The 57671-nt window shown below is 59.7% G+C and carries 43 protein-coding genes and 2 pseudogenes (2 of these 45 only partly in view); 26 read left to right on the top strand and 19 right to left on the bottom strand.

Features of this window, described 5'->3' with window-relative positions; translation table 11 throughout:
• Positions 1–328, bottom strand: the 5' portion of a protein-coding gene (locus ACA052_RS13260) for an MgtC/SapB family protein (protein ID WP_497650081.1). Its footprint begins 173 nt before the window's first position; the window shows 328 of its 501 coding nt (coding positions 1–328); it begins with the start codon at positions 326–328; its stop codon lies beyond the left edge, outside the window.
• Positions 329–465: 137 nt separating this feature from the next.
• On the opposite strand from ACA052_RS13260, the gene ACA052_RS13255 reads away from it, so the two are divergent.
• From ACA052_RS13255 to mapR, 3 genes are all read left to right on the top strand, one after another.
• Positions 466–699 carry a DUF3203 family protein gene (locus tag ACA052_RS13255; protein WP_497650080.1) on the top strand — a complete coding sequence of 78 codons (234 nt, stop codon included), beginning with the start codon at positions 466–468 and terminating at the stop codon, positions 697–699.
• A 195-nt stretch (positions 700–894) separates the two neighbouring features.
• Positions 895–2307 carry a cytochrome c oxidase accessory protein CcoG gene (gene ccoG, locus ACA052_RS13250; RefSeq protein WP_497650079.1) on the top strand — a complete coding sequence of 471 codons (1413 nt, stop codon included), beginning with the start codon at positions 895–897 and terminating at the stop codon, positions 2305–2307.
• Between the two features lie 140 nt (positions 2308–2447).
• Positions 2448–3857, top strand: a complete 1410-nt coding sequence (mapR, locus tag ACA052_RS13245; protein ID WP_497650078.1) for a GntR family transcriptional regulator MpaR — start codon at positions 2448–2450, stop codon at positions 3855–3857.
• A gap of 91 nt (positions 3858–3948) precedes the next feature.
• On the opposite strand, the gene ACA052_RS13240 is transcribed toward mapR, so the two are convergent.
• From ACA052_RS13240 to tpx, 7 genes are all read right to left on the bottom strand, one after another.
• Positions 3949–4695: an SDR family oxidoreductase gene (locus ACA052_RS13240; protein WP_497650077.1), complete on the bottom strand. Its 747-nt coding sequence runs from the start codon at positions 4693–4695 to the stop codon at positions 3949–3951.
• A 180-nt stretch (positions 4696–4875) separates the two neighbouring features.
• A complete protein-coding gene (locus tag ACA052_RS13235; protein WP_497650076.1) occupies positions 4876–6972 on the bottom strand; it encodes a putative bifunctional diguanylate cyclase/phosphodiesterase in 2097 nt (698 codons plus the stop codon).
• A gap of 238 nt (positions 6973–7210) precedes the next feature.
• Positions 7211–8683, bottom strand: a complete 1473-nt coding sequence (locus tag ACA052_RS13230; protein ID WP_497650075.1) for an efflux transporter outer membrane subunit — start codon at positions 8681–8683, stop codon at positions 7211–7213.
• On the bottom strand, positions 8680–11787 hold the full coding sequence (locus ACA052_RS13225) for an efflux RND transporter permease subunit (RefSeq protein ID WP_497650074.1): 3108 nt from the start codon (positions 11785–11787) through the stop codon (positions 8680–8682). Before ACA052_RS13225 ends, ACA052_RS13230 begins: the two co-directional genes overlap by 4 nt.
• Positions 11784–14888, bottom strand: coding sequence for an MdtB/MuxB family multidrug efflux RND transporter permease subunit (locus ACA052_RS13220; protein ID WP_497650073.1), 3105 nt, complete (start codon positions 14886–14888; stop codon positions 11784–11786). The genes ACA052_RS13225 and ACA052_RS13220 overlap by 4 nt, the downstream gene beginning before the upstream one ends.
• Positions 14885–16204, bottom strand: coding sequence for an MdtA/MuxA family multidrug efflux RND transporter periplasmic adaptor subunit (locus ACA052_RS13215; protein WP_497650072.1), 1320 nt, complete (start codon positions 16202–16204; stop codon positions 14885–14887). Before ACA052_RS13215 ends, ACA052_RS13220 begins: the two co-directional genes overlap by 4 nt.
• A gap of 178 nt (positions 16205–16382) precedes the next feature.
• On the bottom strand, positions 16383–16883 hold the full coding sequence (gene tpx, locus ACA052_RS13210) for a thiol peroxidase (RefSeq protein ID WP_497650071.1): 501 nt from the start codon (positions 16881–16883) through the stop codon (positions 16383–16385).
• Positions 16884–17223: 340 nt separating this feature from the next.
• On the opposite strand from tpx, the gene ACA052_RS13205 reads away from it, so the two are divergent.
• On the top strand, positions 17224–17649 hold the full coding sequence (locus ACA052_RS13205; RefSeq protein WP_497650070.1) for a YciI family protein: 426 nt from the start codon (positions 17224–17226) through the stop codon (positions 17647–17649).
• A 97-nt stretch (positions 17650–17746) separates the two neighbouring features.
• Here ACA052_RS13205 and ACA052_RS13200 read toward each other — a convergent pair whose 3' ends face one another.
• The 4 genes from ACA052_RS13200 to ACA052_RS13185 form a co-directional block, all read right to left on the bottom strand.
• Positions 17747–19252: an S-type pyocin domain-containing protein gene (locus ACA052_RS13200; protein ID WP_497650069.1), complete on the bottom strand. Its 1506-nt coding sequence runs from the start codon at positions 19250–19252 to the stop codon at positions 17747–17749.
• Between the two features lie 209 nt (positions 19253–19461).
• Positions 19462–19608 (bottom strand): hypothetical protein, encoded by a 147-nt coding sequence (locus ACA052_RS13195; RefSeq protein ID WP_497650068.1) that lies wholly within the window; start codon positions 19606–19608, stop codon positions 19462–19464.
• Between the two features lie 22 nt (positions 19609–19630).
• Positions 19631–20107, bottom strand: a complete 477-nt coding sequence (locus tag ACA052_RS13190; protein WP_497650067.1) for a DUF6392 family protein — start codon at positions 20105–20107, stop codon at positions 19631–19633.
• The gene (locus tag ACA052_RS13185; protein ID WP_497650066.1) at positions 20107–22644 is read right to left on the bottom strand and encodes a pyocin-S2/colicin E7-DNase domain-containing protein; all 2538 of its coding nucleotides are present in this window, start codon (positions 22642–22644) and stop codon (positions 20107–20109) included. Before ACA052_RS13185 ends, ACA052_RS13190 begins: the two co-directional genes overlap by 1 nt.
• Positions 22645–22875: 231 nt before the next feature.
• Here ACA052_RS13185 and ACA052_RS13180 point away from each other — a divergent pair, with 231 nt between their 5' ends.
• The 6 genes and pseudogenes from ACA052_RS13180 (at position 22876) to ACA052_RS13155 (ending at position 28005) form a co-directional block, all read left to right on the top strand.
• On the top strand, positions 22876–23157 hold the full coding sequence (locus tag ACA052_RS13180) for a hypothetical protein (RefSeq protein WP_497650065.1): 282 nt from the start codon (positions 22876–22878) through the stop codon (positions 23155–23157).
• A 41-nt stretch (positions 23158–23198) separates the two neighbouring features.
• A complete protein-coding gene (locus tag ACA052_RS13175; protein WP_497650064.1) occupies positions 23199–23609 on the top strand; it encodes an RHS repeat-associated core domain-containing protein in 411 nt (136 codons plus the stop codon).
• Between the two features lie 246 nt (positions 23610–23855).
• Positions 23856–24175: pseudogene (locus ACA052_RS13170) on the top strand (BatD family protein); the annotation flags it as partial.
• Complete coding sequence (locus ACA052_RS13165) at positions 24172–25191, top strand: HAD family hydrolase (RefSeq protein WP_497650063.1); 1020 nt, start codon at positions 24172–24174, stop codon at positions 25189–25191. The pseudogene ACA052_RS13170 and the gene ACA052_RS13165, both read left to right, overlap by 4 nt.
• Before the next feature lie 19 nt (positions 25192–25210).
• A pseudogene (locus ACA052_RS13160) lies at positions 25211–25402 on the top strand (hypothetical protein); the annotation flags it as partial.
• A 248-nt stretch (positions 25403–25650) separates the two neighbouring features.
• Positions 25651–28005 carry a tetratricopeptide repeat protein gene (locus tag ACA052_RS13155; RefSeq protein WP_497650062.1) on the top strand — a complete coding sequence of 785 codons (2355 nt, stop codon included), beginning with the start codon at positions 25651–25653 and terminating at the stop codon, positions 28003–28005.
• Positions 28006–28207: 202 nt separating this feature from the next.
• On the opposite strand, the gene ACA052_RS13150 is transcribed toward ACA052_RS13155, so the two are convergent.
• Both ACA052_RS13150 and nirA read right to left on the bottom strand, forming a co-directional pair.
• Positions 28208–28687 (bottom strand): DUF934 domain-containing protein, encoded by a 480-nt coding sequence (locus tag ACA052_RS13150; RefSeq protein WP_497650061.1) that lies wholly within the window; start codon positions 28685–28687, stop codon positions 28208–28210.
• Positions 28684–30357, bottom strand: a complete 1674-nt coding sequence (nirA, locus tag ACA052_RS13145; protein ID WP_497650060.1) for a nitrite reductase NirA — start codon at positions 30355–30357, stop codon at positions 28684–28686. The genes ACA052_RS13150 and nirA overlap by 4 nt, the downstream gene beginning before the upstream one ends.
• A 376-nt stretch (positions 30358–30733) precedes the next feature.
• On the opposite strand from nirA, the gene ccoN reads away from it, so the two are divergent.
• A complete protein-coding gene (ccoN, locus tag ACA052_RS13140; RefSeq protein ID WP_497650059.1) occupies positions 30734–32158 on the top strand; it encodes a cytochrome-c oxidase, cbb3-type subunit I in 1425 nt (474 codons plus the stop codon).
• A gap of 15 nt (positions 32159–32173) precedes the next feature.
• The gene (locus ACA052_RS13135) at positions 32174–32395 is read left to right on the top strand and encodes a cbb3-type cytochrome c oxidase subunit 3 (protein WP_497650058.1); all 222 of its coding nucleotides are present in this window, start codon (positions 32174–32176) and stop codon (positions 32393–32395) included.
• A gap of 130 nt (positions 32396–32525) precedes the next feature.
• Here ACA052_RS13135 and ACA052_RS13130 read toward each other — a convergent pair whose 3' ends face one another.
• The gene (locus ACA052_RS13130; RefSeq protein WP_497650057.1) at positions 32526–33020 is read right to left on the bottom strand and encodes a hypothetical protein; all 495 of its coding nucleotides are present in this window, start codon (positions 33018–33020) and stop codon (positions 32526–32528) included.
• Between the two features lie 160 nt (positions 33021–33180).
• Here ACA052_RS13130 and ACA052_RS13125 point away from each other — a divergent pair, with 160 nt between their 5' ends.
• Positions 33181–33873 (top strand): aspartate/glutamate racemase family protein, encoded by a 693-nt coding sequence (locus tag ACA052_RS13125; RefSeq protein ID WP_497650056.1) that lies wholly within the window; start codon positions 33181–33183, stop codon positions 33871–33873.
• Here ACA052_RS13125 and ACA052_RS13120 read toward each other — a convergent pair whose 3' ends face one another.
• From ACA052_RS13120 to ACA052_RS13110, 3 genes are all read right to left on the bottom strand, one after another.
• Complete coding sequence (locus ACA052_RS13120) at positions 33874–34395, bottom strand: GNAT family N-acetyltransferase (RefSeq protein WP_497650055.1); 522 nt, start codon at positions 34393–34395, stop codon at positions 33874–33876.
• 140 nt (positions 34396–34535) lie between these two features.
• On the bottom strand, positions 34536–35462 hold the full coding sequence (locus ACA052_RS13115; RefSeq protein ID WP_497650054.1) for a LysR substrate-binding domain-containing protein: 927 nt from the start codon (positions 35460–35462) through the stop codon (positions 34536–34538).
• An 87-nt stretch (positions 35463–35549) separates the two neighbouring features.
• The gene (locus tag ACA052_RS13110; protein WP_497650053.1) at positions 35550–35990 is read right to left on the bottom strand and encodes a carboxymuconolactone decarboxylase family protein; all 441 of its coding nucleotides are present in this window, start codon (positions 35988–35990) and stop codon (positions 35550–35552) included.
• 204 nt (positions 35991–36194) lie between these two features.
• Between ACA052_RS13110 and pdxR the strand changes: the two genes are divergently transcribed.
• The 4 genes from pdxR (at position 36195) to ACA052_RS13090 (ending at position 39671) form a co-directional block, all read left to right on the top strand.
• A complete protein-coding gene (pdxR, locus tag ACA052_RS13105) occupies positions 36195–37628 on the top strand; it encodes a MocR-like pyridoxine biosynthesis transcription factor PdxR (RefSeq protein WP_497650052.1) in 1434 nt (477 codons plus the stop codon).
• Positions 37629–37751: 123 nt separating this feature from the next.
• A complete protein-coding gene (locus tag ACA052_RS13100; protein WP_497650051.1) occupies positions 37752–38045 on the top strand; it encodes a putative quinol monooxygenase in 294 nt (97 codons plus the stop codon).
• A gap of 275 nt (positions 38046–38320) precedes the next feature.
• Entirely contained in the window at positions 38321–38731 is a 411-nt protein-coding gene (locus tag ACA052_RS13095; protein WP_497650050.1) for a cupin domain-containing protein, read from the top strand.
• 229 nt (positions 38732–38960) lie between these two features.
• The gene (locus tag ACA052_RS13090; protein ID WP_497650049.1) at positions 38961–39671 is read left to right on the top strand and encodes an ATPase; all 711 of its coding nucleotides are present in this window, start codon (positions 38961–38963) and stop codon (positions 39669–39671) included.
• Positions 39672–39837: 166 nt separating this feature from the next.
• Here the strand turns inward: ACA052_RS13090 and ACA052_RS13085 are convergent, their stop codons facing one another.
• The gene (locus ACA052_RS13085) at positions 39838–44739 is read right to left on the bottom strand and encodes an NAD-glutamate dehydrogenase (RefSeq protein ID WP_497650048.1); all 4902 of its coding nucleotides are present in this window, start codon (positions 44737–44739) and stop codon (positions 39838–39840) included.
• Positions 44740–45242: 503 nt separating this feature from the next.
• Here ACA052_RS13085 and ACA052_RS13080 point away from each other — a divergent pair.
• The 9 genes from ACA052_RS13080 to ACA052_RS13040 form a co-directional block, all read left to right on the top strand.
• Complete coding sequence (locus ACA052_RS13080; RefSeq protein ID WP_497650047.1) at positions 45243–45599, top strand: hypothetical protein; 357 nt, start codon at positions 45243–45245, stop codon at positions 45597–45599.
• Between the two features lie 218 nt (positions 45600–45817).
• Positions 45818–46777, top strand: coding sequence for an AAA family ATPase (locus ACA052_RS13075; protein WP_008150800.1), 960 nt, complete (start codon positions 45818–45820; stop codon positions 46775–46777).
• Between the two features lie 5 nt (positions 46778–46782).
• On the top strand, positions 46783–47727 hold the full coding sequence (locus tag ACA052_RS13070; RefSeq protein ID WP_497650046.1) for a DUF58 domain-containing protein: 945 nt from the start codon (positions 46783–46785) through the stop codon (positions 47725–47727).
• Entirely contained in the window at positions 47724–48218 is a 495-nt protein-coding gene (locus ACA052_RS13065) for a DUF4381 domain-containing protein (RefSeq protein WP_497650045.1), read from the top strand. Before ACA052_RS13070 ends, ACA052_RS13065 begins: the two co-directional genes overlap by 4 nt.
• Complete coding sequence (locus tag ACA052_RS13060; RefSeq protein ID WP_497650044.1) at positions 48211–49290, top strand: vWA domain-containing protein; 1080 nt, start codon at positions 48211–48213, stop codon at positions 49288–49290. The genes ACA052_RS13065 and ACA052_RS13060 overlap by 8 nt, the downstream gene beginning before the upstream one ends.
• The gene (locus ACA052_RS13055) at positions 49287–51026 is read left to right on the top strand and encodes a tetratricopeptide repeat protein (RefSeq protein WP_497650043.1); all 1740 of its coding nucleotides are present in this window, start codon (positions 49287–49289) and stop codon (positions 51024–51026) included. The genes ACA052_RS13060 and ACA052_RS13055 overlap by 4 nt, the downstream gene beginning before the upstream one ends.
• Positions 51023–52663, top strand: a complete 1641-nt coding sequence (locus ACA052_RS13050; protein WP_497650042.1) for a BatD family protein — start codon at positions 51023–51025, stop codon at positions 52661–52663. Before ACA052_RS13055 ends, ACA052_RS13050 begins: the two co-directional genes overlap by 4 nt.
• Before the next feature lie 275 nt (positions 52664–52938).
• Positions 52939–54183, top strand: a complete 1245-nt coding sequence (locus ACA052_RS13045) for an exonuclease SbcCD subunit D C-terminal domain-containing protein (RefSeq protein WP_497650041.1) — start codon at positions 52939–52941, stop codon at positions 54181–54183.
• Positions 54180–57671, top strand: partial view of an AAA family ATPase gene (locus ACA052_RS13040; protein WP_497650040.1) — the 5' portion only. It continues 150 nt past the right edge of the window; the window shows 3492 of its 3642 coding nt (coding positions 1–3492); its start codon is at positions 54180–54182; its stop codon lies beyond the right edge, outside the window. The genes ACA052_RS13045 and ACA052_RS13040 overlap by 4 nt, the downstream gene beginning before the upstream one ends.

Raw genomic sequence — 57671 nt, 5'->3', positions numbered from 1 at the left:
CTTCATCGCCTTCCTGGTTTTTCAGGATGGTCCCGGCACCGAGGAAGCCAATCCCCGCGATCACGCCCTGCACCACGCGGCTCATGGCATCCGCCTGGGAGCCGGACATTTGCGGCACCAGCACGAACAGCGCAGCACCCAGGGCCACCAGCATATGCGTGCGCACTCCGGCGGCCTTGCCCTTGTGTTCGCGTTCGAATCCCAGGATGCCGCCCAAAATGGCCGCTATCAGCAACCTGACGGTAACTCGTGTCAGTTGCGCCGCGTCGCCGATGTCGGCGAATTCGGCCTGCAGGGTCATCCAAACCTCATGCCACCACGCGTTCATGCTGCTGTCCTTGTGATGATTGGATAGAAAGTCGCTTGATTCTGGATGGACCGCGCCGACCATTAATCGGTTGCACAGAACGATGTCCGGCGGATGCGCCCTAACACTGTAGATCCCGCAGAAAAAAGGACCTCTCCATGACCGTGCGCATTGAAAACCAGACCTGCTTTTTCATCACCGAGGACGGCGAAGAAATTCGCCTGTGTCCCGACGTGACCATCATCACCGACTCGGAAAAATCCATGTCAGCGGTGGAAATAAACGGCCAGCGCGTTTACATCACCGAAGCAGAAGCCGACGCATTGACCGTAGCAGGCGCCGTTGACGGTCGTAAGCATTTGAAGGCTACGGACAGTGATTCGGTCATTTGATTGATCCGGATCAACGGCAGCCGCGGGCGCCTGATATAGGCGCCTGCATCCCGCGGCAGCAGCTGCTTCATCTTGTCGCAGGCAGCGGATCAGCGCTCATCTGATCCGCTTTTTATTGCAATACCTGAGTCTGTTCTGCAAACAGATCGACACTCATAGTGCTCACGCCTGATGAAGGCTGATGAGCGAAAGACCATGAGCGATAGAATCCCCGTCCGAACCGTAGAGACATTCGAACCTTCGCGTCCAAAGGTGAAGGCCAAGTCCAGCGACAACCTGATCCACACCCGCAGCTTCACCGGACTGTTCCGCACCCTGCGCATGAGCGGCGCGGGGTTTCTGTTTCTGCTGTTCTTCGGCACGGTGTGGTTGAACTGGGGTGACCGCCAAGCCGTGCTCTGGGACCTTTCCGAAAGCAAGTTCCACATCTTCGGAGCGACGTTCTGGCCACAGGATTTCATCCTGTTGTCGGCGCTGCTGATCATTGCCGCGTTTGGCCTGTTCGCAATCACCGTGTTCGCCGGTCGGGTCTGGTGCGGCTACACCTGCCCGCAGAGTTCCTGGACCTGGATCTTCATGTGGTGCGAGAAAATCACCGAGGGCGAGCGCAACCAGCGCATCAAGCTGCAAGCCGCGCCCTGGGGCCTGAACAAGCTGATGCGCCGCTCAGCCAAGCACACGCTGTGGTTGGCGATCAGCCTGCTGACCGGCCTGACCTTCGTCGGTTACTTCACACCGATCCGGCCGCTGGCAGAAGAACTGCTGACCTTGCAAATGGGCGGAGTCAGCCTGTTCTGGGTACTGTTCTTCGCCGGTGCGACGTACATCAACGCCGGCTGGTTGCGCGAAGCGGTGTGCATGCACATGTGCCCGTATGCGCGGTTCCAGAGCGTGATGTTCGACAAAGACACCCTGACCATTTCCTACGACGTCGCCCGCGGCGAGAACCGTGGCCCGCGCAAACGTGACGTGGCGCCGGCTGAGGTTGGCCTGGGTGATTGCATCGACTGCCAGCTCTGCGTGCAGGTCTGCCCGACCGGCATCGACATCCGCGACGGCTTGCAGATGGAATGCATCGGGTGTGCGGCGTGCATCGACGCTTGCGATTCGATCATGGACAAAATGGGCTACGCCCGCGGGCTGATCAGCTATACCTCTGAGCATCAGTTGCAGGGAGGCAAGACGCATCTGCTGCGACCACGGCTGATCAGTTACACCGCCGTGTTGCTGGTGATGATTGGCGCTCTGGTTCTGGCGCTGATGGAACGGCCGATGGTGTCGCTGGATGTCAGCAAGGATCGAGGCCTGTTCCGCGAGAACAGTCAGGGGCAGATCGAAAACATCTACAGCCTCAAGGTCATCAATAAGACCCAGCAACGCCAGGACTATCGTCTGGACCTGGTCGATGGCGATGGCTTCCAGCTGCAAGGCAAGACCGAGTTGAGCCTGGCGCCAGGCGAGATTGTGGATGTGCCGGTGTCGGTGGCGATGACGGCCGAACGGCCGAGCAGCAGCTCGCAGACGATCAGCTTCAGGATTGTCGATAGCGATGAGCCGGGTATCTATAGCGTGGCTAAGAGCCGGTTTGTGGCGCCGATGAATCGTTGAGCCTTTAAGATAAAAGATCGCAGCCTTCGGCAGCTCCTACAGGTGGATGTCGAACCCTTGTAGGAGCTGCCGCAGGCTGCGATCTTGGCAATGTCAGCTGCAACCATTTTTCCAATGAACGCCCCCCATCCAGGCACTCGATGAAACGCTACGAAAAATTCGCCGACGACATCGCTGAACTGATCCGCTCCGGCGTCCTCGGCCCCGGCCAACGCGTGCCATCAGTGCGCTACGCCAGCCAGACCTACGGGGTCAGCCCGTCCACTGTGTTCCAGGCCTATTACCTGCTCGAACGGCGCGGGCTGATCCGCGCTCGGCCGCGCTCCGGCTACTTCGTCAACACCCATGCGCCGAGCCCGTTTTCAGAGCCGGTGATCAGTAGCCAGGTCAACGAATCCACCGAAGTCGACGTCAGCGAACTGGTGTTCTCGGTGCTCGACTCGATCAAGGATCCGAACACTGTACCCTTCGGCTCGGCGTTCCCCAGCCCGACCCTGTTTCCGCTGCAACGGCTGTCGCGCTCGCTGGCAAGTGCATCACGGGACATGGACCCGCGCATGGTCGTCACCGATCTGTCGCCGGGCAACCCGCAACTGCGCCGGCAAATCGCCCTGCGTTATATGGTCGGTGGCCTGATGCTGCCGATGGAAGAACTGCTGATCACCAACGGCGCCCTGGAAGCGCTGAACCTGTGCCTGCAAGCGGTGACCGAGCCCGGCGATCTGGTGGCCATCGAAGCCCCGGCGTTCTACGCCTGCCTGCAAATACTGGAACGACTGAAACTCAAAGCCGTGGAAATTCCCGTGCACCCACGGGACGGCATTGACCTCGGCGTACTGGCCCAGACCCTGGAGCGCCACCCGATCAAGGCTTGCTGGTGCATGACCAGCTTCCAGAACCCCATGGGCGCGACCATGCCCGAAGCGAAAAAACAGGCGCTGGTGGAACTGTTACGCAGCCATCAAGTGCCGCTGATCGAAGACGACGTCTACGCCGAACTCTATTACGGCCAGCAAGCCCCGAAACCGGCGAAAGCCTTCGACACTGAAGGGCTGGTGATGCATTGCGGTTCGTTCGCCAAAAGCCTCGCGCCGGGTTACCGCATCGGCTGGGTCGCTGCCGGGCGCTACGCGCAGAAGATCGAACGCCTCAAACTCATGACCTCGCTCTGCGCGTCGATGCCAGCCCAGGCGGCCATTGCGGATTATTTGCAACATGGGGGCTACGACCGGCATCTGCGTAAATTGCGTTATGCGCTGGAAGAACAGCAAAGTGCGATGCTCGCGGCCATCGCCCGGTACTTCCCGGCACAAACCCGGGTCAGTCAACCGGCCGGCGGCTACTTTTTGTGGCTGGAGTTGCCTGCGCAGATGGATTCCTTGAAATTGTTCCAGATGGCGCTGGCACAGGGGATCAGCATCGCGCCGGGGCCGATTTTTTCACCGACGCAGCGGTTCAGGAATTGTATACGGTTGAATTACGGCAGCCCTTGGGATGAGGCAGCCGAGAAAGCGATGGAGACGTTGGGGCGGATTGTGCGGTCTTTTTAGAATCAAAGGATCGCAGCCTCCGGCAGCTCCTACAATGGTTTGCGTACACCTGTAGGAGCTGCCGCAGGCTGCGATCTTTTGATCTGAGCTTTCATCGCCCGCCGCCAAGATCTACAAACGTCCCCGTCGCATAAGAAGCTTTGTCCGACAGCAACCAGACGATCGCCTCCGCCACTTCATCCGGCCGCCCGCCGCGGGCCATCGGAATCGCCGATTCAAGCTTGCTGACCCGATCCGGATCCCCGCTCAGTGCATGGAAGTCGGTGTAGATGAACCCCGGCCGCACCGCATTGACCCGAATGCCCTCGCCCGCCACTTCCTTGGACAGACCGATAGTGAAGCTGTCCAGCGCACCTTTCGACGCCGCGTAATCCACGTACTCGTTGGGCGAGCCGAGACGCGAGGCCACCGAAGACACATTGACGATGCTGCCACCCTGCCCGCCATGCTTGGGTGACATGCGCAGGATCGCGTGCTTGGCACAGAGGATCGGCGCCAGGATGTTGGTCTTGAGGATTTTGAGAATTCGGAATTCGGACATTTCGTCGACCCGGGACTTGTGTCCCACCGTGCCGGCATTGTTCACCAGTGCCGTGACCCGGCCGAGTTCCGTGTCCACGCGATGGAACAGAGCGATCACTTCGTCTTCGATGCTGACGTCGGCACGCACTGCGATGGCTTGGGCACCGAGGGCGCGGACTTGCTCCAGCATACCGTGCGCCGCTTCTTCATCAGCCTGATAGTTGATACAGATCCGATAGCCCAGTTCGGCAGCCAACAGCGCAGTAGCGGCGCCGATGCCGCGGCTGCCGCCGGTGATGACGATGACTTTGTCCATGTGAGTGTTCCCCATTCCGAGCGTAAGCGGTCGGGTCAAAGAATAACCGCCATTCCCGGTTTTTGCATGGACTCAAGCTATCTTGCCCTGCTCTGTAGGAGCGGCCGAAGGCTGCGATCTTTTGATTTTGGGTTTTTTTAAGATCAAAAGATCGCAGCCTCCGGCAGCTCCTACAGGTTCCTACGCTAATGATTCAGGCGCTATGGCCTGTTTCTCCGCGCGATGAATGTCCACCATGAAGCGGTCGGCCGGCAGCGGATGCCCGAGCAAATAACCCTGCAACGAGTCGCAGCCGAGCTGGGTCAGGAAATCCTGCTGAACGTCGGTTTCCACCCCTTCGGCGACAATTCGCAAACCCAAGGCCTGGCCCAGGGCAACGATGGCGGAAACAATGGCGGCGTCATCGCTGCCAAGTTCCAGATCGCGAACAAAACCCCGGTCGATTTTCAGCTCGTTGGCCGGCAGGCGCTTGAGGTACATCAAGCTCGAATAGCCGGTACCGAAGTCATCGATGGACAGGTCAACGCCCATTTCCGACAGCTCCCGAAGCACCGTCATGCTCGCATCGGCATCGCTCATGGCGGTGGTTTCGGTGATTTCGAGGGTCAGGCTGTTGGCTGGCAAATGGTGCGTGGCCAGTGCCCTGGCGACGCTCTGGACCAGGCCGACATGGCAGAACTGCAAGGCTGAGAGGTTCACCGCGATACGCCAGTCGGTATAGCCAAGCACGTACCACTCGCGCATCTGGCGGCAGGCTTCGTTGAGCACCCACTCGCCAATCGCGATGATCAGCCCGGTTTTCTCCGCAAGGTCGATAAACTTGTCCGGCAACAGCATGCCCTGGGTCGGATGCACCCAGCGCAGCAACGCCTCGGCGCCCACCGGCCGGCCGTTGCTGGCGTCGAACTTGGGCTGGTAATAGAGGCTGAATTGCTGCTGCTCGAGGGCAATACGCAAGTCTTGCAGCAATTGCAGCTGTTTACGTGCGTTGCTGTTCATCGAAGCGTCGAAGAAGCTGTAGCCGTTTTTGCCCGCGCCCTTGGCGTGATACATCGCCGCGTCAGCATTCATCAGCAGTTCCTGGGCGGTTTGGCCATTGCCCGGATAGAGCGCGATGCCAACGCTGGCGGATATCTGCAAGTCGTGTTCCGCCACCCGGAATGAGCGCGCGATCAACCCGACCTGGCGGGCCGCCAAGCTCAATGCGTCATTCTGTTCGACGAGTTGCACAAGTAGCACAAACTCATCACCGCCGATTCGCGCAAGCGTGTCCTGGCTGCGCAGATCTTCACGCAGTCGCAGGGCGACTTCACGTAACAACTGGTCACCCGTGTGGTGACCGAAGGCATCGTTAACCGGTTTGAAGCCGTCCAGATCGATGAACATCAAGGCAAAACAACCACCCTGCTCCTGCACTCTCGACATGGCCTGATCGATACGGTCGGCCAGCAATACCCGATTCGGCAAACCAGTCAGCGTGTCGTGCAAGGCCAGTTGGGTCAGTTCACGGTTGGCCTCGGTCAGCGATTGGGCCAGGCTGGCGGTGCGCGCCTCGAGCCGCGAATCGAGGATCGACGTCAGCAAGGCAATGCTCAACACCGCCAGGGTGGTGATCAGCACCAGATTGTCCAGGCCCTTGCCACTGAGGCCACTGCTGACGGCACCACAGAAACTACCATCCGGGAAACGCGCCGCCGCCATGGCGGTGTAGTGCATGCCGACAATCGCTATGCCCATGATCACCGCCGCGCCGCCGCGAATCAGGCCAACATAAGGCGTGTGCTGACGCAGCCGGAAAGCGATCCATAACGCGGCGCCTGAGGCCACTACCGCGATCAACAGTGACGCAGCGAACAGCGTCGGGTCGTAATCGATGCCCGGCTGCATGCGCATGGCCGCCATGCCGGTGTAATGCATGGCACTGATCCCGGCGCCCATGATCAGCGCGCCGAACGCCAGTTGCCAGGCAGGCAGTCGCGGCTGACTGACCAACCACAGGGCGAAGCCGCAGGACAGGATGGCGGTGAGCAGCGACAGCACCGTAATGCCGAGGTCGTAGCCCAGGTCGATGGGCAATTTGAACGCGAGCATGCCAATGAAGTGCATGGACCAGACGCCGATGCCCATGGCACACGCGCCGCCCGCGGTCCATAGATGCACCGCCCGCCCCTTGGCCGTGGCGATACGCCCGGTCAGGTCAAGCGCTGTATAGGACGCGAGAATCGCTACAAAGAGCGAGATGACAACCAGCGTGGGGGAATAACTACCGATGAGCATGGGACTTCTCGCGAACACCCCCGCCGTCCAGATTCCATTCAAGGGGGGGAAATGGGCGATTGTACTGATTGCGCAAAAGAACGCACTGACAAAATCAGCAAAGTGCCATCAAGCCGATGAAACGCTTGTTTGACCACCTGCAATCCCCTGTAGGAGCTGCCGCAGGCTGCGATCTTTTGACTTTGATTTTTGAAAAACAAGATCAAAAGATCGCAGCCTGCGGCAGCTCCTACAAGGGTCAGTCGTTGTTGCTTTGGCCATCCCAGCCGCCGCCCAACGCCGCAATCAACTGCACACTGGCAATCAGGCGACTTTGCTGCAGGTCCAGCACGCTGCGCTCGTTGTTCAACGCCGTGGCCTGAACCACGACGACATCAAGGTAAGCAATCAGCCCGGCCTTGTACTGGTTCTGGGTCAGGCGCAAGGACTCACGCGCCGCGTCCAGGGCCTGCTGGCGCACCTCGGATTCGTTTTCCAGGACCTTGAGCTGAACCAGATAGTTTTCCACTTCCCGGAAACCGTCGAGCACGGTCTGACGGTACTTGGCCACGGTTTCGTCGTAGGCCGCTTCGCTACGGTCGACTTCCGCCGACCGCTGGCCACCATCGAACAAGGTCATGGCCAATTGCGGCCCGACTGACCAAAAGCGGTTCGGCACAGTGAACCAGTTGGAAGACGTACTGCTGCTGTATCCACCGTTGAGGCTCAGCGTCAGGTCCGGGTAATACGCCGCCTTGGCTACGCCGATATTAGCGTTCGCGGCCATCACCGAACGCTCGGCGGAGGCGATGTCGGGGCGGCGTTCCAACAGTTGCGAAGGCAAGTTCAGTGGAATCGGCGGTAACGCCGGGATGTCCCGGGTTTCAGCCAGGCCGAACTCGGCCGGCGCTACCCCGATCAACACGGCAATGGCGTTCTCGAACTGGGCACGCTGCCAGATCAAGTCCACCAGGTCAGCCTGAGTGCTTTTGAGCTGCGTCTGGGCCTGAGCCACCGCGTCCTTGCCGGAGACACCGGCGCGGTACTGGTTTTCGGTCATTTTCAGTGAGCGCTGATAAGCCTCGACCGTTGCTTCCAGCAAGCGTTTCTGTTCATCGATCACCCGCAATTGCAGGTAGTTCTGCACCAGTTCCGACTGTTGGCTCAGGCGCATCGCCGCCAGGTCGGCAAAACTCGCCTCGGCATTTGCGGTGTCGGCCTCCAGCCCACGGCGTAGCTTGCCCCAGACATCGGCCTCCCAACTGACACCCGCCTGGGCGGTGTAGGTGTTGCGTATACCGCTGGAAGAACTGGTCAGGCTGGAACTGCTGCTGCCAGTGCCCTGGCTGGAGCGATTTTTGCCGACGGTCAGGTCCACGGTTGGGAAAAATGCGCCACGCGCACTGCGCACCAAGGCCTGGGCCTGACGGTACTGCGCTTCGGACTGAGCGACAGTCTGGTTGGAACTGTTGAGTTTCTCAATCAAGCCATTGAGCTGCTGATCGCCATACAACTCCCACCAGGCCCCGCGAGCCAGGGAATCGCTCGGGTTGGCCTGCCGCCAGCCTGCCGCTTCCTTGTATTGCGCCGGAGCCGCGGTTTGCGGGCGCTGGTAATCCGGGCCGATGGCGCAGGCGCTGAGCAGCACCACGCAGAGCGACAGGCTCAACAAACGCGAGCCTCGGGCCGTTATTAGCGGTGCAGCCAGATTGAAGTGCGAACGGTCAGTCATAGCGGAGTTTCCAAAGCAGCATCGGTGCGCACCCCACGCCATTTATTGAAGCGATGGCGCAGTTTGTCGAGATAGAGGTAGACCACCGGGGTGGTGTATAGGGTCAGCACCTGGCTGAAGATCAGCCCGCCGATAATGGTCAGGCCCAGCGGCTGGCGCATTTCGGCGCCTTCGGCACGGCTGAGCAACAACGGCAAGGCACCGAGGATCGCCGCCAGGGTGGTCATCAAAATCGGCCGCAAGCGCTGCAGACACGCGCTGCGAATGGATTCCAACGGTGCCATGCCTTGATGGCGTTCGAGTTGCAACGCAAGGTCGATCATCAGAATCGCGTTTTTCTTGACCACGCCAATCAGCAGGAACAGGCCCAGTAACGAGATCAGGCTGAACTCGCCACCCAGCGCGTAGATCGACAGCAGCGCGCCCACGCCGGCCGAGGGCAACGTCGACAAAATCGTCAGCGGATGTACGTAGCTTTCATACAACACACCCAGCACCAGATACACCGCCACCAGCGCGCCGAGAATCATCCACGGCTGGCTCTTCTGGGTCGCGGCGAAGGCGTCGGCGGTGCCGGCCATTTTCACAATCACGTCTTCCGGCATGCCGAGCCTGGCAATCGCCCGCTCAATGGCGGCGGTGCCCTGCTCCACCGTCACACCTTCGGCCATGTCGAAGGAAATGCTCTCGGAAGCGAACTGGCCTTCGTGGCTGACACGGTCGTCTTCCAGGCTGTTTTCGTAATGCGCGATGGTCGACAGCGGAATTCGCGCGCCATCGGCCGTAATCACCTGAACCTGTTTCAGGGTGATCGGGTCCTGGGCATATTTCGGATTGACCTCCATCACCACCTGATACTGGTTAAGACTGTCGTAAATCGTCGAAATCTGTCGCTGGCTGTAGGCGTTGTTCAACACGGCAGTGACCATGTCCATATCGACCCCCAGGCGCTTGGCCTGATCACGGTCGACGATCAGCGTCACCTGTTGCGCGCCGCGCCCCTCGCGGGCATCTATCGCGGTCAGTTCCGGCAAGGCCTTGAGCGCAGTGACAACCTTTGGATACCACGCGCGCAACTCGCCAAGGTCGGCACTTTGCAGGATGTAGGAATACTGCGACGTGGTCTGCTCGCGTCCGCCGCCAAATTGCAGGTCCTGATCCGCCATTAGCATCAGCTGTGCGCCGGCGACCTTGGGCATTTCCTTGCGTAGGCGCTCGATGACTTTCTGCGCGGAGATGTTGCGTTCCTTGATGGGTTTCAGGCGCACCAGCATGAAGGCATTATTGGTGCCGTTGGTGCCGCCGATGAAACCGGCAACGCTTTGCACCGCATCATCCTTGAGCACGGCACGGCGGAACGTCTCCATTTTCGGCTGCATCACGCTGAAGGACAGCCCGTCGTCGCCACGCACGAAACCGATGAGCTGACCGGTGTCCTGTTGCGGCATAAATGTTTTAGGAACAACCACATACAGCGCAACGTTCACGCCGATTGTCACCAGCAAACTGAGTAACGTCAGGCGGCGATGGCGCAGGACCCAGTCGAGGCTGGTCGCGTATTTGCCGACCATCCACTCGTTGGCGCGCTGGCTCCAGCGCTGCAAACGGTTTTCCTGACCCGGCGTGTGCGGCTTCAGCCAGCGCGCGCAGAGCATTGGCGTGAGCGTCAGCGAAACCACCAGCGACACCACGATGGACGCCGCCAGGGTGATGGAAAACTCGCGGAACAGGCTTTCGATGATCCCGCCCATGAACAGGATCGACAGGAACACCGCCACCAGCGAGACGTTCATCGACAGCAAGGTGAAGCCGACTTCCTGCGCCCCGAGGTACGCCGCCTTCATTGGCGCTATACCTTCGTCGATATGCCGGGAAATGTTCTCCAGCACCACGATGGCATCGTCCACCACCAAACCGGTGGCCAGGATCAGCGCCATCAGTGACAGGTTGTTCAGGGAAAACCCATAGAGGTACATCACCGCAAACGTGCCGACCAGCGACACGGGCACCGCCAATGTCGGAATCAGCGAGGCGCGAAAGTTACCGAGAAACAGGAACACCACCAGGATCACCAGCGCCACGGCAATCAGCAGGGTCATTTCCGCTTCGTGCAACGTCGCCTTGATCACGGGCGAGCGGTCCATGGCCAGGTTCAGCTTGACGCTGGCCGGCAGCACCGCTTGCAACGCCGGCAGCTGTGACTTGATCTCGTTCACCGTTTCGATGATGTTGGCGCCGGCCTGACGGTTGATCACCAACAGCACCGCCGCATCGTCATTGAAGAACCCGCTGTTGTAGCGGTCCTCGACGCCGTCGCTGACCTTGGCCACATCCTTCAGGCGCAGGGCCGCGCCGTTGGCGTAGTGAATGATCAGCGACTCGTAGTCCTTGGCCTTTTCCAGTTGATCGTTGGCCTGGACCTGCCACAAGCGCTGGCCGTCTTCGACCGAACCCTTGGGCCGGCGCACGTTGGCGTTGGCGATGGTGTTGCGCACGTCGTCCAGCGCCACGCCGTACTGGTTGAGCGCCTGGGGTTCGAGCTCGATGCGCACTGCCGGCAAGGAGCTTCCGCCGATTTGCACTTCACCCACGCCCTGCACCTGGGACAGGCTCTGGGACAGAATCGTCGAGGCCAAATCGTAGAGCTGGCCCTTTTCCAACACGTCCGAAGTCAGCGACAGCACCATGATCGGCGCCTGGGACGGGTTGACCTTCTTGTAGGTCGGCATGCTGCGCATCCCGCTCGGCAGCAGGTTGCGCGAGGCGTTGATCGCCGCTTGCACTTCCCGCGCCGCACCGTTGATGTCGCGGTCCAAGTCAAATTGCAGGATCACCCGGGTCGAACCCTGGCTGGAACGGCTGCTCATGGTGTTGACCCCGGCGATGGCACCGAAGGAACGCTCAAGTGGCGTAGCCACGGTCGAGGCCATCACTTCGGGGCTGGCGCCCGCCAGACTGGCCTGAACCACAATCACCGGGAAGTCCATTTGTGGCAACGGCGCCACCGGCAGCAGCCCAAAGCTCACGCCACCCAGCAGCATGATCGCCAGGCTCAGCAACAGGGTCGCGACCGGGCGCTTGATGAAAGGTCCGGACAGGTTCATGGCTGTTCTACCGCTTCCACGGCTTCAGACTTGTGGCCCCAACGCCGGCCGAGGCGGTCGAAATACAGATAGATCACCGGCGTGGTGAACAGTGTCAGCACCTGGCTGACCAGCAAACCGCCGACCATCACCAGACCCAGCGGCTGACGCAGTTCTGCGCCGGAACCGGTGGCCAGCATCAACGGCACCGCACCAAACAATGCCGCCAGGGTGGTCATCAGGATCGGCCGGAAACGCAACAGCGCAGCCTGATAGATCGCCGCCTCCGGCGCCATGCCCTGATTGCGTTCGGCGTCGAGGGCGAAGTCGATCATCATGATCGCGTTCTTCTTCACGATGCCGATCAGCAGGATGATGCCGATGATCGCGATCATGCCCAGGTCATTGCCACTCAACAGCAGTGCCAGCAACGCGCCGACCGCCGCCGAGGGCAACGTCGAGAGAATGGTGATCGGGTGGATGTAGCTCTCGTACAGCACGCCGAGAACGATGTACATGGTCACCACCGCCGCCAGAATCAGCAGCAAAGTGCTCGACAGCGACGCCTGGAACGCCTCGGCTGCGCCCTGGAACTGCGTCTGCACGCCAATCGGCATGCCGATGTCTTTCTGTACCTGGTCGATGATTTCCACCGCTTGCCCCAGCGCTACACCGGGTGCGAGGTTGAAGGACATCATCACGGCCGGGAACTGGCCGATGTGTGTAATCGCCAGTTGTGCCTGGCGCTCCTCGATGCGTGCCAGGCTCGCCAGGCGCACCTGCCCGCCGTCGGTGGTCTTGACATGAATCTGGTTCAGCGCGTCCGGGCCGATTTTCTCGCCGGACTGCGATTGCAGCACCACGCGATACTGGCTGGCCTGGGTGTAGATGGTGGAAATCTGCCGCTGACCGAAGGCGTCATACAGCGCGTCGGTGATGTTCGACACTGACACCCCGACCCGCGACGCCGCATCGCGGTCTATCACCAGATAGACCTGCAAGCCCTTGTCCTGCAAATCGCTGGCGACGTCGGTCAGCTCCGGCCGTTGGGCCAGTGCTTCGACCAGACGACCGCTCCACAGGCTCAACAATTCCGAGTCCGGCGACGACATGCTGAATTGATACTGCGTACGACTGACCCGATCTTCAATGGTCAGGTCCTGCACCGGCTGCATGAACAGGCGAATACCTATCAGTTTGTCGAGTTCCGGTTGCAGGCGGGCAATCACCTCGGTCGCGCTCAAGTCGCGGGCGCGGTGGGACTTGAGGTTGATCAGCAAGCGACCACTGTTGAGCGTCGAGTTGTCGCCGTCGACACCGATGTAGGACGACAGGCTTTCCACCGCCGGATCGGCGAGGATCACTTTGGCCAGTTCCTGCTGTCGCTCGCTCATCGCCGCGAAGGAAATCGATTGCGGCGCCTCGGAAATCCCCTGGATCACCCCGGTGTCCTGCACCGGAAAGAAGCCCTTGGGTACGACCATGTACAGAAACACGGTCAGTGCCAGCGTGCCGATGGCCACCAGCAGGGTCAGCGGCTGGTGCTTGAGAACCCACGTTAACTTGCGCCCGTAAGCCGCTATCATCCAATCAATTGCGGCACCGCTGGACCGGTAGAAACGGCCCTGTTCTTCTGCCTTCGGTTCACGCTTGAGCAAACGCGCGCACATCATTGGCGTCAAGGTCAGGGAGACCACCAGGGAAATCAGGATCGCCACCGCCAGCGTGATGGCGAATTCGCGGAACAGACGCCCCACCACGTCAGCCATGAACAATAGCGGGATCAGTACGGCGATCAGCGACAGCGTCAGGGAAATCAGGGTGAAGCCAATCTGTTTGGCACCCTTGAGCGCCGCATTCAGCGGGCTGTCGCCCTCTTCGATAAACCGGGAAATGTTCTCCAGCATGACGATCGCATCATCCACCACGAAACCGGTGGCGATGGTCAGGGCCATCAGGGTCAGGTTGTTGACCGAGAAACCCGCGAGGTACATCACGCCGAAGGTGCCAATCAACGACAACGGCACGGCCACCGACGGAATGATTGTCGCGCTGGCCCGACGCAGGAACAGGAATGTGACCATGACCACCAATGCGATGGCGATCAGCAGTTCGTGTTGCACGTCAGTGACCGAGGCGCGGATGGTCTGGGTACGGTCGGTCAGCACTGTCACGTCGAGACCGGCCGGCAGGTTATCGGTGATGCTCGGCAGCAAGGCCTTGATCCGGTCGACCACTTCGATCACGTTGGCGCCGGGCTGACGCTGGATGTTCAACAGCACGGCCTGGTTTTCATTGGCCCAGGCTGCCAGACGCTCGTTCTCGGCGCCGTCGACGATCTCGGCCACGTCCTTCAGGCGCAACGGCGCGCCATTGGCGTAAGCCAGAATCAGGTTGGCGTAATCCTTGGGCGAGGTCAGTTGGTCGTTGGCATCGAGCATCGAGACCCGGGTCGGGCCATCGAAGTTGCCTTTGGGCTGGTTGACGTTGGACGCGCCGATCAGGGTGCGCACGTCCGACAGGTTCAAGCCGTTGGCCGCCAGGGCTTCGGGGTTGACCTTGATTCGCACCGCCTGACGCTGGCCACCGGCGATGCTGACCATGCCGACGCCGCTGATCTGGGCGATTTTCTGCGCCATGCGGGTGTCGACCAAATCGTTGAGTTTGGGCAGCAGCATGGTTTTGGAGGTAATGGCCAGGGTCAGCACCGGGGTGTCGGCCGGGTTGACCTTGTTGTACACCGGCGGCGCCGGCAAGTCCTTGGGCAGCAGATTGGTCGCGGCGTTGATCGCGGCCTGCACCTGCTGCTCGGCGACATCCATGTTGATGTCGAGGCTGAAACGCAGGGTCAGCACCGAGGCGCCGCCAGAACTGGTCGACGCCATCTGGGTCAGGCCGGGCATTTGCCCGAACTGCCGTTCAAGGGGCGCAGTCACGGCGCTGGTCATGACATCCGGGCTGGCGCCGGGATAGAGCGTCATGACCCGAATGGTTGGGTAGTCGACCTGAGGCAATGCCGACACCGGCAGCAGCCGATACGCGATGATGCCGGCCAGTACGATGGCCAGCATGCTCAGCGTGGTGGCTACCGGGCGAAGGATGAACAGCCGCGAGATGTTCATGCGCCGCCCTTTTTCGCCTTGTCGGTGGTCGCTGGCTCAGGGGGGCTGGCCGCCGATTTGCCTTGCAAGTGTCCGGTCGGGGTGGTGGGTACATCCTGGGTGTCGTTGACCACTTCCACTTCGCTGCCTTCCTTCAGGCGGTCGGTGCCTTCCAGGACCACTCGATCACCGACGGCAAGACCTGAGGTGATAACGGTGTTTTCACCATCACTGGCGCCCACTTTCAACTGACGGATATTGACCTTCTTGTTGTCGGCGTCCAGCGCATAGACGAATGTACCGTTGGTGCCGAACTGGATCGCTGCCGAGGGCGCGAGCACCACGTCTTTGAGGGTGTCAGCCAGCAGGTGGACGTTGACGAACTGATTAGGGAACAACGACTGATCGCGGTTCTCGTAACGGGCCTTGAATTTCAACGTGCCGGTGGTGACGTCGATCTGGTTATCCAGGCTCTGCAATACGCCGGTGGCTTGCAACTTCATGTCGCCGCGATCCCAAGCCTCCACCGGTAGTTTTGCGCCAGACCGATAACGGGCCAGTACGGTTTCCAGGCTGTTTTCCGGCAAGGTGAACGCGACACTGATCGGCTGGGTCTGGGTGATGATCGCCAGCGCAGTGGTGTCATTGGCCGCCACCAGGTTACCGACGTCCAATTGACGCAAGCCGACTCGACCGGCTATGGGGGCACGGATCTTGGTGAATTCCAGATTGAGCTTCGCGTCGTTGACCGCTGCCTGATTGGTCTTGACCGTGCCCTGGTACTGGCCGACCAGCGCTTCGGCGGTGTCCAGGGTCTGCTTGGCGATACTGTCTTCGCGGTACAGGCCACGATAGCGTTCGACATCGACCTGGGCGTTTTTCAGTTGCGCCTGGTTTTGCAGCAAGGTGCCTTCGGCCTGAAGCAAGGCGTTCTGGTAAGGACGCGGATCGATTTCAGCCAGCAAGTCGCCCGCCTTGACCATCTGCCCTTCTTCGAAGGAAATCTTCATCAGTTCGCCGCCGACACGGCTGCGGACATTGATGGTATTCAACGCCGTCACGGTGCCCAGCGCCTTGTAATACAACGCAAAGTCGCCCTTGACCGCTGGCGCCACACGCACCGGGACCGGTCCGGTCGCCCCGCCGAACCCCGGGCGCATTGCTCCCGACTTACCGGTGTGTCCGGCAACGGCCTTTGGCTTTTCGCCCGTTTTAAGGTCAGTGCCGGCGGGCCAGAATTTCCAGCACAGGCCAGCGATGACCAACAGGACAAGCAGGCCAAACAGCCAGCGGCGAGGACTACGGGAAGCAGAGGATTGCATTGAATGATCAACCATTGGGCGCGTGGGCTTCTTTTACATGAGGCTGAACGATAAGCACTGGCGGGCATTAAGCAAAGCGGCTTTACCGGCAATTTACCTTTGGCTTACGTAACAGGATGTTTGTCCAAGACACTGAAACACAAATGAAAACGGCCTGGACAGTGCCAGGCCGTTAACAATTGTAAGGGTGTGCTTACTTCAGAACGGCGAGTGCCGCTTCGTAATTCGGCTCTTGACCGATTTCGCTGACCAGTTCGCTGTGCAGCACGTTGTCGTTTTCGTCCAGAACCACGACGGCACGTGCAGTCAGGCCTTTGAGTGGCCCGTCAGCAATAGCAACGCCGTAGTTCTCGATGAACTCGGCACCGCGCAGGGTCGACAGGTTCTGCACGTTTTCCAGACCTTCAGCGCCGCAGAAACGGGCTTGAGCGAACGGCAGGTCAGCGGAGATGCACAACACCACGGTGTTGGTGACATCGTTGGCCTGGGCGTTGAACTTGCGCACCGAAGTCGCGCAGGTCGGGGTATCGACGCTTGGGAAGATGTTCAGCACTTTGCGCTTGCCGGCGAAGTTCGCCAGGGTCACGTCGGACAGATTGCCGGCAACCAGGGAAAAGGCTGGCGCCTTGGAACCGGCTTGTGGCAGTTGGCCGTTGACTTGAACCGGGTTGCCTTTAAGAGTGACTTGAGCCATGAACGGAGTCCTTCTGTCGTTGTTGTGGAGAATTTTGACGAGGCCGAAGTTAACCACGAAATCGCCCGACGACCTATGCCCGGATACAAATTGTGAAGTGTCACCGCACAAACCCGAAAACAACACATAACCCTGTAGGAGCTGCCGCAGGCTGCGATCTTTTGATCTGGCTTTAGATCTTCAGCGGTCCCCAACAGATCAAGATCAAAAGATCGCAGCCTGCGGCAGCTCCTACAGAGGTGATCCGTAGGTTTGTAGGGATTTTCCTTGCGGCGTTGTCGATTTGAGTGCCGGTCATTCGACTAGAGTTTGAATCATCCTTTTTTGCGGAGAGAAAACCATGCGCTTCATGATCATTATAAAAGCCACCCAGGACTCCGAGGCGGGTGTAATGCCCAGCGAGGAATTGCTGACCGCGATGGGCAACTACAACGAAGAACTGGCCAAGGCTGGCGTCCTGCTCGCGGGCGAAGGCCTGCACCCCAGTAGCAAAGGCGCTCGCGTGCGGTTCTCGGGCGACAAGCGCACGGTGATCGACGGGCCGTTTATCGAAACCAAGGAGCTGATCGCCGGCTTTTGGCTATGGCAGGTGAGGTCTAGAGAAGAAGCCATCGAGTGGGTCAAGCGCTGCCCCAACCCGATGCCAGGCACCGAGCCCGAAATCGAGATTCGCCAGGTGTTTGAGATGGATGATTTCGGTGCGGAGCTAACGCCGGAACTGCGGGAGCAGGAAGAGCGCGTGTTTGGGCAAGGGAGGAAGTGCTGAGTATTGAAGTCCGGCGCGGGCATTAAGCGCTAGCGCGATCACGTCCTGGTTATTTGCTGTCTACATCGGACGTGATCGGACGCTGGGGGCTCACCTGCTAGATCGGGTACTCACGCCAGTTTCTGAACATGACATACACGGGATCCAGTCCTGACTCGACGGGAAAGACCACAACATAGTCGTCAAAACAGGCTACTTTTCCATCGCCTGAAATGGTCTCAAGCATCGGCACGGGTGACGAATGAACAGACCCCAAGCGACGCAGGCTGGATACTATTGGGTCGCTGGTTTCAAGAGTGACCGCAGCAGACCAGTAAAGGGTGATCGGCACGGTGCCATCAGCCGTAAAACTAAAACTGTTCAATTGCTCGTCATGCTGCGCCGCTCTGACCCGAACCTGGGAGGTCGAAGGATTACGCTGGGGTGCAGTAACGTGAACCTGCGCCAGGGTCTTGACCTCACGTAATCCCCAGAACGTCGTCCCGGGTTTTGCAGGCACTACGGCACTGCCCATCCGGAAGGGAACGTCGACATTGGACCCGCCTGCCGCAAGCCGATGCCAATCCTGACCTTCGATCGCCATAAGCTCGGTCAAGGGAACGCTCACTCCGTATACCTGAGAGTCTGCACGACTGATGAACTCAAATTGCAACACGGCAGCGCGTTCGTATCCGTCGATCGGCTCACCTGAAATGTTCTTCCAGGTAAATTCAGCCACCGCCGAGCGAATGGATTTTTGCAGATCAAACCGTTGCGCCAATTGTAACGCCGATAGTTCATCCTTAAGTAAAACGGCAGGAAGTTTGTCGACAAAATTCAATGACCCATTGATCACGCAAGCCGCATGAGCCGGGCCAACTTTCGCCAAGTTGCGTGAGCGAATCAATTGCTCCTGCGCCATGCCCAGCAACGCTTCTGCATCATCATGAATAATACGGTGACGCTGGGTGATAGCCGTCAGCCGCGCGATGTACTGACTGTGCGTCGCATTGATCTGTTGTGCGATGCTTTGCCACTGTGCTTGCTCGGATCGAGCATAAGTCAGGTTGCGTTGAGCATCGTTTTTGGCGAACTCAACGCCCATTTTCAAGCGTTCGAACTTTCTGATGGCTGTCAGTGTTTCCCGTTGAACTCGTTCGAGAGTGCGTATATTCGTTTCCTGCGCAGAAATATCGGGTTGAACGCCCAGCTGGATGGGCGAATTCCGGACAGCCTGCTCGAACGCTGCAAATGCCTGGTCTACTGCTCGATCCGATACGGCAACGAGTGCGGCCACTTTTTGCACTTCAGCTGTGACTCGGACGATAGCGTTTATTGGAATCGGTGGAGGTGGCAGGGAAGAGGATTCCCCCTTGAACGCGGAAATCCCTTGTTTCTGATGCCAGTTCCGGACGAGATAAACGACCCATCCTGCATTGTTAGAACCGAACCTGTCGTCCGGGTAAAACAATAAGTCGGCCCCTTCGGGGTGACCCACAATCGCGTCAAAATGATTGATAAGTCGGTCGTGATCCTGCTTGGGTAGGTCGACCGCCCATATCCTGTCGACCAGTGCCCCGAATTCCGCTGCGGTGTAATCCTTTAGTGTTGCTTTAAGTTCCATCCTTGGTTCTTCCTAGTGTCTATCGGGTGAGGTGCTGAAGATATTGGCACCTGCTCGGCGATAAACAGATGCCGTTAGGCTAGTTATTCTGGTTTGAAGCCGGGTTTGTCATTAGCGGCGCGCCATTCTTTAATGACCCGCAGTATGTCTTCCGGGGTACTTACGCACCCTTCCTCCGGTGCAACATGACATCTGAACCGTCGGGATGCTCAGTAATAGCCTCGAAGTGCAGGATACCTTTGTATAAAGTCATCAAACGCATCAGCAGACAAATCCTCCCTCTCTTGATAAAGGCCGCTCAAAAACTCTAAAAACTCAGTCTTTGTATAGGCTTCCAACTTTTCTTCAAAGTCCATCCAAACGCCGTCAATGCTGGGTTTAATCGTGACCTTTGTCGATCAAGGTAAAGACCAACGTTTTCACTTCCATCGCAGCGGTGTATTGAAATACAACCTTCTTACCTGGATAAACAGCGGGATCCAGTGCATAGGATTCCCAGCCGCCTGTTTGTCCCATAGGCTCAGGCATCTTAATGGGCCCCCTTGATTCCATTGGCTCGCCAAAACTCGCATGCACATCGGCCTGAGTCATTTCTGACTTGTATGGCGCGGGAAGTTCGCCTTTATACTCTACCGTTGAGGGCGTAGATTTTTTTAGAGTGACAAACAATGTTTCAAGCCGCTTGGTTTCTGCCCAAAATGTCAGATTAATTCCGACCTCTGGTTCCGTATCCAATAGAGCGCTTTCGGGGAACAGCGCCTCCGGAGGTTGACTGAAACTAATGCCTTGAGCGACCAATTCATCATAGCCGCCCCCTAAAACCCTTATCCACTTATCTATCGTTGCCGCGCTCATCAGTACCATCCTTGTTCAATATGGAGTTCGTGTAATTTCGAGCGAGCGATCTCTATGTTTTTTTCATCAAATCCTTGTTCCAGCAAACCGGCCTTAATCGCATCGAAATTTTTATCCACTGCAAATCGTAAATCAGCTGCATCATTCAACTGTTTGGACAGATGATTCCGTCCTCCGTAGGTTTCGCTGAACCTACGATGAACTTCAGCAGGTATCGCGATGCTTGGAGTTCTTTTTAGAATATCTGCTCGTTCGCGTTTGTTAGTCCCTGGAAGCTGTAGTTCCATGTACGCTTCCAACGCCCTCTGCGAAGGAATATGGTCAATATCCAACCCATCCCCCCTGCTCCGACCACTGAGTTCGTTATACGGCCCAACCTCCAACGGTTCAACCGGTGGGCCAGCGAAAACCAGACCAGGCGAAGGTAAATCCCCATCCCCCGGAAACCCTGGAATATTCGCACCAATCTCACTCTCGTCAACAGCCGGAAACGACTCGTTTTGCGGTACGACCGGGATGGCCGGATTTCCGGGATAGTCCACTGGGGCAATGGGGGTGATCGGCGATGTCGTCGACCCCAGATGTTCGCTCCCCGGCGGCACTAGCGGTGTCCAGGTGCCGACAGCCGGGATCGGCCAAGGCACGACAGCGGGTACAACCCCCAGCCATCCCTCGACGCTGTTCGGCGTCTTAATGCTGATCTTGTCCAGGTTGAAAGGATCGTTCCAGAACTCCGGTCGTTCCTGATAACGCAGTTCAAACTCGCGGCTTTCACCGACCCAGGTGTTTTTCGGCGCATAGGGCGCGAAGCCTTGTTCGATACGTTTTCTGTTTACCTCATCGAATTGCGAGAGAAGCAGCGGATGGTCTCTGAGCGTCCGCCACAGCGCTTCGTTCAAGGCGTCAAACGACTTGAGTTCGCGCCCCCTGAACTGATCGCCGATTTGCGTCGGGACGGCTGCACCTTGAGGCTGGGAGACTTTTTTCCACCAATCAGCCGTGGCCGGTTGGCCGCTCCCGGTGACGACGCCGGTACCCATCGGAGGCACGTTGAAGGAAAGGTACGTTGGCGGCATGCCAGGCACACAAACAATGCAATCCTGGATACGCAAATCGACACCTGCCGGGCGGTCTTGAACCTGTGGTTCCATCACAACCAACCGATCCTGACCACTGATAGTTGTGTGCGACGTGGCCTCTGTCGTGAACTGCACATGCCTGGTGGGTGAACCTGGAATCTCGGCGGTATAGAGCCCGGTAACAGGATCAAGCGCCGCATTTACGACCGGCACTCGAGAATCTATTTCGCCTCCAGTACCGATGACGACGATCGCGGTACCTTCCGGTACAGCTATGGGTTTGAGGCGGTATTGCGCCTCTACAGAGCCACGTTCGTCAGCGATCGTTTGCAGCTCTTGGCGGTCGTACAGCTTCAGGGTTTGAGCGGGTACGCCTACAGCGTGAAGCATGCGATTGCGTTGCTCGGGAGTTAGTTCGCCATTGCCAAGAGTCGGCGAATGCACCATCGCAGTAACAAATACCGGTCCTGTTCTAAGCGCAATTTTCCCGACATCGGTGAGGAGATCAATTGCAAGCTCAGTAGCCTTTTCGAGCATTGCGGCCACTTCTTGAGCAACGCGCACACTCTCCGGCGTGAACACCATTCCACCGGACGCAGTGGCGGACATCGTCAGGGTGTTGGCCTGCCTGACCCTTTCGACGCGCACATCTGCATCAGCCTGCTGCTTAAAACGAATCCGCGCATCGCGCTGCTCGGCGACTTGCCGATGACGTTCCCAAACGGCTTCCCTGTCACGCCAGACGACGGCCTGTTCGGCATGATGACTGGCAAGGCCGTGGGACTTTTTCGTAAGTGCGGTTATTTGTGCGGACAGCAGTCGCGATTCGTGGGCCGCGTTGTAGGCGTTTTCCCAAATCTGATGACCGCTATTAAGCGCATCGCCGTAATGGTCCAGCCGCGCCAGATAATCGTGTACCGTGCGAGTGAGCGGATCGTGGCCATCGAACGAACGGGCAGCCGCGCTCTTTGCCTTAAGTTCTGCAGTTTTTCGGGCGATCAGCCCGTCGATTTCGTTTTTTTCCTTGGTCACGAGATACAAATGCCAGCGTTCGCTTGAGTCGCTGTTGGGTGGCCGACTCGTCGCCGAAATCTCGCGTTCAAGCGACGATGTGAGCTCCCCTGCCCTGGCCGCAAAACTGCGATCGACTTCAGCGACGAAGACGCTGTGACGCTGAACCAGTCCCGCGAGCAATTGCTGCCGAGTCTGGATGCGGACCTGCTCCCGTGTTTGTGCCGCAGCGTCCGCCTTGTCTTTTGCCTCCTTTTCTGCCCGCTCCCGATTAGCCTGCGTCCTGAGTGCAATGGTCCTTGCGCTGGGCCCACCAAAATTGCCTGACGCCCCGACCCGATTACCACCGCCCCCTCCAAAACCACCACCGGAGCCACCGCCAGAAGCGGGTGGTCCGGACCTGATCACTACGTCACCTGACGTTCCATCGTTGAATCGTTGTGCCATACAGTCTCTCCTTGTCTGTAGGGCACAGCATGTCGATGGGATGGAGGCAGGGTGCGGTACATATATATAGGGTGTGATTTATTTCGGAATTGCGGACTTTCTTCGTGGCAGGAATAGGTCAGCGACACCTTTGGGGGGCTTTGCAAAAAGGGCTGTCAGATCTGCTAGTAGACAGTTGTTCTACAACGAACCTGAACCTATTGCCGCTAAGGCACCGCCGGACTTCATTCGATGCCTTCCACTCACGAAGCCGTACGCTGCCGCTACCACTATGACCCGCTGGGCCGGCTCGTCGGCACAACGCCGACAGCGGATGCCGCGTCCCAACGCTTTTACTGCATCAATCGACTCGCCACAGACATTCAGGACCCGTTGAAGCGTTCGATTTTTCAGCACGACAATCAACTTCTCGCGCACATCAGAGAGCTGGAAAAACGGTTGAAGCCACTTTACTGGTCACTGACCAGCAACGTTCGGTACTCAACACCATCAACACAAATTCGCCCCAACTGATTGCTTACTCACCCTACGGCCATCGCCCCGCCGATAGCGGTTTGCCGAGCCTGCTGGGGTTTAATGGCGAACGAGAGGACTCGGCGACTGGATATTATCTGTTGGGCAATGGCTATCGAGCGCTTAATCCGTTACTGATGCGGTTCAACAGTCCGGATAGTTGGAGTCCGTTCGGGGATGGAGGGTTGAATCCGTATACCTATTGCTTGGGAGATCCCGCTAAAAAAAGTGATGAAACGGGACATGTCGCTAAGTTGGCCTTATTGAAGGGGTTGGTACGAGCAAAATCTCAATTGGTTGCTTCATTGACGCGTGCAAGAGCTAGACTCGAAATGGTCGGTAAACCCGAAACGTTTCTTTATCAGACTTATCGCGACAGAGCAGAAATTTCCGGCGCCATTTATCTTAACCTCAGCACTACTGGACGACAGGCTCGCCCACTGCTCAACTGAAAACGCGGCCCACGCACGCACCCGCGAATGTCTCGGGGCGGTTGCCCCCCGGAAATACCACGTCATCATTCCGAGCGAGCAGGCTCGCACACACTGGATTTTCTGTGGGCACAAAATGTGTGTACGACAACGATCAACTGTGGGAGCGAGCCTGCTCGCGAAAGCGCTCGCTCAGTCGCCACAAAACTCAGTACCTTAATCCTCTGCCTAATCACCACCGCAGCCCTCGCCGCCGAACCCGAGTTGAGAGTCCAGGCCAACCTGCAACCCGCCGACTACGCCTGGCGGCAAATTCCGACGCAACTCGACGCGCTAAACCCGCACAACTGAGCGCGCTGTACCTGTGGACCCGGCGCAGCCGCATGGGCCTGAAACTGAGCAACTTCGGCCCGCGCCTGCAAACGCTGCTGCGCGCCTGCTACGGCCGAGCGCCCACCGAAGATCAAGCGCTGCGGCGACTCAAGGATTTCTTGGCTACGCTGCATAGTCAGGCCAAACGCAACACGATTTCAGGCGCGTCCGCGCTACGACCTCTCAATCCTGTTCAAGAGAAGGACTTTCCATGACGAATCCGCTAGTCACCCACCAACGCCACGGGCTGAAACTGCTGTTGGCCCTGGCCTTGAGCCTGCCCTTACTGGCGCTGGCCGCCGAGCCATTGCCCTCGTGGAACGACGGCCCGGCGAAAAAAAACATCATCGAGTTCGTCCAGGCGGTGACCGATCAAACCAGCAAGGACTTCGTCAAACCCGAGGATCGCATCGCGGTGTTCGACAATGACGGTACCTTGTGGAGCGAGCAGCCGATGTACTTCGAGTTTTTGTTTGCGCTCGAAGAGGTCAAGCGCACTGCGCCGCAACACCCGGAATGGAAAACCACCCAGCCGTTCCAGGCCGTTCTGGAAAACGATCACAAAGCGCTGGCTGCCTCGGGCATGGAGGGCTTCATGAAAATCTTCGGTGCGACCCACACCGGAATGACCACCGAAGCCTTCGACGACTACGCCAAAACCTGGCTGAGCCAGGCCAAGCATCCGAAGACCGGAAAGCTTTACACCGAGATGATCTTCCAGCCGATGCTGGAAATGCTCGACTACCTGCACGACCAGAACTTCAAGACCTACATCGTTTCCGGTGGCGACACCGCGTTCATGCGTGCCTTCGCCGAGAAGGTCTACGGCATCCCGCCAGAACAAGTGATCGGCACCACGTTTGTCACAGCGTTTCAGTACAAGGATGGCAAAGCTTCCATCGTGCGCAGCCCGAAACTGGCCCATAACGATGACGGCCCGGGCAAGCCGGAAAGCATCGACGCGGTCATCGGCAAGCGGCCGATCCTCGCGTTCGGCAACTCCGACGGCGACCTGCAAATGCTGCAGTGGACCGCCGCAGGGCCAGGCAAGCGCTTCATGGGGCTGGTGCATCACACCGACGCCAAACGTGAATGGGCCTATGACCGCAAGTCCGACATCGGCCGTCTGGACAAGGCTCTAGACGAAGCCAACAGCCGTGGCTGGACCGTCGTGGACATGGCGGCCGAATGGCGCCGAATCTATCCGTTCGATGCCGTCACTACAGAGTAAGTGCAACAAAGAAGACGTAACACCGCCGCTGGTGAACGCCGATGCAGGATTTATCTAGCGGATGAACACGCACCAGCAACGGTTGATGCAGTTCTATCGAGCGAGTTTGCATGCGTATGACGGTGACCGCGACGCGTGGGCCAGAGATGCGCGCGAGGTGATGCGCGGGGATGGGGGGAATCCGTATTTCCGGTGGTTTATGGGCGATTAATTCGGCGCCTGCCAGACCGCCATCGCGGGCAAGCCCGCTCCCACATTGGATCTGTGGTGTACACAAATTAAATGTGGGAGCGGGCTTGCTCGCGAAGCTGTGCTGACGGCAGCGGCAAAAGTACACTATTCATCTAACGCCGGGGGCTTGTTCTTCACCGACAATTGACACCCGAGGGCCATCCGGCAAAGCTGCATCAGCTTCAACGCGCGCCTGACGGCAAACGCACCTGGACTACGGAAGTCGTAATGCCGAAACATAAAAAAACAACAGTAAACCCAAGCCCTGATTCGCCACCGAACCTGATTCATCGCTACCTGTTTCCCGTCACCATCGGCGTCTTGCTGTTGGCCGTCGCGGGCATCGGCTGGTTTCTGTTCAGCAGCACACCGGCCCCCGCCACCTACGCGCCGGTCAGCCCTCCGGTTGTTCAGCCGGCCAAGCCACAACCCGTGGCCATGGCACCGGCGAAGATGGTTGATGAGCAACAATGCCAGGGCTGCCACAGCGAGCAGGTCAAGGACTGGCAAGGCTCACATCACCAACTGGCGATGCAGGAAGCCACCGCCGACACCCTGCTGGGTGACTTCAACAACGTCACGTTCAAAGCGGAAAACGAAACTACCCGTTTCTCGCGCAAGGACGATGGCTTCTGGGTCAATACGCCGGGCATCGACGGCAAGAATGCCGATTTCAAGGTGGCCTACACGTTCGGCATTGCGCCGTTGCAGCAATACCTGATCGAGGTCGGCGAGGGTCGACTGCAAGCGCTGGGCGTGGCTTGGGATACCGAGAAACACCGCTGGTTCCACCTCTATCCCGGCCAGGGCGTGAACTTCAAGGACCCGCTGCACTGGAGCAAGCCGAGCCAGAACGCCAACTTCATGTGCGTCGAATGCCATACCACCGGCTACAAGCGCAATTTCGATGCGGCAAAAAACAGCTTCGACAGTCACTGGAACAGCCTCGGCGTAGGTTGCCAGGCGTGTCACGGTCCGGCCTCCAATCACTTGGAGTGGACGGCAAAGAAAACCGACCTGATCCATACCGGTTTTGCCGTCGACCTCAAGGACAAGAACGCCACCGTTGAAATTGAAACCTGTGCCCGCTGCCACTCGCGCCGTGCGCCATTGGGTGACGGTTTTACCGTCGGCAAGCGCCTGATGGACGACTACCTGCCAAGCGCCCTGACCCGCGAGTTGTACGCGCTGGACGGCAAGATCAAGGAGGAAGTGTTCGAACACGGTTCGTTCGCCCAGAGCAAAATGTTCGACAAGGGCGTGCGCTGCAGTAACTGCCATAACCCCCATAGCACCGAACTCAAGGCGCCGGGCAATGGCGTGTGCCTGCAATGCCACAACACGGCCGGCAAGACGGCGGTGGAAGGCGTCGACGGCAAAGGCCTGCAAGCGAAAAATTACGACTCCATCGAACACACTCGCCACACCGTGGGCCAACCGGGCTCGCAATGCGTGGATTGCCACATGCCCGGCAAGTTCTACATGATCAATGACTTCCGGCATGATCACAGCTTCAGTATTCCCAACCCTGAGCGGGCGAAAAAACTCGGCACGCCGGACGCCTGCCTCACCTGCCACCAGGGCAAGGCAGGCGACAAGGTCACCGAGCAGTTCAAGCTCTGGAACACCTCCACCGCCGCGCAGGCCCCGCGCTACGACGAAAGCCTGTGGCTGGTTCGCAATGGTCAGCCAGGCGCCGCACTTGCCTTGTATGAGCAACTGCAACGCAGCAACTTGCCAGCGATTCAGCGCGCAACGTTGCTCGCCGAATTGCCGTTGTACCCCAGCGAGCAGGCGTTGAAATTGGCCACTCAGGACTTGAACAACCCTGCACCGCAGGTGCGTGAAAGCGCCATCCGGGCGATTAGCGCGTTCCTGCCGCCACCGGAGCGTGCGCCGCTGCTGACGCCGTTGCTGATCGATCCGGTGAAGGCCATACGCATTGCCGCGGCCCGGGATTTGCTCAGCGTGGCGCGCAATGGCCTGGGTAGCGCCCAAGCCAACTGGAACGCCGCGATTGCCGAGTACGAGGACGTGCAGAAAAACCTGGGCGAGCGCGCCGAAGCGAACCTCAACCTGGCCATGCTCTATCAGGCCAGCGGGCGCAGTGGCGAAGTCGAAGCGTTGCTGCGCACAGCCCTCAAGCGTGATCCGGATTTCTACCCGGCATTGGTGACGCTGGTGCAATGGCTGGAAGCGAGCGGGCGCGGTCAGGAAGCTCAAGCAATGCTGGCGCAAAGTCTGAAAGAGCATCCAAACGCCGCACTGCTGCAACATACCCAGGGCTTGGCGCTGATTCGTGCCGGAAGAACCGACCAGGCCATGCCGCTCCTGCGTAAAGCTGCGCAACTAGAACCGCAGAGCGCGCAGTACGGCTATGTGTTGGCGGTGGCGTTGCACGATAGCGGCAAGGTCGAGGAAGCCTGCGAAGCGCTGGAACGCTTGCTGAAAGTACAACCGGCCAATCGCAATGCCCGGCTGTCGTTGATCCAGTATTACCTGGACAACGGCCAGGAACCGAAAGCCCAGGTGCTGCTGCAAGGCTGGAAGAAAATGAACAGGGGTGATCCTGCGTTGAAGTGAACTTTCAACGTGTACCCTCTGTAGCAGCTGCCGAGCCTGCGAGGCTGCGTTCGGCGGCGAAGCCGTCGTAAACCCTGCGAATGCGGTGTTACTGAAATACCGCGTCGTTTGATTTCACGACGGCTTCGCCGCCGAACGCAGCCTCGCAGGCTCGGCAGCTGCTACAACCACTAACATGCAATCAGAGCAGCCAGAACACATCTCAACGTCGTCTGAATAACGGCCGCGGCTCAATCACCGACCGCCCATACAACACACTCATCCCCGCCAATCCCTTGAGCGCATCTTCAGCGGATTTGTCCTCACGCACTGCGAAACTGTCGAACCCGCACTGACGCATATGGCTGAGCTGATCCCGCAGCACATCGCCAATCGCACGCAACTCACCTGTCCAGCCCAATCGCGTGCGAAGCAAATACGCCTGGCTGTATGCGCGACCGTCACGAAAGCTCGGAAAATCCAGGGCAATCAGCGGCAAGTGTTCAAACCATGGCTTGAGGCTTTCCACCTCATCGTCCGGCCCCAGCCACACGCCCTTTTGCGGAGGACCTTCAAGCCAACGGGCCAACGGCAGAATCACTGCCCCCGCCGGCCATTCATCGTTGACATCCCTGATCAGGGTCCACGGGTCATCGACGACAATCCGCGCCACACCCTCCTCCAGCCGCAGCAGATTGTTCATGCCGACACCTCCAGCATTTTCGGATACACCTGCTCCTTGAACGGTTCCAGACCGATGCGTTGCAAGGTGTCGACAAACAGTTCTTCGCTTTCGCGATATTGCGCAAACGTCGCGATGATCTGTTCGATCACGTCCGGCACTTCGGCGGCGCTGAAGGACGGGCCAATGACTTTGCCCAACGCACTGTTTTTGCCCTGAGCGCCACCGAGGGTGATCTGGTACCACTCGCTGCCGTTCTTATCGACCCCGAGAATGCCGATGTTGCCGATGTGGTGGTGACCACAGGCGTTCATGCATCCGGAGATATTGAGGCTGATGTCGCCCAGGTCGTGCAGATAGTCGAGGTCGTCGAAACGCGCCTGGATCGCCTGGGCGATGGGGATCGACTTGGCGTTGGCCAGCGCACAGAAGTCGCCGCCAGGGCACGCGATGATGTCAGTCAGCAAACCGATGTTGGCGCAACCCAGGCCCTGCTCGCAGGCCAGGCACCAGAGCGCAAACAGCTCGGTTTTGGGGACGTCCGGCAGGACGATGTTCTGCTCATGAGCGATGCGGATCTCGCCGAAACCGAACTGCTCGCACCAGTCCGCCACCGCCTCCATTTGAGCGGTGGTAACGTCACCCGGCGGTGAAGCGATGCCCGGTTTGGTCGACAGCACAACGCTGGCGTAACCCGGCTCCTTGTGCGGCTGAACGTTACGCGACACCCAGCGAGCGAAGGTCGGGTTTTCGGCCAGGCGCGTGCCGAAATCCAGGTCGGTACCGGCCAGGGCGCGATAATCCGGCGCGACGAAGGCACTGGCCACACGCTCATATTCGACTTCGGTCAACTGCGCCGGACCGTCCTTGAGGTACTGCCATTCATCCTCCACTTCCTTGGCGAACGCTTCGATCCCAAGGGCCTTGACCAGAATCTTGATCCGCGCCTTGTACTTGTTGTCCCGCCGACCGTGCCGGTTGTAGACCCGCAATACGGCTTCGACGTAGGACAGCAAATGCTGCCACGGCAGACCTTCGCGGATCTGCAAACCGAGAATCGGCGTGCGCCCCAACCCACCGCCGACAATCACCCGAAGGAGCATTTGCCCGTCATCGCCGGGATAAAGATAAAGGCCAATGTCATGCATCATGATCGCCGCGCGATCCTGCTCCGCCGAGCAAATGGCGATCTTGAACTTGCGTGGCAGGAACAGGAATTCCGGGTTGATGGTCGACCACTGCCGCAGGATTTCCGCCAGCGGCCGCGGGTCGATCAACTCGTCTGCCGCGACGCCGGCAAAGGCTTCGGTGGTGATGTTGCGCACGCAATTGCCGGAGGTCTGGATCGCGTGCATTTCCACCTGGGCCAGGCGTTCGAGGATGTCGGGGACCTGCGCCAGTTCGATCCAGTTGAACTGCATGTTCTGGCGGGTGGTGAAGTGGCCGTAGCCGCGATCGTAATCCCGGGCGATGCCCGCCAGCGTGCGCATCTGATCGGCACTCAATGTGCCGTAAGGAATCGCCACGCGCAGCATGTAGGCATGTTTTTGCAGGTACAGGCCATTCTGCAACCGCAACGGCAGGAACTCTTCTTCGCTCAGTTCACCCGCGATAAAGCGCTCAACCTGATCGCGAAACTGCGCAACCCGCTCGAACACCAGCGCCCGGTCATAGTCATCGTACTGATACATGTGGCTACCTCATCAGGATTCACCGCATTTCCCCTGTAGGAGCTGCCGAAGGCTGCGATCTTTTGATCCTCGTCTTTTTCTGGACCGCTAAATCAAGATCAAAAGATCGCAGCCTTCGGCAGCTCCTACAGGTCGGTTGGGATATGCGGTTGTTGTGTGGAATGACTATGCACTTGCGGCGCAATGCATTACAGATTCACCTGACTGCAAAAAAACCAGATCAGAACGCGGCAGATCACCGCAGGTCTTGGATCTCATCTGATCCGCACAAACGAACTTTTCCTGAGCCTGTTTTGTTTCCGGCAGGGTTTCTACAGTTGTCGACATGCCAGGTCGGGTGGCCTGGCAAGACTTTGCAACCGTGGAAGCAATGACCATGAGCACAGCAACATTCGGGGCCTATAACTACAAGGTTGTCCGCCAATTTGTCGTGGCGACCATTGTCTGGGGTGTCGTGGGGATGGCGATGGGGGTGTGGATCGCCTCGCAATTGGTGTGGCCGCAGATGAACCTCGACCTGCCGTGGACCACCTTCGGCCGTTTGCGCCCGCTGCACACCAGCCTGGTGATTTTCGGCTTTGCCGGCAGCGCGCAATTCGCCGCCAGTTACTACGCCGTGCAGCGTACCTGCCAGGTGCGGCTGTTTTCGGACAAGCTCGCTGCATTCACCTTCTGGGGCTGGCAATCGGTGATCGTGGTGATGCTGATCAGCCTGCCGCTGGGCTACACCACCACCAAGGAATATGCCGAGATCGAATTTTCCGGCGCGGTGTGGATGACCGTGGTCTGGGTCGCTTATGCGATCGTGTTCTTCACCACGGTGGTGCAGCGCAAGACCAAGCATATCTACGTCGGCAACTGGTTCTTTGGTGCGTTCATCGTGGTCATCGCGATGCTGCACGTGGTCAACCACCTGGCGATCCCGGTGGACTGGTTCAAGTCTTATCCGGTGTATTCCGGGGCCACCGACGCCATGGTCCAGTGGTGGTACGGACACAACGCGGTGGGGTTCTTCCTGACCACCGGCTTCCTGGGGATGATGTATTACTTCGTGCCGAAACAGGCCGGGCGGCCGGTGTATTCCTATCGTTTGTCCATCGTGCACTTCTGGGCGCTGATCACCCTGTACATCTGGGCCGGGCCACACCATTTGCACTACACCGCATTGCCGGACTGGGCGCAGTCTCTGGGCATGGCGATGTCGCTGATCCTGCTGGCACCGAGCTGGGGCGGGATGATCAACGGCATGATGACGCTGTCCGGGGCGTGGCATAAATTGCGCACCGACCCGATCCTGCGTTTTCTGGTGCTGTCCCTGGCCTTCTACGGCATGTCGACCTTCGAAGGGCCGATGATGGCGATCAAGACGGTCAACGCCCTCTCCCACTACACCGACTGGACCATCGGCCACGTTCATGCCGGGGCGCTCGGCTGGGTGGCGATGATCACCTTCGGTTCGCTGTACCACATGATTCCGAAAGTCTTCGGCCGTGAGCAGATGCACAGCACGCCGCTGATCAACCTGCACTTTTGGCTCGCGACGATCGGCACCGTGCTGTACATCGCTTCGATGTGGGTCAACGGCATCACCCAGGGCCTGATGTGGCGTGCGATCAACGACGACGGCACGCTGACTTATTCGTTTGTAGAGGCGTTGCAAGCCAGCCATCCCGGCTATGTAGTGCGCTTTGTCGGCGGGGTGTTTTTCCTCAGCGGCATGTTGCTGATGGCTTACAACGTGTGGCGCACCGTTCGGGTATCGGACGGGGCGATGGCTGAACGTGAAGCGCAGATTGCCTGAGGCGGGGGACCTGAAATGTTTGAGATCGTATTGAATGGGCTGGTGGTGCTTGGGCTTTGGCTGGCGGTTGAATATTGCCTGAAGCACGAGACGGCGCAGAGCCTGGAGGATGCAAGCCTGATTCCGTTTGCGGATGACCCGGAGGTGGCGCGACGCGTGGAGTTGGCGACGGGGAAGACGGTGAAGGCCGTGGCGCCGGAAGTCACCAAGCCAGGCTGGGGCAACCTGAAACTGTGATACCAATGTAGGAGCGAGCTTGCTCGCGAAGAACGTTAACGATAACGCGTTCTTCCTGAATGAACGCGGTGCTCTCAAGTTCTTCGCGAGCAAGCTCGCTCCTACAGGGGTATGTGTTGGTTCAGAGGACTCAGCTGCGCTCGCGGGGGATCAAACTCTGCAACTGCTGCGCCAGGAAGTTCGCATCAAACACAAAGGTATCCGGGTCTTTCAAGCCATTGGTCTTGCGCCATTGCCAGCTGCTCGACGGCGGCAGACACACCAGCGAAATACTGCCGTAACGCGCGGCCGTCAGCCCCATCACGGCAATTGAAATCTGCCCGCCAGTGCCCATCACGTCCGGCACGAACTCCACCGGTTTTCCGGCAATCACAATGCTCAACTTCTCGGACTTGAAGGTCGAGGTCTCGACCGGCACGCTCGGACCCGAGGCGACATACGCTTCGCGGCTGACTTCAAGTAAGTTCGGCGCCAAGACCGGTTCCAGCCACTGCTGGATCTGATCGAACAGCTCACCAATGCGCGTCGCCCACACGGCCGATTGCGACTCAAACAGTTGCTTCTTGTGCGCTTCGCTTTCTGCGTAGTGGCGAAGCATCTCGCCCAGTTGCTGTACGTCGTCCATTGCGGTGTTCCTTTGTTTGAAGCGGTGCTGCGGAGGTTGAGCATGGCAGATGCGCGCCGCCGGCGTGCGACTAAACGCCAAGAGGTCAATCAGAGGTTTGCGCGACGCAAGATTCGCGGGCACTGTAGGAGCGCCCGTCAGCCTTCAACAGGATCACAACATGCGCACTATCGGCCTTATCGGCGGCATGAGCTGGGAGTCCAGCGCCGAGTATTACCGCCTCATCAACCAACAGGTTCGCGACCGCCTCGGGCCGTTGCGTTCGGCAAAAATGCTGATGTACAGCGTCGACTTCGGACCGGTCGAGCAGGCGCAACACGCCGGGCGCTGGGACGATGCAGCGGCGATTCTGGTGGACGCAGCACGTCGGCTCGAGGCGGGGGGCGCCGATTGCGTGGTGTTGTGCACCAACACCATGCACAAGGTCGCCGGGCAGATTCAGGCAGCGATCGACATTCCATTCCTGCACATCGCCGATCCAACGGGCCAGGCTGCCGTCGATGCGGGTGCGTTGAAAGTGGGTTTGCTGGGCACAGCGTTCACCATGGAACAGGACTTCCTGAAGGATCGCCTGACCGCGCAGGGGTTGACTGTGCTGGTGCCGGACGCCGATGAACGTCAGGCCGTCCACCGGATCATCTATGACGAGTTGTGTGTCGGGGTGATCAGCGAAGCGTCGCGCAAGGTGTATCAACAGGTCATCGAGTCCCTGACCCGGCGCGGCGCCCAGGCAATCATCCTCGGCTGCACCGAAATCGGCCTGCTGATCAAACCCGAGCACAGCGCCGTGCCCCTGCTCGACACCACCGAACTGCATGCGCAGGCGGCGGTGGCGTTTGCGCTGAACGACTGACTATCCAGCCTTGGGCATGCGCCGCAGACGCGCCATGCTCAAGGCGTCCACCCACACGCCGTCACGCACGGCGTAGTCGCGAAACAGGCCCTCGGCCTCGAAACCGAATTTGCGGTACAAGCTGATGGCGGCTTCATTATCGCTGTAGACCGACAGCTCGACCCGGTGCAGATTCATCCAGTTGTCGGCGATGTCCAGCGCCGCCGCCAGCAGTGTCGAGCCAACGCCTTTGCCCTGCCAGGCTTGCGCCACGCCCATGCCGAAACTGCCGGCGTGACTGCGGCGGATCCGCGAAAACTGTTCAAGGCCTATGTTGCCGATGACGGCGCCCTGATGCAGCGCCACCAGCTGCACCACCCGTTCATTCTCCGGTACCAGGCGCTTGCGCCAGACTTCAACGGACTGAAACGGCATTTGCAGCACTTGACGGGTAATCGCCGGCTCGTTGTAGAGCGCGGTGATGCCGACGAGATGGGATTCGTTGAAGCGTTCGAGGGTGATAACCGCGTCAGTAATCGTCATGAGCAACCCTTCCTTGAAATTCACCTCGGTCACTGTAGGAGCTGCCGCAGGCTGCGATCTTTTGATCTTGACCCACGAGTGTAAAAGCAAACCCCTGATAGTGGCGAATGCCGCCAAAAGATCGCAGCCTGCGGCAGCTCCTACAATGACCGTTCGAACCACTCGTGGCGCTCGATGAAGGTATTTTGTATGAGTTCGACGATCATCTGCACTTGCGCTTCCCCCTCTGACTCGGCATTCACTGCCATCCACACCTGACGTTGCGGTGGCTGGCTGAACAACCCCGGCAAGGCGATCAGGCCGCGGTCGAAGTGGCTCATGTAGCCGGGCAACAGGCCGATGCAGGCGCTGCAACGAATCATCTCCAGCATCAGCTCATAGGAATGCAGCTGCACCACCCCGGCCAGACGCTGCTCAACCAGCCTGTTCCAAGGCTGAAAACTGTCGACCTGAGCGTCTTGCTGCCATTGCACCAGCATGAAATCGGCGAGGTCATCCAGGCTGTCCGGTCGCGATGCGGCCCGTGAATAGCGCTTGGCAATGTGAGGCATGTAGTCGAGCCGCGCCAGGCGTTGGGGGGCGCTGACAGCAAAGCTCGGGCCTGGCAACGGTGAATCGATACCGGCCAACCACACCACCACATCTGCACTGACCGCTTGCAGGGACAGGTCGCTGTCGAGGGTGATGATCTCCAGACGCACGCTGGCATTGCGCCGCAACAACGCCACCAGGTCGCGGCCAAGAATGTCATGCAGGACCGATTCGGCAACAGCCAGGCGAATCAAGGGTTGTTCCAGCACCGGTAAATCGCGCTCGTGGGCCAGTGCGATCAACTGTGCCTGAAGCTGCAATCCTTCACGACTCAGGGCCACGCCGTTGTCTTGATGATTGAACAGCGAACACTGCAATTGCGCTTCCAGTTGCGCGAGGTGTTTGCGCAACTGAGTGGACTTGATATTGAGGCTGCGGGCGGCCTGCATGAAGCAGCCGCAACGGGCGCTGACCCGGAACGACTGCGCGAGCACCGGATCGATGGCGGCGACGAACGGGGATTCCATGACTGACATCGATGACTCCTTGTCGTTCTATCCTTGAAAACCCCATCGTGCGTAGCGTTTATGAAACTGGTGTGACATGCGACAAGGAAAATCGATTCAGCCGCTGGGGGTTTGCCGAAAGCTCACCGCCAGGCGATTCCAGCTGTTGATGGTGGTCACAGCGATGGTCAGGTCGACCAGCTCACCTTCGTTGAACTGCTCGCGCGCCAGGGCGTAGACCTCATCCGGTACATGGCTTTCGGAAAGCAAGGTCACCGCTTCGGTCCAGGCCAGCGCCGCGCGTTCCCGAGGGTTGAAGAAACCGCTGTCGCGCCAGACCACGATCGAATACAGCCGGCGATCGGTCTCGCCGAGACGACGGGCGTCCACCGAATGCATGTCGGTACAGAACGCGCAGCCGTTGAGTTGCGATGCACGGATTTTGATCAAGTGCAGCAGCGCCGGTTCGATGCTGAGGTTGCTGGTCAAGGCCTCCATGGCAATCATGGCTTTCATCGCTTTGGGCGATGCGCTGTAGTAATCCAGGCGGGAATTCATGGAGTGCCTCGTGGATCGATAGGTACGTTTTACGTTAGGCGTTGATGCACAGGCATTACAGATCCAATTCGGCGAAATAACGGTGGACCATCCGCCAGGAGGCCAATCCGGGGTTATTCTTGCACGCAACTTCTGCGCAGCCGCTCATGCGGGTAATCTGGCGCGACGCACACGCGCCTCAACTGCACCAGGAAACCCGCCGGTATGGAACTTCATGTCGTCATCAACGGCCGCAAGGACCTCGCAGGCCAGTTGTACAACCAACTGCGCAGCGCCATCGAAACCGGTCGGCTGGCAGCCGGAACCCAGCTACCGCCCAGTCGTTTACTGGCGGAACAGCTCGGTATCTCGCGCAAGACCATTTCCGATACCTACGCCCAACTGACCTACGAAAACTTCCTCACGGGGGTCATCGGCAAAGGCACGTACGTCAACGCCCGCACGGCGAAAGCTAGTCGAAAACAAAGCCATACGGAGCTGGCGAGTGCCGAGGTCATCGAATCCTGGCGCAACCTGCCGGTATTTTTGCGGCATCCGACCCTGGAAGGCTCGCTGCGGTACGACTTCATCGGCGGCGCCACCAGCAAGGGCCAGTTCCCCCAGGATGACTGGCGGCGCTGCACGTCTCACGCCTTGCGCCAGATCTCGGGTTCCAAAGGCTTGTACAGCCAGCCCGAAGGCCTGCCGGCGTTGCGCAATGCCATTGCCCGGCACATCGCGTTTTCTCGCGGAGTCAACTGCCAGGACGAAGACGTGGTGGTGTGCAACGGCGCGCAACAGGCGCTGGACCTGATCTCCCGAGTGATGACGCGCCCCGGCAGCATTGTCGCCATGGAAGACCCCGGCTACCCGCCGGCACGTTTGCTGTTTGGTACCCATGGGGCCACGGTGATCGGGGTTCCGGTGGATGACGAAGGCATACAGGTGGACAAGATCCCCCTCGGCACCCGGCTGATTTACGTCACCCCTTCCCACCAGTTCCCACTGGGCATGCCGATGAGCCAAGCGCGCCGGGTTGCACTGCTGGAACGCGCTTATGAATTGGGCGCGATCATCATCGAGGACGACTACGACAGCGAATTCCGCTACGAGGGCCGGCCCACCGATTCGCTGCAAAGCATGGACGAGCGCGGCATCGTCGCGTATGTCGGGACCTTTTCGAAAACCCTGCTGCCGGAACTGCGGCTAGGCTATGCCATCCTGCCGCCAGCCATCCTCGAAGCGGTGGTCCGCGCCAAACAGCTCACCGACCTGCACACCTCCACCCTGCCCCAATGGGCGCTGGCCAAATTCATCGCCGAAGGCTGCCTGCTCAAACACATCCGCCGCTGCCATACGATCTATGCCGGGCGTCGCGAGCGCATTCTGACGCGGATCGCCGGTGACCTGTCGCCGTGGCTTGAGGCAGTGCCGAGCACGGCTGGGTTCCACATGGTGGTTATGTGCAAAGTGCCTATCGATATTCCATTGGTGATCGATCTGGCGAAAAAGGTTGAAGTGGGGCTTTATTCGATCGAGGGCTTTTTCTACCATCACACCCCGCAAGCCGGGCTTCTGCTGGGTTTTGGCGCGATCGAAACCCTGGACATCGACATCGCCCTGGACCGTGTGCGGGACATTTTGCAGCAAGTCGCCTGACCGATTGGTCTGCGGCTTTATCCGGCGATTGGCTATTGGCGGTCGGGGGGTGCAGGCCTATCCTGCATAGGCGTTATCCCTCAATGAGCAGGATTCGTCCGGCCTGATTCAGGAGTGTGAGCAATGTCCTATGAAGTGATCAATACCGTGAAGGTGCAGGCTGCCCCCGGCCGCTCGGATGAACTGGGCAAGCAACTGCAAAAGATTGTCGAAACCCTGCGCGAACTACCGGGCTGTGATTCCTATATGGTCGACCGCTGCCCAGAGGACAGCAACCGCTGGAACGTCAGCGCCCGCTGGCAATCGGAAGCGGCCATGCAGATGCATTTCAATCGCCCTGAAGTGCAAGGCTTCATTGGCCTGATTGACAACCAATTGGCAAATGCCGTGGATTTCAACAGCTTTCCGATTCGCTAAAATCAAACGCGGTCTTGTAGCAGCTGCCGAGCCTGCGAGGCTGCGTCCGGCTGCGCAGCAGTCGTAAGATCAACCTGCGCGGTATTCCTGTTAACCGTGCATTCCGGTTTTACGACTGCTGCGCAGCCGGACGCAGCCTCGCAGGCTCGGCAGCTGCTACATATGCTGTGCCGTGTAGATTGGCCCCCTCACCTTCCCGAGAATTGGCTGTTTGATTACCCCAACCTGCGGACTATCGTTGTCCCTGACGCCCCCACTACCGCAGGTGATGAATCATGAAAGCATTGCATTTCCTTGCTGCACCCTTCGCTGCCCTGGCCTTGACCGTTGCAGTCCCGGCATTCGCCCATGACCCTTCGGAAAAAGTCACGGTATTGCAGGACGAGATGCTGCAAAACGTCCCTGGCAAGAAGGCCATGATGATCGAGGTCGACTACAAACCCGGTCAATCGTCCATCGCCCACAAACACGAAGGCACGGCCATGGCCTATGTGCTGTCGGGCTCGGTCATTTCCCAAGTCAAGGGTGGCAAGGCGATCACCTATAAGACGGGTCAGTTCTGGTACGAGCCGGCCGGGTCGGAGCATCTGGTCTCAAAAAACGCCAGTGCCACCAAACCTGCCAAGTTGTTGGTGTTCATGGTGTTGGGCCCGGACGAGAAAGTGTTGATCCCCTTGGAAAACTGATGGCTGGGCGCACACCCATAAATAAAAACGCCCGAATCATGAATTCGGGCCTTTTTATTGCCCGACGCAATGAGTGGCAACTGCTTAAACCAAACAAAACTATTGGCCTACTGATAAGCGTTGATATTGGTTATTTCATTCTCTGCTTCAAGGTTTAGTCTGGAATTACTGCCGACACACTTCGGCAAACCTGACGTTCAGATTGAAGTTGTTTCACTGGAGAAACACCATGAAACTTGCGCTTGTCAGTACCTTGACGATAACGGCTGTTTTAACCGGCTGTTCAATTCCCACTGCGCCGACAGCGGTGTCTTCGCTGGATGGCATCTTCACTGAGCCTGTTGGCCGCAGCAATGCCACCCACGTTCCCAACGGCGGCCATGTCTCGCTGGGTATCGTCTACAGCCGCAACACCCAGGCCAACCGCGCCTACCTTCAGGACTACCAGGCCAATGCCGGCACCGGCTTCGGCCAGAGCCTGCTGGTGCAGCCGATTCATGATGCCTACGTTGCCACGTCCAGGCCGGACCTGGCGGTGGACTGGGTCAAGGCGTCGTTGCAGCGTCAGTTTGGCTCGGTGACGGTGTATCCCGACATGCAAAGCCTGCGGGCGGCGAAACCTGATGTGGTCGCCATCGTCGACAGCCGTAGCCAATTGATGACTTCGCGCAGTTCGGATATCGAGGCGGATGTCAGTGCGAACTTCTACGACAGCAACTTCAATTACATTGGGACCGCGCAAGGGCATGACGCCAAAGCACTGAGTCCGTTATGGGCCGACTTTAAACCCAGCGAAGAGATCGTGGCGGACATTAATGAACAACAGAATGTTCAAGTCCGGGCGCTGCAAAAGTTTGATCAATCGCTCAGTAATTTATTGACCAGGCCGACAGATAAAGTGTCGATGGTTGATAATTCAACAAGTGGAAAGTTGTATTGATAGCAGTGGCCCCTTCGCGAGCAAGCCCGCTCCCACATTGGAATGCATTTCAAATGTGGGAGCGGGCTTGCTCGCGAAGGGGCCCGCCCAGACACCACAAAAACTTCAGGCAAAAAAAAGCCCCGCATCTCTCAATGCGGGGCTTTTTCATTCAGCACCTAATACATCAGGCCGCTGGTTCCAGCTCGGCTCTGGCAGGTGCAGCGGCAGGCACTACCGCTTGCCCGCTCAACGCCAGGTCCAGCAGCTCGCGGTTGGCCACCGCGTACATGGCGTAGTCCGTACCGCTGGCGGCACGCAGTTCCACTAGCATGGCACGCCAGCGTTCGATCATGCCTTCATGCTCTTCCATCCACAGCGCCAGGCGTGTTTCCACGTCCTGGGTACCGTCGCCCTGTTGCAGGACCGAGATGGTGATCGCACGCTGTTGCCAGTCGACGTCATCACGGAACGCTTCACGGGCCAGGGCCTGCCAGTTGTTTTCCACCGGCAGGGCGCTGATCTGTTGCAGGTACCAGGTGATGTCCAGCGCGCTGCCGACGGCGAAGTAAGCCTTCGCGACGTCTGCGGCGTTCTGGCCGGTCACATCCGACGCTTCGATGATCGGCAGCAAGGTGTACAGGTGAGTGGTGCCTGCAACCATGCGTGCCAGCAACTCAGGAACGCCAGCCGCGACGTATGCCTGATAGCGGGTCTGCCAGCCTTCGCGAGTCGGGCCTTCCAGCAGTTCGTCGAGCTTGAGGCCCAGCGCTGCCAGATGTGGACCGAAGTGCGCGACGTCACGGGCAGCATTCTGCTCGTTGCGACGGCTGCGCAGGAACCAGCGCGTGGCGCGACGGCCCAGACGCATCAGCTCATCCATCAGCTCCAGTTGCACGTCAGCGGAAACCTGGTAGTCCAGGGCTTCGATCTGACGGAACCAGTGCGGGAGGTGGAAGATGTCCCGCACGATCACATACGCACCGGCCACGTTCGCCGGGCTCATGCCGGTCGACTCTTTGAGTCGTTGAACGAAGGTGATGCCCATGTGGTTCACCAGATCGTTGGCGATCTGGGTGCTGACGATCTCGCGCTTCAGACGGTGACGGCGCATGGCTTCGGAGAACTTGCTCACCAATGTTGGCGGGAAAGCGGTTTCCATGTCGCGAGTCAGGTAGTCGTCGTCCGGCACCAGGGAGTTGAGCAGCGCTTCCTTGAGGTCGATCTTGCTGTAGGAGATCAGCACCGACAGCTCGGCACGGGTCAGGCCATGGCCTTCTGCGACGCGCTCGTTGATCGCCTCTTCGTTCGGCAGGAACTCGATGGCGCGATCCAGCTTGCCGCGGCCTTCCAGATCGTTCATCAGACGCTTGTATTCGGCAATACGCGGCAAGGCACGGCGGGCTGCCAGCGACAGCGCCTGAGTCTGCTTGTAGTTGTTGCCAAGCACCAGATTGCCTACTTCGTCGGTCATGCTCGCCAGCAACTGGTTACGTTGCTTGTCGGTCATGTCACCGGCCTGAACCACTTCGTTCAGCAGGATCTTGATGTTTACTTCGTGGTCGGAGCAGTCCACGCCACCGGCGTTGTCGATGAAGTCGGTGTTGGAACCGCCGCCATTCAGACCGAATTCGACACGACCCAGTTGGGTCATGCCGAGGTTACCGCCCTCGCCCACGACTTTGCAGCGCAGTTCGTTGCCGTTCACACGCAATGCATCGTTGGCCTTGTCGCCGACATCGGCGTGGCTTTCGCTGCTGGCCTTGACGTAGGTACCGATACCGCCGTTCCACAACAGGTCTACCGGCGCCTTGAGCAAGGCATTCAGCAGTTCGGTCGGGGTCAGCTTGTCGGCCTGGATGTCGAAACGCTCTTTCATCTGCGGGGAAATCGCAATGCTTTTCGCGCTGCGGGAGAAGATCCCGCCGCCTTCGGACATGATGCTGGTGTCGTAATCCGACCACGCCGAACGCGGCAGGTCGAACAGGCGCTGACGCTCGGCGAAGCTGTTCGCAGGCTCAGGGTTCGGATCGATGAAGATGTGCAGGTGGTTGAAGGCCGCGACCAGTTGCAGGGTCTCCGACATCAACAAGCCGTTACCGAACACGTCACCGGCCATGTCGCCGACGCCAACCACGGTGATGCTGTCTTTCTGAACATTGATGCCGCGCTCACGGAAGTGGCGTTGCACGCCGACCCAAGCGCCCTTGGCGGTGATGCCCATTTTCTTGTGGTCGTAACCGGCGGAACCGCCGGACGCAAACGCATCGCCGAGCCAGAAGCCGTAGTCGATGGCGATGCCGTTGGCGATGTCCGAGAAGGTGGCAGTGCCCTTGTCCGCAGCAACCACCAGGTACGGGTCATCGTCGTCATGACGCACGACGTTCGCCGGTGGCACCAGTGCGCCATCTTTCAGGTTGTCGGTGATGTCCAACAGACCTGAAATGAAGATGCGGTAGCAGGCGATGCCCTCGGCCGCGATCTCGTCCCGACCACCGCCCAACGGCAGGCGACGCGGCAAGAAGCCGCCCTTCGCGCCGACCGGCACGATGACCGAGTTCTTCACTTGCTGGGCTTTTACCAGGCCCAGGACTTCGGTGCGGTAGTCTTCTTCACGGTCAGACCAGCGCAGACCACCACGAGCAACGTTGCCGAAGCGCAGGTGCACGCCTTCGACGCGTGGCGAGTAGACGAAGATTTCGAACTTCGGTACCGGCTTCGGCAGCTCTGGAATCTGGTGCGGGTTGAACTTGAAGCTGAAGTAGGACTTGTTATGGCCGAGCGCATCGGTCTGGTAGAAGTTGGTGCGTAGGGTGGCCTTGATCAGGTCCAGGTAGCGACGCAGGATGCGGTCTTCGTTCAGCACCTGGACGTCGTCCAGTGCCGTCACGATGGCTTGTTCCAGGCGCTGTTGCTTGTCTTCCAGATCGTCGCCGGTCAGCTTGCGCGCCAGGTAGAAACGGGTTTTGAACAACCGGGTCAACTCGCGAGCGATGTCGGTGTGGTTGTTCAGGGTGCTGGCGATGTAGCCCAGGTCGAAGCCCAGGCGAATCTGCTTCATGTAGCGCGCATAGGCACGCAGCAGCGCAACATCGCGCCATGGCAGACCGGCGGTCAGCACCAGACGGTTGAAGGCATCGTTTTCGGCATCGCCACGCACGATGTGGACGAAGGCGTCCTGCAAGGTGTCGTTGAGTTGCTGGATATCGAGTTCCAGGCCTTCAGCGGCGGTGAACGCGAAGTCGTGAATCCAGAACTCGCGACCATTGTTGTGACGCAGGCGATACGGGAACTCGCCCAGCACGCGCAGGCCGAGGTTTTCCAGGATAGGCAAGACGTCGGACAGGGCCAGCGGAGTATCGGCGTGATACAGCTTGCAGTGCAGTTCGCGTTGGCCGGACACCTGACCCAGTGGCTGATAGAAACTCATCACCAATGGATTTTTTTCGTTCAGGTTCAGCAAGTGCTGCATGTCGACCACAGCGGAATGCGCGGCGAAACGCTCGCGATAACCGGCCGGGAAGCCTTTCGGGAAGTCTGCCAGCACGTTGGTGCCGTGGGCTTCGCCGAAGCTTTCAACCACCAGACTGGCGTAGTCGTCCTGCCAGCTGCGGCACGCTTGCACCACTTCTTTTTCCAGCAGCACCGGATCGATGTCCAGGCGGTTCTTCGGATCGACGCGCAGGATCAGCTGCACGCGAGCCAGCACGGATTCGGAGAAGAAGGTCCAGAACTCGCAGTCCGAGGCTTTCAGGCGATCCATCAGCACTTGCTGGATCTTCTGGCGCACTTCGGTGGAGTAGATGTCACGCGGCACGTAGGCCAGGCAGTAGCAGAAACGACCGTACGGGTCTTTGCGCAGGAATACGCGGATCTTGTTGCGTTCCTGGATCTGCACGATCGACATCACGGTGCTGAACAGTTCGTCGACCGGGGTCTGGAACAGGTCGTCACGCGGCAACACTTCGACCACCTGCGCCAGTTCCTTGCCCAGGTGAGCCTTGGGCTGGAAGCCGGAACGGCGCTCGATTTCCTCGACCTTGCGGCGGATGTACGGAATGACCCGCACGCTCTCGCCATACACCGACGAGGTGTACAGGCCCATGAAACGGCATTCCTTGATGACGTTGCCGTCGGCGTCGATTTCACGGATCGACACATAATCCGGATAAGCCGGACGGTGTACACGGCTTGGGTGTGCAGCCTTGGCGAACGACAGCAGGGTCGGTTCGCGCAGGTAATTCACGGCATAGTCTTCGATGCGCAGGTCATCGTAGGTCAGGCCGGTGCGCAGCAATTTGGTCAAGCCCAGGAACGAGTCCTGGTCATAGACGATGTGGCCACCGTCGGCTTCATCGCGCACCACGAACTCTTCATAGCCGAGGAAGGTGAAGTGGTTGCCCACCAGCCATTCCAGGAAGCTTTTGATTTCGCCTTTTTCTTCAGGATCGACAGCGAACTGGCTGTTGTCCAGGCCGGCCAGGATTTCCTGGACCTTGGCTTTCATCGGTTCGAAATCGGCGACCGCGACGCGAACTTCAGCCAGAACCTGCTCCAGCTCTTTGCTCAGCACGTTCAGTTCGGCCGCGTTGGCGCAACGGTCGATCTCCAGGTACATCAGGGATTCATGCAGGATCCCTTCGCCCTGGGTGCCTTTCGGCAGGATTTCCAGCAACTCGCCTTTGCTGTCGCGACGCACGCTCAGCACAGTGGTTTGCAGGGTATGAATGCTGTAGCCGCGACGGTTCAGCTCGGTACGCACCGAGTCGACCAGGAATGGCAGGTCGTGGTGCAGCACTTCGACCGCGGTGTGGGTCGACTGCCAGCCGTGGCGTTCGTAGTCAGGGTTGTAGACGCGAACCTGTGGTTGCGCGTGATCGAAGCGCTCAAGCAGGCGCCACGCAGAAAGGGTACAGCCAGCGAGGTCGGACAGCCGACGCTGGGTCAGCTCGTCAAGGGAAATGATGCCGAAAAATTGTTCCGCGAACAGCGCCACTTGTGGCAGTGCCTGTTCACTGATGTGCTGCGCCAGTGCCGCTTGCAGTTGGTGCTGGAAGTCGGCTTTGCTGGCTGCGGTGAAGAACGCCATCTGTGGTACTCCGCTTGGGCTTGTTATTGATGGAAGCTTCGCGTGCAAAACCCCTCTCGGGGCGATCCGTCACCCTGTTCCTGATTCTCGGGCAGAGGAAACAGGGGGACAGGTGGGTGAAGCTGGACGCGACCCTCAGGTCACATTCACCTTCCATGAATGGGCATCTGCAAAAACGACTCTGCGATCAATTGCACAATGTCTTTACAGGTATCCATTCGATGCGCAGCTTAACCAGTGCGGCAAGGCCTGTGCTTGCGGTGCTGCGACATATTCGGTCATCGGTACGCAGCTCTCGCCACGTGCATCGAACAACACTAGCAGCCGTACAGGAATTTGGGCGTTTTATGCCCGGTTTTACGGCACATCCGTACCAGAAATGACCAGTAACACTCCATGCGTTCACGACACATTCTCTGACAGTCAGCCGAGCAGAAATTCCCGAGGGCTGGCAGAATCGCCTTTTGTTGTGTTCACAACGCTCGCCGAGCCAGGATTTCCCCATGCAAATGACCACCGCCCTCTTGATCGTCAACCCATGCGATGACGAAGAAGACAACATGGCCATGCTCGCCTGCCACAGCGATCAAGGCGAGATGTTCCTGATGACCCGCTACCCTGACGAAGACGAGCTGGAAATCACCCTCGACGGCGAACCTTCGACCCTGGATGGCGTGAAAGTCACCCTTAGCCCTACCCGCCTGCTGATCGAAATTGCGGCGGCAGATGCGGATGCGCTGAATGGGGATGATTCGCTGGAGATTACGCACAGCACAGATGCGAGTGATTTGGCGGAGGTGGAAGAAACATTGCGGAACATTCTCAAGGGGACTGGGACTTACGTCAGCGAGCCGGTCTGACAGACCGCTAAAAGATCGCAGCCTTCGGCAGCTCCTACAGGTGTAAGCGCGCCCTATGTAGGAGCTGCCGAAGGCTGCGATCTTTTGATCTTCTGCATCCCCCGAACATTTTCTGAAAAATGCCGTTAGTCGCCGCCCCCCGCGATGGATTAAAGTAACGCCCCCAGCCCTGGCGTTATACGAACGTCTTCGGTCACCCTTTCCAGGAACAGTCATCGATGGAACATCGTGAAGCGCTGCTAGCGCTGCGAACCTTTCTTTCAACGCAGATTCTCGGCCAGGAAAAACTCATCGAGCGCTTGCTCATCGCCCTGCTTGCCGACGGCCACATGCTGGTCGAGGGCGCTCCCGGCCTGGCCAAGACCAAAGCCATCAAAGAACTCGCCGAAGGCATCGAAGCCCAGTTCCATCGCATCCAGTTCACGCCGGACCTGCTGCCGGCCGACATCACCGGCACCGAGATTTATCGCCCGGAAACCGGCAGTTTCGTGTTCCAGCAAGGTCCGATCTTCCACAACCTGGTGCTGGCGGACGAAATCAACCGTGCCCCGGCCAAGGTTCAATCAGCCCTGCTTGAAGCCATGGGTGAGCGTCAGGTCAGCGTCGGGCGCAGCACTTATGAGTTGTCGCCGCTGTTCCTGGTAATGGCCACGCAGAACCCGATCGAGCAGGAAGGCACGTATCCGCTGCCTGAAGCCCAGCTCGATCGGTTCCTTATGCACGTCAAAATCGGGTTCCCGGACGCCGCTGTCGAACGCCGCATCCTGCAGCAGGCCCGTGGCGAAGCCCTGAACGGCGAAACCAAGCCGGAGCGCCGGGTCAGCCAGCAGGCGATTTTCGCCGCGCGCAAGGAAATCCTCGGTCTGTACATGGCTGACGCCGTGGAGGAATACCTGGTGCAACTGGTCATGGCCACGCGCACCCCGGCCAAGTTCGATCCGGAAATGGCCGAGTGGATCGCCTACGGCGCCAGTCCTCGCGGATCGATCGCCCTCGACCGCTGCGCCCGCGCCCACGCCTGGCTCGCCGGCCGCGACTTCGTCAGCCCAGAGGATATTCAAGCCGTGCTGTTCGACGTCCTGCGCCACCGCATCATTCTGTCCTTTGAAGCCGAAGCCGCTGGCATCGATCAGGACCGGGTGGTCCAGCGGATTCTCGATGTCGTAGCCGTCGCTTGACCCCGATGAACGCCATCCTGCCGCCCGAACCGGGCATCCGTGTCAGCCTCGCCGAGCTGATCGAGATGCGCCATCGCGTGCGTGAAGTGCAGCTGTTTTCCACGCCAAGCCAGCGCAGCCCGCTGATCGGCCTGCACCACTCCAAGCTGCGCGGCCGTGGCGTGGACTTCGATCAAGTGCGCGTCTACCAGGCCGGCGACGACGTGCGAAGCATCGACTGGCGCGTCACCGCCCGCACCCAGGAGCCCCACACCAAGCTGTTCCACGAAGAGCGCGAGCGGCCGATTTTCATCATGGTCGAACAAAGCCGTCGGCTGTTTTTCGGCTCAGGTCTGATGTTCAAATCGGTGCTCGCCGCCCAGGCTGCCAGCCTGATCGGCTGGGCCGCGCTCGGCCATAACGATCGAGTCGGCGGGTTGGTGTTCGGCGACAACGAGCATTACGAAATCAAGCCGCGGCGCAGCAAGCAAAGCCTGCTGCAGTTTCTCAACCGTCTGGTGCGGGTCAATCAGTCGCTGCACACCGAAAGCGAAACGGACCGCGACGCCTTCGGCATTGCCCTGCGTCGCGCCCGGGAAGTACTGCGCCCCGGCAGCCTGGTGATCGTCATCTGCGACGAGCGCGCCTTGACCGAGGGCGCCGAGCAACAACTGAGCCTATTGTCGCGTCATTGCGACTTGCTGCTGCTGCCGGTGTCGGATCCGCTGGACCACGCCCTTCCTGCCGCCGGCCTGCTGCGCTTTACCGAACGCGGTGCGCAGCTGGAACTCGACACGCTGAATTTCGACCTGCGCCAGTCTTACCGCGCCCAGGCCGAGGCACGCATCGCTCGCTGGGAACTGCTCGCACAAAAGCTGCGCGTGCTGTTGATGCCGTTGAGCACCCAGAGTGAGATGGTCGAGCAACTGCGCGAATACCTGAACCCACAGAAACCGGGGAAAGGTCGATGAGCAGCCTTGATCAACTGCAACCGCTGATCACCCCGCCGCCGATCGACTTCTGGCCACCGGCGCCGGGTTGGTGGCTACTGCTGTTGCTCGTGCCGCTGATTGGCTTCGGCTTGTGGCAGGCACGGCGCTTTCTGCCAGACAAACGCCCTGTGGTGCGTGCCGAACAACCGCTGGACCCGGTGCGTGTCGCCGCCCTGGCCGAACTCGCCCGGATGCCCAAACCTTATGACGGCGCGCCGGCCGGCGCCTGGTTGCAACAACTTAACGGCTTGCTCAAGCGCTTGTGCCGCAATCATTACCCTTACAGCCAGAGCCATACACTCAACGGCCGCAAATGGCTGGCGTTCCTCGACAACCGTTGTCCGGCCGCCGGCCTGACCCGCTGGATGGTGCTGGTGGAAGGCGCTTACAAGCCCGAATGCAAACTCGACGACAAGGCCATCGCCGGCCTGACCCAAGCCGTCGACACCTGGATTCGCAAACATGTTTGAGTTCGCCTGGCCGTGGATCTTTGCACTGTTGCCACTGCCGTGGCTGATGCGCGTGGTGCTGCCGGTTGCCGACAGCGGCGAGCCGGCGCTCAAAGTCAGCTTCCTCAGCGACCTCGAAGGCCTGGCCCGACGCCGCGCCCGCGCCAACTTGCCGACCTGGCGCCAGCAAGCACCGTTCATTTTGCTGTGGCTGTTATTGCTGATTGGCGCGGCCCGTCCGCAATGGCTGGGCGAACCGCTGCCGATTGCGGCCAGTGGCCGTGATCTGCTGGTGGCGGTGGACGTGTCCGGCTCGATGGATTTCCCCGACATGCAGTGGCAGGACGAAGACGTCAGCCGCCTGACGCTGGTCCAGCATTTGCTCGGTGACTTCCTCGAAAGCCGCGAAGGCGATCGGGTCGGCCTGATCCTGTTCGGCAGCCAGGCCTATCTGCAAGCGCCACTGACCTTCGACCGCCACACCGTGCGCGTCTGGCTCGACGAAGCGCGGATCGGTATCGCCGGAAAAAACACCGCCATCGGCGATGCCATTGGCCTGGCGCTCAAACGCCTGCGCATGCGTCCGGCGCAGAGCCGAGTACTGATTCTGGTGACTGACGGTGCCAACAACGGCGGCGAAATCGACCCGCTGACGGCGGCGCGGCTGGCAGCCAAAGAAGGCGTGAAAATCTACCCCATCGGGATTGGCGCCGATCCCGAGCAAAGTGGCACCTTGGGTTTTCTCGGTATCAATCCGAGCCTCGACCTCGACGAGCCCTCATTGAAGGCCATCGCCGACGCCACCGGCGGTCGGTATTTCCGTGCCCACGATGGCAAGGAGTTGCAGTCGATCAAGGACACGCTCGACACACTGGAACCGGTCACCCAGCAACCGACCCAGGCCCGCCCGGCCCAAGCGTTGTATCACTGGCCCCTGGCGATGGCGCTGCTGTTGAGCATGCTGATGGTGGCCCGTGAGCGTTGGCCGGATAACCCGTTTCAGCGTCTGTTTACCAAGGAGTTGTTTCTGCAAACGCAATTGCCCGACTGGCGCCAGAGGCTCAAACGCCTGCGTCTGCGGAGGCGCCGATGAGTGCGCTGTGGCCGTACTGGTTTCGCCCCTGGTGGCTGCTGCTGTTGCCGTTGCTCGGCTGGTTGCTGTGGCAACTCTGGCATCGGCAGAAACGCGCCGGGCGCTGGCAGATGATTCTGCCACCTGCCTTCCACGCTGCGCTGCTGAGTGGCGGCAATGGTCGCGACAGCAAATTGCCGTGGGTTGCCCTTGGTCTGGCCTGGGTGCTGACCGTCCTCGCGCTGCTGGGCCCAAGTTGGCAACGTGTCGAGCAAACCAGCCAGAAACCGGCTGACCCGCTGGTGGTGATTCTTGAACTGACCCCGGAAATGCTCGCCACTGACGTGGTGCCGAACCGACTGGAACTGGCCCGGCGCAAACTGTTCGACCTGCTGCAAATCCGCAGCGACGCGCAGACCGCCATCGTTGTCTATGCCGGCAGTGCCCACACGCTGGTGCCGCTGTCGGATGACCTGTCCACCAGCCGCAATCTGCTGGATGCGCTCAAGCCGTCGCTGATGCCCGAGGCTGGCCATCGCGCCGATCTGGCGGTGACCAAGGCGCTAACGTTGTTGAATCAAGGCGCCCTCGGCGATGGCCGGATCCTGTTGATCGGTTCCACCTTGACCGAGCAGGAACGCCAAGGCATACGCCGGGCGCTGGACGGCAAATCGACGCAATTTCTCATGCTGGGGATCGGCACCGCCGAAGGCGCACCGATCACTCAGGAAGACGGCAGTTTCCTCAAGGACGAGCAAGGCGCGATCCTGGTGCCACATCTGGACGAACCCAGTCTGAAAGCCTTTGCCAACGGACTCGACGGACGCTATCGCCACGCACGGCTGGACGACGCCGACTTGCGCGCCCTCGGCCTGCTCGATGGTCCAAGCACTTTGCGCACCGATGGCCAGACCCTGCGCCTCGACACCTGGGCCGATCAAGGTTACTGGCTGCTGTTGCCGCTCTTGCTGCTGGCGGCTTGCGCGGGCCGTCGCGGCTGGCTGTTCTGTTTGCCACTGCTGTTGCTGATGCCACAACCGAGCTACGCGTTCGACTTCGCGGACCTGTGGCTGCGCCCCGACCAACGGGGGCTGCACTTGCTCAAGGAAGAACACCCGGCCGAGGCCGCGCAACACTTCGAAAACCGGCAATGGCAAGGTGTGGCGCTCTACGAGGCCGGCGACTACAGTGGCGCCGCCCAGCGGTTCGCCGAAGGCAATGATGCCCACGCCCACTACAATCGTGGCAATGCCCTGGCCAAAAGCGGTGAACTGGAAGCCGCGCTGGATGCGTACGAACAGGCGCTGGAGCTGCAACCGGATTTGCGTCCGGCGCAGACTAACAAAGCGCTGGTGGAAAACCTGATCAAGCAGAAAGCCACCGCGCCCCCCGTTGACCCGGACAAAACCGACAGCGGCGAGCATGAGGCCAACGCGCAGGAACCCCCTCCCGGCGCGGCGACGCAACCCTCGAACAGCGACGCATCGAAAATCGATGCCCAGCAGCCCTCGGCAGATGCCGAACAGTCGTCGACGACACCTCCCAGGCCCGGCACCAACGAAGTACCGGGCAGCGACTTGGGAGACGAACAAAGCACCACGCCGCCCCTGCGCCCAGCCAGCGCCGCCATCGATGGCGAGCAGCGCCAGGCACTGGAACAATGGTTGCGCAAGATTCCGGATGATCCGGGTGAATTGCTCAGGCGCAAATTCTGGTACGAACAGCAACAACATCAGGATCAGGGAAAAACTCGATGACCCGCTTCACCGCTTTCTCGCTCGCACTGCTGCTCTGGACTGTTCAGGCCCAGGCTGCGGGGCTGGTCGCCAGTGTCGATCGCAGTCGCCTGAATTCCGGCGAGACTGTCGAGCTGACCCTGGAATCGAATGACGTGACACTGTTCGGCAAACCGGACCTGACGCCGCTCGAACCGTTGTTCGAAGTCCGAGGCACCCGCCAGGTCAACCAGTTGAATACCCTCAACGGCGACAATCAGGCCACCACCCGCTGGATCATCACCCTGCTGCCTCGGCAAAACGGCAGCGTGGTCATTCCGTCACTGCAACTGGGTGATGTGCAGAGCCAGCCGATCACGGTGCAAGTGGTCGAGAGCGAAACCCAGGACACCACGAACAAGCTGGCGCCGGTGTTCATCGATGCGAGCCTCGATCAAACCAGCGTGTATGTGCAGGCCCAGGCGATCCTGACCTTGCGCATCTACCATTCGGTTTCGCTGTACGACGACAGCAGCCTGCCCCCGCTGCAGATCCCCGACGCGCGTATCGAACAATTGGGTGAATCACGGACCTACGAGAAAGCCATCAATGGCTTGCGCCACGGCGTGATCGAAATGCGTTATGCGATCTATCCGCAGCACAGCGGCGAACTGATCATTCCGGCGCAGATCTTCAATGCCGCGCTGGTGGATGCGCAGCCCGCCCCGGATGCCGCCGCGCAAACGCCGAAATCCGGCAAACTGATGCGCGTCAGCTCCTCCGAAATACTGCTGATGGTCAAGGCCAAGCCCGCCAGCTATCCGGCTGATGTGCCATGGTTGCCGGCACGCAGCCTCAGCCTGAGCGAAAGCTGGAACCCGGAACCGGACCGCGCGCAAGTGGGCGATTCATTGACCCGCAGCCTGACAGTGAAGGCGGAAGGCCTGGCCAGTTCACAACTGCCGCCGTTGCCGGCCACCGACGTCAACGGCTTGCGGCGCTATCCGGATCAAGCGGTGCTGGGCAATCAGAACGGCGAGCGCGGCTTGATCGGCAGTCGCGAAGAACGCGAAGCCCTGGTGCCTGTGCGCAGTGGCGCTGTCGAGTTGCCGGCGGTGGACGTGGTGTGGTGGAACACGTTCGAAGACCATCTGGAACACAGCAGCCTACCGGCGCAAACCCTGACCGTCGCGAACAACCCGAGCCTGGTGGTCGACACCCCCGCCGGTATGTCGCAAGCCAGTTCCGCCGTCGACAGCGAAACTCTTTGGCGGTGGAAGCTCAGCACCTTGACTCTGGCCTGCACCACGCTGCTGGGCTTTGGCCTTTGGTGGCGCGGGCGCTGGCAACCGGCGATCCTGCGCGCCGCGCAAACCGGCCCGAGCCCGCGTACCGTGCTCGACGAACTCAAGCGTGCCTGCCAGGCCAACGACTCCCACGCCACCCGCCAGGCCCTCGACGCCTGGGCCCGGCAACAACCGGAAACACTGGCCGACATGGCGGCGCGTTTTGTGCCGCTGTCTGATGCCCTCGATGGTTTGAATGGCGCGCTGTACAGCGAAACCGGCCAGCACTGGCAAGGTGAAGACCTGTGGCGGGCAATCAAGGCAATCCCGATTGCCGAGCGGGTTCAGGACCCGGTTGGCGACAGTGGCCTCCCGCCGCTGTACCCCAAATAACCAGCCACCGCAGCCTATGTAGCAGCTGGCGAAGCCTGCGTCCGGCTGCGCAGCAGACGTAAAATCGGTATACGCGATGTATCAGATAAACCGCGTAAGCGGAATTTACGACTGCTGCGCAGCCGGACGCAGGCTTCGCCAGCTGCTACACGGTCGCGTCGTTCATCACAGTTTGTGTGCGTGACCACATCCAACGTGTTTGCCAGTAAACTCTCCCCCCTTTAGCCGCCTTCATTTTCCACGCGGCCATCACCTGATTTCCTACGGAGCTCGCCTTGCGTCTGTTTCACACCTCCGACTGGCACCTTGGGCAGAACCTGCATGGCCAGGACCGCGATTTCGAGCACGGCTGTTTCCTTGAGTGGCTGTTGCGTCAGCTGAAGCTGGATCAGCCTGATGTGCTGCTGATCGCCGGCGATATCTTTGACACGGTCAACCCGCCGGTCAAAGCCCAGGAACGCCTCTACGACTTCATCGTCAGCGCCCACGAGCAGCAACCGTTGCTGACCATTGTGATGATCGCCGGCAACCACGATTCCGGCTCGCGCATTGAATTGCCCGCGCCGCTGATGCGCCGTTTACGCACGCATGCCCTCGGTCGAGTGCTGTGGCTGGATGACGGTCAACTGGACGCTGAGCGTCTCTTGCTGCCACTGCCGGACGCCAAGGGCAAAATCGTGGCCTGGTGCCTCGCGTTGCCATTCTTGCGCCCGGCCGAAGTGACCGGCGCACAGCTGGGCGACAATTACCTGCGTGGCATCGGTCAGGTTCACGAATGGCTGATCGAGGCCGCCAACGCCAAACGCAAGAAAGGCCAGGCGCTGATTGCCATCAGCCACGCGCACATGGCCGGCGGCTCGGTGTCCGAAGATTCCGAGCGCAGCCTGATCATCGGCAACGCCGAAGCCCTGCCCGCCAGCCTGTTCGGGCCGAGCATCAGCTACGTCGCCCTCGGCCATTTGCACAAGCCGCAGAAGGTCAACGGTGAGGAGCGAATTCGCTACAGCGGCTCGCCGATTCCGCTGTCGTTCTCCGAAATCGGCTATCAGCATCAGATTCTCGACGTCACGCTCAAGGGCGAAACCCTGGTCAGCGTCGAGTCGAAATTGATTCCCCGCGCGGTCAACCTGCAGCGCATCGGCCCGGCCCCCCTGGCAGAGATCCTGCTGCAACTGGCCGACTTGCCGAACATCGACTTGCTGGCCGACCTTCAGCGCCAACCCTGGCTGGAAGTCCGGGTGCGTCTCGACGAGCCGCAACCGGATTTGCGTTACCAGATAGAAACCGCCCTGCAAGGCAAAGCCGTGCGCCTGGTACGCATCGCGGCTGAATACGCCGGCAACGGCAGCCACGAAGGTGCCGATGACGGCGCCACGTTGATCGAACTCGACCAGCTCACGCCTCAGGAATTGTTCAGCCGCGCCTGGCAGGACAACTACGGCAGCGAGGTCGATGAGCAAACCCTCAAGGACTTTGCCGAGTTGTTGCAGGACGTGCAGATGGAGAGCGAACAACCATGAAAATCCTCGCGATCCGCCTGAAAAACCTGGCCTCGCTGGCAGGCCCTTTTGAAATCGATTTCACCGCTGAGCCACTGGCCAGCGCCGGCTTGTTCGCGATCACCGGCCCCACCGGCGCCGGCAAAAGCACCTTGCTCGATGCGTTGTGCCTGGCGTTGTTCGGCGCCGTGCCGCGACTGAGCAATGCCCAAGTGTCGGCCAAGGCGCCGGACGCCGACGGCGAGATCAGCACGGGCGACCCCCGCACGCTGCTGCGTCGTGGTACGGGTGAAGGTTACGCTGAAGTCGATTTCGTCGGCATCGATGGCCGGCGCTACCGCGCGCGCTGGGAAGCCAATCGCGCCCGAGAGAAGGCTGGTGGCAAGCTGCAAGCCAGCCGCCAGAGTTTGCGCGACATCGATCTGGATCAACTGCTGGCCAGTCAGAAAGTTGAATTCAAAACCTTGCTTGAGTCCGTACTGGGCCTGAACTTCGAGCAGTTCACCCGCGCGGTATTGCTCGCCCAAAGCGAATTCAGTGCTTTCCTGAAAGCTAACGACAACGAACGCAGCGAACTGCTGGAAAAACTCACCGATACCGCGCTTTACACCCGTCTCGGTCGCCGCGCTTTCGACAAGACCAAAGAGGCGCGTGAAACCCACAAGCTGTTGCAGGATCAGGCGACCGGCGTGACGCCGCTGTCGCCCGAAGCCCGCGCCGAACTCGACCTGCGCTTCAACGAAGCGCAGCAACAACTGAAGACGCAGCAGGCGCAACTCAAGCAGCTTGAATTGCAGAACACTTGGCTCAAGGACTTGCGCCAGCTGCAAGACGAGCATCTGAGCGCTACCGAGCAACTGACCAGCGCCCGGCAGCATTGGGAAAGCCTGACCGGTGAACGCCTGAAGCTGACTCGGCTGGAGCAACTGGCCCCGCAACGGCACCAGTTTGCCCGCAAGGCTGAACTCAACGCTCAGCTCACGCCGCTAGCGACGCAGATCCGGCAGCACACGCAACAGCAAACTGAACTGAGCGAGCGTCAGGCGCAGCTTGAACACAGCCTGGGCGCTGCACAAACTGCCCTGGTCGAAGCCCAGCGCCAACACACCACCAGCGCGCCCCTGCTGCGCCAGGCCTTTGAAGCGCAAAGCACCCTCGCCCGCCTGATCAAAGACGCGAGCCTCAGCGCCGACCTCAAGCACCAGGCGGAACAGGCCTGCGCCCAGGGACAGAGCACAATTCATGGCCTGCTCGAGCAGCAGAAACTGGTTGCCGAACGACTGCTGAGAATCGCCGGGGAGCTGGAGCAAAGCACCCCGCTGGCCCCGTTGAGCGATGCGTGGAACGCCTACCGCGATCGCTTGCAACAGTTGATGTTGATCGGCAATCGTTTGAACAAGGGCCAGGCCGAAATGGCCGCCCTTGAGCAAAGCGCCTTACGTGCAGCCGAAGCGCTGACAACGCAAAAGCAGCATCTGGAGGTGCTGTACAAAGAAGCTGGCGCCGAACCGGAAGCCGTGGCCGAACAGATCCAGTTACTCGGCACGCTGTTGCAGGACAATCGCAAGCAACTGCGGGCCTTCGAGGAGCTGACACGACTGTGGGCGAGCCAAAGGGAACTGGACAAGCGCAGCGCAGAGTTGCAACAACGCCAGCTCGCGGCGCAGCAGGACCGTGATCGGCTGACCCAGGACGGCGTCAAGACCAAGAGCGAATTGGTGGTCGCCGAACAAACCCTGAGCGTCACACGTGACCTGTTGGAGCGTCAGCGTCTGGCCCGTAGCGCCAGCGTCGAAGAATTGCGCGAGCAGTTGCAGGACGATCAGCCGTGCCCGGTGTGTGGCAGCCCTGACCATCCTTATCATCAGCCCGAAGCGCTGCTGCAAAGTCTCGGCCGGCATGATGAAAACGAGCAGGCCAGCGCGCAGAAAGCCGTCGACCTGTTGAAAGAAAAACTGATTGATTTGCGCGCTGAAGTGGGCGGCTTGATCGCTCAGCAAAAAGAACTGCTGCAGCAGCAGGAACAACTCGCCACCCAACAGCAAGGTCTGACGCCCAGCCTTGAAGCGCATCCATTGTCGGCGCAGTTGCTGGCACACGACGGCGCCCGGCGCGATGCCTGGCTGACCCAGCAAAACAGCCAGTTGAACCAAAGCATCACCCAGGACGAACAGCGTCAAACCGCCCTGCTCACCCTGCAACAGGATGCCGCGCGCCTCCAGCTGCAACTGCGTCACGCCGAAACGGCGAGTCTGCAAGCCGCCCAGCACTTGACCAACCAGCAACGTGAGCTCGGTAGTGATCGCCAGCGCCTGGACGAAGAGTTGTCGGCGTTCAGCACCGTTCTCCCGGCCGAGACTCTAGACGCCTTGCGTAACGAGCCTGCCGCGACGTTCATGCAGCTCGACCGGCAGATCGCCCAGCGCCTGGAACAACTCGACCAACAGCGTGATGAGCTGAGCGAACAGCAACAGCGCCAGCAGGCATTGGAGAAAGAACAGGACCGTCAGCACACGCGTGGCCAGCAACTGGAGGCGGCACTGCAGCAGTTCAATGCCCTCGCCGAGCAGCAACAGGCTTGTCAGCAGACACTGACGCAGTTGCTGGGCCCGCACGCCAGCGCGGAACAATGGCAGCAGCAACTGGATCAGGCCGTCGAACAGGCGCGCCATGCCGAAGCAGCCGCCAATCAGGAACTGCAAACCGTGCGCACGGGGCTCGTGCAACTGGCTGCCGAACTCAAGGCGCAGCAAGAACGTTCACTGGCGCTTGAGACCGAAGATCGCGAGCTGGGCAGCAAGATCGCCGACTGGCGCGCCTTGCATCCGGAGCTGGATGATGGCGGCCTGGAAGACTTGCTGAGTGTCGATGACCAGCAAGTCCGCGAGTTGCGGCAACAGTTGCAGCAAAGCGAAAAAGCCATAGAACAGTTCACGGTGCTGTTGCAAGAGCGCGACCAGCGCCTGCTCAATCACCAAGCGCAGCGCAACGGAAACGTTGATGCCGAGCAACTCGCAGCGGCGTTGACGGACCTGCAAAACTTGTTCACCGCCAGCGAGCACCGCTGCGCCGAATTGCGGGCCGAACAGGCTGAGGATCAGCGTCGGCAAAACGCCAATCAGGCGCTGGCGCAACAGATCGCCGATGCCTACACCGAGTACCAGCGCTGGGCGCGTTTGAGTGCGTTGATCGGTTCAGCCACCGGCGACACCTTCCGCAAGATCGCCCAGGCCTACAACCTCGACCTGCTGGTGCATCACGCCAACGTCCAGTTACGGCAGCTGGTGCGGCGCTACCGGCTGAAACGCGGCGGCAGCATGCTCGGCCTGCTGGTGATGGACACCGAGATGGGCGATGAGCTGCGTTCGGTGCATTCGTTGTCCGGTGGCGAAACGTTTTTGGTCTCCCTGGCCTTGGCATTGGGCCTGGCATCGATGGCATCGAGCACGCTGAAAATCGAATCGCTGTTCATCGACGAAGGCTTCGGCAGCCTCGATCCGGAATCCCTG

Source organism: Pseudomonas sp. LBUM1644 (assembly GCF_059716195.1).
Note: the sequence above shows the minus strand (reverse complement) of the source record. Positions and strands in the feature narration are given on the sequence as shown.

Coding starts and splice junctions, on each gene's coding strand:
- ACA052_RS13075 (WP_008150800.1), top strand. CDS start 45,818: ATGGAACATCGTGAAGCGCTGCTAGCGCTGCGAACCTTTCTTTCAACG.
- mapR (WP_497650078.1), top strand. CDS start 2,448: ATGAAACGCTACGAAAAATTCGCCGACGACATCGCTGAACTGATCCGC.
- ACA052_RS13080 (WP_497650047.1), top strand. CDS start 45,243: ATGCAAATGACCACCGCCCTCTTGATCGTCAACCCATGCGATGACGAA.
- ACA052_RS13190 (WP_497650067.1), bottom strand. CDS start 20,107: ATGAGCGCGGCAACGATAGATAAGTGGATAAGGGTTTTAGGGGGCGGC.
- ACA052_RS13150 (WP_497650061.1), bottom strand. CDS start 28,687: ATGAACAATCTGCTGCGGCTGGAGGAGGGTGTGGCGCGGATTGTCGTC.
- ACA052_RS13215 (WP_497650072.1), bottom strand. CDS start 16,204: ATGGTTGATCATTCAATGCAATCCTCTGCTTCCCGTAGTCCTCGCCGC.
- ACA052_RS13125 (WP_497650056.1), top strand. CDS start 33,181: ATGCGCACTATCGGCCTTATCGGCGGCATGAGCTGGGAGTCCAGCGCC.
- tpx (WP_497650071.1), bottom strand. CDS start 16,883: ATGGCTCAAGTCACTCTTAAAGGCAACCCGGTTCAAGTCAACGGCCAA.
- ACA052_RS13070 (WP_497650046.1), top strand. CDS start 46,783: ATGAACGCCATCCTGCCGCCCGAACCGGGCATCCGTGTCAGCCTCGCC.
- ACA052_RS13095 (WP_497650050.1), top strand. CDS start 38,321: ATGAAAGCATTGCATTTCCTTGCTGCACCCTTCGCTGCCCTGGCCTTG.
- ACA052_RS13155 (WP_497650062.1), top strand. CDS start 25,651: ATGCCGAAACATAAAAAAACAACAGTAAACCCAAGCCCTGATTCGCCA.
- ACA052_RS13195 (WP_497650068.1), bottom strand. CDS start 19,608: ATGGACTTTGAAGAAAAGTTGGAAGCCTATACAAAGACTGAGTTTTTA.
- ACA052_RS13055 (WP_497650043.1), top strand. CDS start 49,287: ATGAGTGCGCTGTGGCCGTACTGGTTTCGCCCCTGGTGGCTGCTGCTG.
- ACA052_RS13220 (WP_497650073.1), bottom strand. CDS start 14,888: ATGAACATCTCGCGGCTGTTCATCCTTCGCCCGGTAGCCACCACGCTG.
- nirA (WP_497650060.1), bottom strand. CDS start 30,357: ATGTATCAGTACGATGACTATGACCGGGCGCTGGTGTTCGAGCGGGTT.
- ACA052_RS13240 (WP_497650077.1), bottom strand. CDS start 4,695: ATGGACAAAGTCATCGTCATCACCGGCGGCAGCCGCGGCATCGGCGCC.
- ACA052_RS13085 (WP_497650048.1), bottom strand. CDS start 44,739: ATGGCGTTCTTCACCGCAGCCAGCAAAGCCGACTTCCAGCACCAACTG.
- ACA052_RS13120 (WP_497650055.1), bottom strand. CDS start 34,395: ATGACGATTACTGACGCGGTTATCACCCTCGAACGCTTCAACGAATCC.
- ACA052_RS13205 (WP_497650070.1), top strand. CDS start 17,224: ATGCGCTTCATGATCATTATAAAAGCCACCCAGGACTCCGAGGCGGGT.
- ACA052_RS13135 (WP_497650058.1), top strand. CDS start 32,174: ATGTTTGAGATCGTATTGAATGGGCTGGTGGTGCTTGGGCTTTGGCTG.
- ACA052_RS13050 (WP_497650042.1), top strand. CDS start 51,023: ATGACCCGCTTCACCGCTTTCTCGCTCGCACTGCTGCTCTGGACTGTT.
- pdxR (WP_497650052.1), top strand. CDS start 36,195: ATGGAACTTCATGTCGTCATCAACGGCCGCAAGGACCTCGCAGGCCAG.
- ACA052_RS13090 (WP_497650049.1), top strand. CDS start 38,961: ATGAAACTTGCGCTTGTCAGTACCTTGACGATAACGGCTGTTTTAACC.
- ACA052_RS13060 (WP_497650044.1), top strand. CDS start 48,211: ATGTTTGAGTTCGCCTGGCCGTGGATCTTTGCACTGTTGCCACTGCCG.
- ACA052_RS13115 (WP_497650054.1), bottom strand. CDS start 35,462: ATGTCAGTCATGGAATCCCCGTTCGTCGCCGCCATCGATCCGGTGCTC.
- ACA052_RS13230 (WP_497650075.1), bottom strand. CDS start 8,683: ATGACTGACCGTTCGCACTTCAATCTGGCTGCACCGCTAATAACGGCC.
- ACA052_RS13185 (WP_497650066.1), bottom strand. CDS start 22,644: ATGGCACAACGATTCAACGATGGAACGTCAGGTGACGTAGTGATCAGG.
- ACA052_RS13235 (WP_497650076.1), bottom strand. CDS start 6,972: ATGCTCATCGGTAGTTATTCCCCCACGCTGGTTGTCATCTCGCTCTTT.
- ACA052_RS13255 (WP_497650080.1), top strand. CDS start 466: ATGACCGTGCGCATTGAAAACCAGACCTGCTTTTTCATCACCGAGGAC.
- ACA052_RS13200 (WP_497650069.1), bottom strand. CDS start 19,252: ATGGAACTTAAAGCAACACTAAAGGATTACACCGCAGCGGAATTCGGG.
- ACA052_RS13180 (WP_497650065.1), top strand. CDS start 22,876: ATGCCTTCCACTCACGAAGCCGTACGCTGCCGCTACCACTATGACCCG.
- ACA052_RS13165 (WP_497650063.1), top strand. CDS start 24,172: ATGACGAATCCGCTAGTCACCCACCAACGCCACGGGCTGAAACTGCTG.
- ACA052_RS13065 (WP_497650045.1), top strand. CDS start 47,724: ATGAGCAGCCTTGATCAACTGCAACCGCTGATCACCCCGCCGCCGATC.
- ACA052_RS13110 (WP_497650053.1), bottom strand. CDS start 35,990: ATGAATTCCCGCCTGGATTACTACAGCGCATCGCCCAAAGCGATGAAA.
- ACA052_RS13130 (WP_497650057.1), bottom strand. CDS start 33,020: ATGGACGACGTACAGCAACTGGGCGAGATGCTTCGCCACTACGCAGAA.
- ccoG (WP_497650079.1), top strand. CDS start 895: ATGAGCGATAGAATCCCCGTCCGAACCGTAGAGACATTCGAACCTTCG.
- ACA052_RS13100 (WP_497650051.1), top strand. CDS start 37,752: ATGTCCTATGAAGTGATCAATACCGTGAAGGTGCAGGCTGCCCCCGGC.
- ccoN (WP_497650059.1), top strand. CDS start 30,734: ATGAGCACAGCAACATTCGGGGCCTATAACTACAAGGTTGTCCGCCAA.
- ACA052_RS13225 (WP_497650074.1), bottom strand. CDS start 11,787: ATGAACCTGTCCGGACCTTTCATCAAGCGCCCGGTCGCGACCCTGTTG.